We start from the raw sequence: 57,671 nt of genomic DNA, 5'->3' as shown, positions 1-57,671 counted from the left end.
AGCTGGATTAGACTTCCCATCCGTTGGCCCGCAGCACGCGCATCTTAATGCCACAGGCCGCGCCCGTTATGAATCCGCCACCGACGATGAAGCGTTAGAAGCCTTCCAACAACTGGCTCGCTGTGAAGGGATTATCCCCGCATTGGAATCGGCACATGCTATCGCCTATGCCGTGAAAATGGCGCGCGAGTGCACCAAAGAAACCATTTTAGTGGTCAATCTTTCCGGTCGTGGCGACAAAGATATTTTCACCGTTTCTGACATTTTGAATGGTAAAGAGGTATAACGAACATGAGTGATACATTGACTAACACTGGCCGTTACCAAGCCACCTTTGCCAAACTCAAAGCCGAAGGTCGTGGCGCTTTTGTCCCATTCGTCACCCTTGGCGATCCTAGCCCTGAGTTATCGCTGAAAATTATCGATACCTTAGTGCAAAACGGTGCCGATGCCTTAGAACTGGGCTTTCCGTTTTCCGATCCCTTGGCCGATGGCCCTGTGATCCAAGGCGCTAACCTCCGTTCTTTAGCCGCGGGCACAACCCCAACGGCGTGTTTTGAATTACTGGCGCAAGTGCGTGCTAAATATCCTGAACTGCCAATCGGTTTGCTGCTGTATGCGAACTTGGTGTTTGCTAATGGCATCGATGCGTTTTACGCCAAAGCGCAGCAAGCGGGTGTGGATTCAGTGCTTATTGCCGACGTACCCGTGGAAGAATCAGCGCCATTTAGCGAAGCGGCTAAAGCCCATGGTATCGCGCCCATTTTTATCGCCCCGCCTAATGCCGACAGTGAAACCCTTGCACTGGTTAGCGCCAGCGGCGAAGGTTACACCTATCTCTTATCCCGCGCAGGGGTGACAGGCACAGACACTAAAGCTGGCGTTCCGGTGGAAGAAATTCTATCCAAATTGAAAACTTTTAACGCGCCGCCACCGCTACTCGGCTTTGGCATTGCCGAACCAGCTCAAGTAACCGCCGCCATCAAAGCGGGCGCTGCAGGGGCAATTTCTGGCTCTGCCGTCGTGAAAATCATCGAAACCCACCAGCACGATGAAGCTAAGCTACTGGCGACACTTGGCGATTTTACTCGCGCCATGAAAGCGGCGACCTAAGTTAATCAAGATTAAAATCTCTGAGATAAATTACTGATTGAAATTGATAAACTAAGTCAAGGATTTAAATTGATAGCCTTAAGCACTAGCCTAAATCGCTAGTGTTTAAGGCGCGAAGAAAGAGAAAAATCAACAAAATAAGTGAGACACATTAGCAGCCTCACTTATTTTCTCTTTAAATTGACCGACTCCTATGTTTACCCTGCCTTGCCCACCCCACTGTTGGTGTTCTCTTACGGCTCTTATCTTTCTCAACAATCACGCCTCAAACACCACACCTACCGTGATAAGAAATCAAACTGATAGCTTAGCTGTTATTTAGTCGCAGTTATTTAGTCACAGTTCCTCGGTAGCATGTCTGTATCGAAATGAAATGGACTTTATATGCAGTATCGGATCTATATACTCGAGCTAACTCCATGTGGCAATGGTGTTGAAGGTGAAATCGCAGGTAAATGCGACAATGGCGCGCCGATTTGGTTTTATTACCAAGGCAGCGATCAACAGGCAAGAATGCGCTTTCCGGTTAACCAATGGGTGACGGTTGAATTACTCGGCCAACTAGCAAGTGTTCAAGTTGACATCATTGAGCAAGCTCCACGTCTACCAATTCAATTGAACTTTGAAACTTCAGGACAAATCGTCGACATCAGCCAAACACCCGAAGATACGATTTACCTGTCGCAATCAAACCTTGCACTCCCCTTTGATACTGAACTGGGCAAATCCCCTATTTCGCTGGGTCACTGGGTCAATGTGACGGGCGAGCTTTGGGTAATAAATGGAATGAATTAAGTGCTGATCCCTGAGCTAACTGTGAACGTACAGATAGGCTAGCTTGGGCTTTAATGATTGCGCTTTATCGGTGCAATACCTAGAATGTCGCCGCGCGGGCTAAACTTCATCAATCGCTTAAATACCTTGCTTCCGCTATTGAACCCAATTGGGAAAGCAAATGAAGTCGATAGTGGGATTGACAGTGTTAGCCTGTGACAAATCATTCGCCTGATGAATTTCCAATAGAGGATCCGATGACTATTTCTAAATCTTTGCCCGATGACAAACCTCGTACTTTTTTGGGCACGCCTAAATTACCAGCCAAGTACGCCACGGTTGTAATGCCCTTTTTTCTTTCTATTCTAATGAGTTGTATCGTTTCTGGGATCAGTACTTTCAATGGCGTCGGCGCTTCACCGCAGTTTATCGAACTCTGGCTCGGTGCTTGGCTGATCTCATGGGTGGTTGCCTTCCCGACACTGCTGATGGTGTTGCCATTAGTGCGTAAAATTACCGGACACTTTGTCGATTTACGCTAGCTTTACGATTTAGCCTTTCGAACTCGCATTCTGAGTTAACAGCCACATTTCAAAGCCGTCTTAGGACGGCTTTAGCTTAAGTTCATGCCCTTAATAAACGCGCACTGCCGCTATCCATACCGAGATAACCGCCCTATTTACAGTTCCAGCCAATAGCAGTTTTAAGCGAATAGCTCTGTGAGAAAATACCAAGCTAAGCGAATACATCTGGGGGCAATGCCTCTGAACTCATTCATCAAAACCAATAAATCTGGACCAATGCATCTGAGCCAATCCATTTAAACTTAACCCACACCCGACTCATTTTACCCAGTGCCTTGAGCGAGGCTCCAGCCTGCGCTTTACAATGGATTTACACTGACTGTTTAGCGGCACCTATCCCCATTGGACTCAGCCGACATTACCGCAATCTAAATCAATTCCCCTCGATTAATAAACCAACACAAATATCGATATAACCACTTGTATTTATAGCCTTAAAAGTCAAGATGCTCGTAATCTCCTCGATTATACGCCCCTTAATTTTAGCCTTTTTGCCAGCCAATTATCTTGACGTCACATACGTTATTAACCGTACTTAGCCCGCTTATCCGTAAGTTAAAAGTATTAACCCTCATTACCACCCAAATGAGAATGGTTTGCATTTGAATATTTTCACGTGCTAATTTACTCGCCGTTGTCGGGACAGAGGCAGCAGGAAAAATGGCCTAAGGACTGCGCTAAATATAGCGAATTAACCACAGCAAGATAGATAGCCAAACAGGCTATTTTGACTGCCGCATTAACTTGGTTTGCGTCCTTAGGTAACTGATTACTGGATCGGCAACACGCAACAGCATGCTGCCAAAGGAGGCGTAAGTGACTACTCAACAAAGGGAAATGGATCGCGAAATCTTTGATCTACTCGGCATAGGCATTGGCCCATTCAATCTTGGCCTCGCCGCCTTATCAGAACCTATCGACGGCTTTAACTGCTTATTTTTAGATGCTAAACCCAGCTTTGACTGGCATCCAGGCATGCTACTCAAATCCTCAAGACTGCAAACACCCTTTATGTCAGATCTGGTAACTATGGCCGATCCCACCAGCCGTTACAGTTACCTTAATTTTGCCAAAAAGACGGGTAGACTTTATCCCTTTTACATTCGTGAGAATTTCTTTTTACCTCGCCACGAATACAACTTGTACTGCCAATGGGTAAGCCAGCAACTCAGCAATCTAAAATTTGGCTTTAAAGTCACTCAAGTGGATTACAACGCCGGTGAAGGTATTTATCGAGTCACAGGTTTTGATAGACGCAGTGGCAAAACCCATACCTATCAATGCCGAAAGCTAGTGTTAGGCACAGGAACAGAGCCTTATCTGCCAAAGGATTGCCCCATTCAAGATGCGCGGGTCATGCATACAGCCAGCTATATGCAGCAAAAAACCTATCTGCAGAGTCAGAGTGCCATCACTGTCATTGGCAGTGGCCAAAGTGCAGCGGAAGTATTTTACGATCTACTGCAAGACATTGATACCTATGGCTATCAACTGAATTGGATGACGCGGTCAGCACGTTTCTATCCCTTGGAATACACTAAGCTGACGTTGGAGATGACCTCGCCAGATTATGTCGATTACTTCCACGAATTAGCACCGGAAAAACGCTGTGCTTTGATCGCCAGTCAAAAATCGCTCTACAAGGGCATTAATGCAGAGCTTATCAACGACATCTATGACTTGTTATATCAAAAGCGATTGATTGCGGATTTCCAGTGCCAATTGATGACCAATGTGGCGTTAACCCGTATTCAAACTGACCCAGATGCACTCAAATTACATTTTCAGCATCAAGAGCAAGATACCCCTTTGAGCCAAACCACGGGTGCTGTGGTATTAGGCACTGGTTATCACTACCGTTTACCTCAATTTATCAAAGATATAAAGCAACAGATCGAGTTCGATGATGCGGGACAACTTGCGGTACAACGCGACTACAGCATAGATATTCGCGGGGATATTTTTGTCCAAAATGTGGGTTTGCACACCCACGGGGTAAGCTCACCGGATCTTGGCATGGGCTGTTATCGCAACGGCATCATCTTAAAGGCCGTACTCGGCTATGCGCCCTACCATATTGAAGAACACATCGCCTTTCAAACCTTCGATCCGGCCAAACTTGCCAATCATCAGCCCTGCGGCGCCAATGCGATTAACACACTGAATCTTAACCCTAAACATTTCCCTAAGACGTCTCCGCACAGCAATAACGCTGATGCATCGCCGCATCTCTACCCAACCCAAACGCCGACTTCGAGTATGAGCTCAGGCGCGGGAACCAAGATGTCGGTCTTGATGGCGCCAAACAAGGAGGCGCAATAATGGCGAGTCAATTCAGCAGCCATTGTTTAACGCAGCTAACAGCTATTACAAGCGTCAATGGTTTCCAGTTCAGAGCGTTAGATCTCAAGCAAGACTTGCCAACACTGCAGTCTTGGTTTAACCAAGAGTACGCGCAGTTTTGGGGCATGCAGGGCTTGAATCTCGCCGCCATAGAGAACCTCATGGCAGCCACGCAGCACAAGTTTGCCTTGATAGGTGAGTGGCAGGGCAAATCACTCTTTATGGTGGAGCTCTACGATCCTGCCAACGATGAAATCGGTCACCACTATCGTGTTGCGCCGGGGGATTGCGGTATGCACCTGATTATCGCGCCGCCCGATGGCAGCCCAATCAGCGGCTTATCCTTCAAAGTGATGGATGCGATAGCGCAGCTCGTGCTTGAAAAATTGGCCTTTAACCGCTTAGTGGTTGAACCCGATCAACTCAATAGCAAAATTCATCGCTTAAATAGCCGGGTAGGCATTCGCTATGAAAAAGCGATTCAATTAAGCACTAAAGCAGCTTACCTCGGATTTTGCACTGCGGCCGAACGCCAGCTGGCATCGAGCGCGCCCTCTTCGATGGGCTTAGTCCAGACAAGCTCAGCGCTGCCAAGCTCGCTCGCGGCGCCCGTAACCTCTCCCATGACATTATCGACTCTTTAGGTGAACTAGATGAACTTACCCACAAAAGCCTTACTAATGGATCCATTGACAACGCAGGATCATCAAACTTACGCAGCGGCGGCTCAACTCAATCCTGCGCTGTCGTCAACATCAACTTCTATGCCGGAGCACTTGACCCCCGCCTATTGGCAAGCGGCTAATCGGCATTTAGTGAAGAAAATTCTCTGCGAATTCACCCACGAGAAAATCATCACGCCGACCCTATACGGGCAAAAGGCGAGGCTTAACCACTATGAACTCAGGCTCAAAGACAGCACTTACTATTTTAGTGCGCGGCACTATCAGCTCGATCATCTTGCGATTGATGCTGACTCCATCCGCGTTTCAGTCGCAGGTCAAGAGCAAGCCCTCGATGCGATGTCGCTGATCATTTCCCTTAAAAATGACTTAGGGATCAGCGAAACCTTACTGCCCACGTATTTAGAGGAAATCACTAGCACCCTCTACAGCAAGGCGTACAAGTTAGCGCATCAGGCGATCCCCGCCGCCACGCTGGCGCGAGCCGATTATCAGAGCATAGAAGCGGGTATGACTGAAGGCCATCCGGTATTTATTGCCAATAACGGCCGGATTGGCTTTGATATGCAGGATTATCGTCAATTTGCCCCAGAAAGCGCGATGCCGATGCAGTTAGTCTGGCTAGGAGTACGTAAAAGTAAGACTACGTTTGCCGCCCTCGAAAACTTGAGTCACGACGCGTTACTCAAGGAGGAGCTTGGCCAGCAGTTCACTGACTTCCAACAACGTCTTAAAACCCAGCAGCATGATCCGCAGGACTTCTACTTTATGCCTGTGCATCCTTGGCAGTGGCGCGAAAAAATCGCCCGCGTCTTTGCCGGCGACATCGCCCGTGGCGATCTGGTTTACCTTGGCGAAGGCAGCGAACAGTACCAAGTACAGCAATCGATACGCACTTTCTTCAATCTTTCATCGCCACAAAAGTGCTATGTCAAAACCGCGCTTTCCATCTTAAATATGGGCTTTATGCGCGGCCTGTCGCCCCTTTACATGAGCTGTACACCGCAAATAAATGCATGGGTGGCGAACTTGGTTGAAAGTGACCCTTACTTTACTCAGCAAGGGTTTGTGATCCTTAAAGAAATTGCCGCCATAGGTTACCACCACCATTATTACGAGCAGGCGCTCACCCAAGACAGCGCCTACAAAAAAATGCTCTCTGCCCTGTGGCGCGAAAGCCCACTGCCGCACATTGCGCCTAAGCAAAATCTGATGACCATGGCCGCCCTGCTGCACACGGATCATGAAGATAAAGCGCTGATTTCGGCCTTGATAACGGCCTCAGGCTTGCCAGCAAAAGACTGGCTGAACCGTTACCTCAACTTGTATTTATCGCCCTTATTGCACACGTTTTTTGCCTACGATCTGGTCTTTATGCCCCACGGTGAAAACCTGATCTTAGTGCTGGATGAATATGTGCCGGTCAAGATTTTAATGAAAGACATAGGCGAAGAAGTCGCGGTACTCAATGGCACCTCGCCGCTGCCTGATGATGTAAAACGCCTTGCGGTAAGCCTTGAAGAAGAGATGAAGCTTAACTACATCTTACTGGATATTTTTGACTGTATTTTCCGCTATTTAGCACCGCTGCTTGATGAGCAAACCAGCGTCAGTGAAAGCCAATTCTGGGAGTTAGTGGCGGACAATGTACGTGATTACCAAGCGCAGCATCCGCATTTGGCCGCCAAGTTTGCCCAATACGATCTGTTTAAGGACAGCTTTGTACGCACCTGCCTTAATCGTATCCAATTGAATAACAACCAACAAATGATAGATCTCGCTGACAGGGAGAAAAACCTACGCTTCGCCGGCGGTATCGACAATCCCTTGGCGGCCTTTAGGCAAAGCCATGCCTTTAAGCGCCCTAAGCTTGGCAGCGCTGAGTCGAAAACATGTTAACGCGCAATATAGCGAATAGACCCGACACTTATTGAAACTTGACGAAACGTTTGTGTGGGCCACTTGTTGGCCCGCTTTATTTAACCCCAACCTAAATGGAATTAAAGATCACCATTATGAAGACTTTCCCTCTCTCCAGCATCGCACTCGTCTGCAGACAAGCCCTTGTTAACCCAAAACTATTGCTGTGCTCAGCCATGTTAGCCAGTGTGCCCCATGCCGTAGCAGACACTCTGGATGCGGATGGTAAAACCAAGAAGCACCAAAAAGAAATTGAAATCATCAATGTCATTGGCGCTAAGGATTTACACGACAATCGCTATAAAACCCAAGCGATGAACACAGCGACAGGGCTCGATTTATCCTATTTAGAAACGCCGCAGTCGGTCACGTCCATCACCCGCCAAATGATGAACGATCAACAGCTTAATAGCGTGATTGATGCCATGACCAGCGTTGCCGGGATTAATGCTCGCCCTATGGATAACGATAGATACAGCATTAGTGCCCGCGGCATTGCCGTGACCAGTATACTGTACGATGGTGTGCCCACCACCTACGACACCCGCTTCAACTATGGCGATAATCTTATCGACACCGCCATCTATGAACGAGTTGAAGTGGTACGCGGCGCGACGGGACTCATGACGGGAGCCGGTAATCCATCGGCGGCCATTAACCTTATCCGTAAGCGCCCAACTCAAGAGTTTATGGGCAGCACATCGGTAAGTGTGGGCTCATGGAATAATGTGCGCGGTATGGTCGATGTTTCCAGCGGCTTAAATGATTCAGGTTCTGTGCGCGGTCGCGTAGTGGCCGCCTATCAGGATAAGGATTCGTTCCAAGACAGATACGAGCAACAGCGCACCACGTTATACGGCATAGTCGAAACCGATATTGGCGATAGCACCTTGTTCACCCTAGGGGTTGATTACCAAGATGCCACACCGAGCGGTACTATGTCGGGCGGTTTACCGCTATTTTACAGTGACGGCAGCCGCACTAACTATGATCGCGCCACTTCAACGGCGCCCGATTGGGGCTCGGCGCATACCCAAGGCCTCAACACCTTTGCAAGTCTCGAGCACAGATTTGATAATGGCTGGAACCTAAAAGGGACTTACACCTATGGCGATAACTCACTTGAGTTCGATGTGCTATGGGCCATGGGTTATCCCGATCCTGTAACCAATATAGGCGCAACAGCAGGCTCTATCGCCTATGTCGACGGCAGTCGCACCCAACACAATGTGGATTTACGCGCCGAAGGACAATTCCAACTCTTTGGTCAGGAACATCAATTGATGTTTGGCTGGAATGGTCAGCGCCAAGAGTTCGCCAATCCCTACTATAATCCCACAGTAAAGGCGCCACCACTGGGAGATTTTCGCGATCCGAACTTCCAGTACCCTAAACCTCAATGGCAAGATACCTCAGACACTGGCTCATCTGGCGAAACCAAACAGAGTGCAGCCTATGTGGCGACGCAGCTTAATCTCAGCGACGCCTTAGCAGTCCTCGTCGGATTACGCCTCAATGAGTGGGAAACCGACCAAGATAACTTTAAAAGCCTATACAATTTCAACATCAGCAACGAACTCACCACTTACTTCGGCCTCACATACGCTCTGACCGAGCAATATTCGCTTTATGCCAGCTATACCGACATTTTTGCGCCGCAAACTAAACAAAGAATCGATAAAAGCTATCTAGATCCGGTCAAAGGGAAAAACTACGAAGGTGGGATTAAGGCGAGCCTGTTCGATGAGGCTTTAGATATGTCGCTATCGGTGTTTGAGATCAGGCAAGACAATCTTGGAATCAGCACTGGCGATGTGATCCCAGGAACCACAACGCAAGTGTATGAAGGCGTAAACGGTACAAAAACACAGGGATTCGAATTTGAATCAACAGGTAAAATCACTGATGACTGGAATGTTTACTTAGGCTACACCCAGTTCACCACCGAAGATCCTAAGGGCAAACGCATCAATACCACATCACCACGTCAGCAGTTAAAACTCTTCACCACTTATACCTTTGGTGGTGATTGGCATAAATTGCAAATTGGTGCAGGGGTTAACTGGCAGAGCCGCGTCTACCAAGATGCCGATAAACCTGTAGGCAATGGTATAGACACGATTAGAGTCGAAGTCGAGCAAGGCTCCTATGCACTGGCGAGTCTGATGGCAAGTTACGCCTTCACCGAGCAACTTAAGCTTAGCGCCAACCTGCACAACGCCTTAGATAAAACCTACTACAGCCAAGTCGGTCAATACAGCCAATTCCAATACGGTACGCCGCGCAGTGCCAGCTTAACCTTGGACTATCGCTTCTAAGTCAGACTTTTATTGAGATAGTTCGAAAACCCTTGTGAGCTCAAATCTTGGGCTCACAAGGTCCTCATCTATTGGACTTATCAATAATAGCGGGGCTTATCAATCACAGCGGCAATCAATCACAGCCATTAAGGAGTCACTATGGCAAGCCAACGAGGAGACACCAGACTGCAACGATTGCGTGAGACCTCGCTCAGCCAAGACGGTTTGAATCAAACCATTTTGACACTCAATCAGCTGTTACATGAACGCGCGCCCTTCTATGGCGAGCACTTTAGCGCAACGTCCTCACCCACGGGACTCCGTTTCGATGAGTGGAGCTGCGAAGATACCTATCAAACACTGCTAGCGCGTTTTGCCATAGCGCACCCTAGCGCCGAAATTCAGACTGAAACTAAAACCGAAACCGAGACAGATAAAACAGCTGCAACCAGCCAAACGCCCGCTTTCGCCAGTAAAAGCGCTTTGATCAGTAAAAACGCTGGGCCCAGTAGAAAAGACACTCACAAAGCACTGCATTCACTTTGGGGCCAATGGTATTTCGGCCTCTTAGTCCCGCCTATGATGGAATGGATTTTCAATGCCCCAAAAGCCGCATTCGAGTCTGTTCACTGGCAGCCACGGTACGTGTTTATGCAGTTACACCCCAGTGGCCGAGTGGCCAAATTTGAATTTAACATCGCAAAACACCAGCCAATTAACGCTTTGACCTTTAAAAAACATCACGATATCGAGCCACTTTCTCAAACCAACACTAAGCCAAGTAACAAGATAGACACTGAGGTACACTCGCCATTAAGCCCATATAAGCCGCCAGTAGATAAAGAACTTGTCCTACAAGGTTTTATCTTAAACTTACTGCAGCCGAGTGTTGAGCGCCTGCTCACTTTAAGCCCTGTACCCGCCAAGTTATATTGGAGTCACTTAGGCTATCTGATCCACTGGTATCTTGGGGAGCTGGGACTCACTGAGCCGCACAGCCAGCAATTGAAACAAGCCCTGTTTCGCCGCACGACCTTTTTAGATGGCAGCACAAATCCGCTGTATAACAGCATTAACTTACTCATCGAATCAGAGCAAGACAGCGCAACACCGAACACAGTTGCGAGAATAGTAACGAGTACAGCATCGAGCTCAACGAGTCCAAAAATCCACTGCATTCGCCGTACTTGCTGCTTAAGGTATCAACTCGCCAACACTGGCCAATGCCACGATTGCCCGCTGTTAAGTCGTGCAAAGGTTAACGTCAACGCCGCCAAGCAAACGTGAAGCGAGCTTATAAGATTAAATCGGTTTAATGGGCAAGATCGCAATCCTAGGCCCATGATGCTTTTGCCCTTATGTTGCACATGCTACACTCAAGCCCATGTCTCTTTAACACGATTAATTATGAAACAACTGCTTGATTTCCTGCCCCTCGTCATCTTTTTTGCTGTCTATAAATTTTTCGATATTTATATCGCCAGCGGCGCATTGATCGCAGCTACCGCGCTTCAATTGATCGTGACCTATGCGCTATATAAGAAACTTGAAAAGATGCACTTGATTACCTTTGCTATGGTGACAGTGTTTGGCACACTCACTTTAGTGTTCCACGATGATTCTTTTATTAAGTGGAAAGTGACCATCATCTACAGCTTGTTTGCCATAGCCTTAGGCGTCAGCCAATTGCTCAATAAATCGATATTAAAGTCGATGTTAGGCAAAGAAATGCAAGTGGAAGACAAGATTTGGGCCCGCGTAACATGGTATTGGGTCGTCTTCTTCGCCAGCTGTGGCCTAGTCAATATCTATGTCGCCTTTAGTTTGCCATTAGAAACGTGGGTCAATTTTAAAGTGTTTGGTTTAACCGCTTTAACCTTAATTAATACTGTCCTGACCGTATTTTATCTTTATAAACACCTTCCCGAAGATCAACGCAAGGAACTCAAATAATGTGGTATATGATTTCAGCTCAAGATTTTGAGAACAGTTTAGAAAAACGTTTAGCCGCTCGCCCTGCCCATTTAGCTCGCCTGCAAGCCCTCGCCGATGAAGGTCGTTTACTGATCGCTGGCCCACATCCAGCCATTGACAGCGAAAACCCAGGTGATGCTGGCTTTAGTGGTTCACTGGTTGTCGCCGATTTTGAATCCTTAGTGGCAGCAAAACACTGGGCCGATGCCGATCCTTATATCGAAGCGGGCGTGTATAAAAGCGTGGTCGTTAAACCTTTCAAACGAGTCCTGCCCTAATGAAAATAGTGTCCTTTAACATCAATGGTCTGCGCGCGCGCTTGCATCAATTACAAGCCTTAATCGACAGCCACCAGCCCGACATTATCGGCCTGCAAGAAACCAAAGTGCACGACGAAGCGTTTCCATTAGCCGACGTCGAAGCCATGGGATATCAAGTGCATTACCACGGCGGCAAGGCCCACTATGGCGTTGCTATGTTGTCTAAAGTCGCGCCAGAAAAGCTGCAAAAAGGTTTTCCAACCGATGACGAAGATGCCCAGCGCCGCATGATTATCGGCACTTTTGCCCAAGCGAATGGTCGTCCGTTAACCGTATTCAACGGCTATTTCCCCCAGGGCGAAAGCATAGACCACCCAACAAAATATCCTGCTAAACGTAAGTTTTATCAGGACTTAATGCACTACTTGCAGACAAACCACAGCAACGATGAAGATATCGCCATCATAGGTGATATCAATATTTCGCCGACCGATTTAGACATAGGTATTGGTGAAGTCAATCGTAAGCGATGGCTGAAAACGGGTAAATGTAGCTTCCAACCGGAAGAGCGTGAGTGGTTAAAAACCTTGCAAGACTGGGGTTTAGTCGACACTTTCCGTCAATTACACCCAGAGCGCATCGAACGTTATTCTTGGTTCGATTACCGCAGCAAAGGTTTCGATGACAACCGCGGCCTGCGTATTGATGTGATTTTAGCAACACCTTCACTGGCAGCACGTTTAGTCGAATCCGATGTCGATTACGATCTTCGCGGCATAGATAAACCCTCAGACCACGCGCCCATTTGGAGCACGTTCAAAGAGGCCTAATCCGCTAGGGATTAACCATCTCATAGACATAAAAACATCGGCATATGCCGATGTTTTTGTTTGAGAGTGACTTAAGCAGAATGAGATTGGCACAAGTAAGTTAAAAATGAACAGCATACATCGCAGAAAAGTTGTGAGCTTAGCTTCAGCCACAGATTAATCGTGAGCCATGGCATTCACTCATCGACGCGCAGCAAGTCCATCCGTGGATGCTCGACCGCCCCATCTGATGTGAAAGGATTCACAAATGCCGCGATGGCATGGACGCCAAAGAGCGGCCATGAGGCGGACGGTCGTCTCGCAAATCACCAAGACTCACCTGTTTAGCATCGGCGAAGCCTGTTTTTTAAAGAAATACGTAGCAAGCTTTGGGACAATTCCGAGTTAGGCCATTAGCCCAAATTAGTAAGTTTCAAATTAAAATTTCTATGGGCAAACGTCCGGCTCACTGAGCAAATTTTTGATGGCGGCTTTTTGCCACGCAAAAAAGTGACAGCGGAAATTTGTCCGGTGGAGCCGCTTGTTAAGCCTTTATTGCAACAACGAACGTAATAATGGTGCACGATAATCATTGTCTTTCTCGTTGAACTCTAGCTCTTTTGCAACAGTATCAATGTTTATAAAAACCTCAGAGTAAAGATCTTCCTCACCGTCGGGATTAAAAAAGAACTTCATTTTGCATGGCAATTCATCAATCTTTTCGGGATTACAGGCAAGCCCAACAACTTGGGCATATACTTTTTCCGGAACAGATACATCGTTTACAGTTGCGCCGTATAAAGTAGCCAGTGACTTTATAAAATTTTCAGATTCAGAACCAGTGCTTCTGAAGAATGCCTCCCCCCAATAGAAGGCATTGTCAATGCCATCCACCGCTTGCGGGTTCCAAGAGGGCAAAAGCTCTATTGCAAACCCAACCTTATAGCCCTTCAGGTTGCCTTTTACGACAACCTGATATGAGCCAGATTCGAGTTTTTTTGAATTTGAGATCGTAAAGGTAAGATCAACAAAACCATCTTCCTCACCAACAATTACTTCTGGATAGTCTTTAGCGGAAGAGAAAACACTCCAAATCATTATTAGAATTCCTAAAAGGTATTTCATGTGTACGCCTAGAGGCTTAACGCTCGCTTCAGCCGCAGCTGGTATGGAGCGGTTTTTGTGTTATTGTTTGAGCGCTAGCGAGTAACGCAAAAATCGCGTAGTACCAGCTGTCGGTCTGCAAGCGCTTGTTAGCTACCCATTACTCTGAGTATCCAGTCACGGTAATTTGACACCCTAACTTGATAAGCAATAGTTCCATACAAACCACCTTTAAAAGTGGATATATCACCATGACCCAATTGCCAACTTGATAAACCTACCAGAAATGGGGTGCCCCCTTGAAAGATAACAGATGCCCCTCCACTATCTCCTGAACCATGCATACCCTCAAGTGGTAACGCATTTTCTGGTTTGTTGAATGTGAATGCTATCCAGTTACCTTCTGCGCTTTCTACAATATTTTGAAATTGGTTCATTACACGAAGTGACTTAGTATCAGGATCTTCACCTGCTAATCCGTTACCTGTAGCTCCCCTGCCATATACCGTAATTATTTCACCTACTTCATTTTCACCCGTATACATATTGACTGGTTCTACATCACTTACAGGTGAAGTTAATTTGATTAGAGCAATATCACTTCTAGATTTAAAAAAGCTCATTAAAGGTGCTAAATCACCGATCAATAGATTTTTACTAGGCTCGGTATAATCAGGGGGTATATGAACCTTTTCTATCTGGTAAGTCTTTGAGCCTATTTTTAAGTTTTTTTCAACATAATCATAAAAAATAGTGTGTGCGACCGTAACAACCCATTGTGGGTCGATTAGAACACCATGACCTTCATGTGGCATATCAATAAGGTATTCCGGTCCTTTTTCTAAAACATACTTTTCGGGAGGAATATCGTGCCTCTTGACCACTGCATTGGTGCAGAGCGAAAGGAAGCTCAAAAATAAGAAAACACAAATTTTCATATTACGACCATATTTCCTGAGGGGTAGCTAACGTTCCGCGCATGCGCGCGAACTTGTGAGCGTCGCAGCAGACGAAGGCTGCAAATGACGCGGCTTGTTAAGTATTTGCACAAACCTTTGCATATATGACCTTTTGGGCGGCCTCTGTTTGCACACTATCAAAGCGCTCAAATAGACCAAACCGATATAGTCTTTCGTTTATGGTCATACCACCGATACCAGTTATGGCTTCGTTTTGAAATGTAACCAAAGGCGATAGAGATGATTATGAATTTTTTCACTCCCAATCCAGGAATTACCGAAAAAATGCTCGATTGAATCAGCTAGCTTAATCACATTGGTATCATCTTGCTTCCATTCAGCCAGATGTTTTCTCAAACGAGCAACCACTTCATCATCTGAGAACTTATCTACTTCCTTGATATATTGGTCGAAATTCATTTTTATACTCAACATTTTATTAGTGCGCATGCGCGTTTACCTCATTAGACCAGTAAAAACTCGCACTGTTAATTACTTGTAATAAAAGGAACTTATCAGCTTTTTTTAAAATACACCATCTGGAAAAACGCACATGCGCGTTTCCCAAACCTATTATCTGCTTAATGAAAAGTATAAGTAATTAATTTTAATGCTATTTATTTAAACAAAAATGAGAAAACGCGCACGAATACAGGATGAAAATCGTTCAAAAATCCTTATAATTTGAATACGACTGTATAATTATCCAGTTTTTGATGGGTAGTAATGAATTACATCACACGGGTGTAATGATGAAAATGTCTAAGACAGAAAGTCCGTTTGTTACTGATCTACTGACAACTTGTTAACTCGTTTTGGGGCAATAGCTTTTTAGCTAAACGAGCAGCGAAAAGGTTGGCTATGATTGTCATTATTGTATCAGTGACAGTTGGCGACATGGATGTCGCCGTCGAGTTTATAAAGATACTTTTTAAATGAAAGAGCGAAGAGTCACAGGGGAATTAATGCGAAATGCGCGTAACCCAGTTGTCTTGCTTTAGGTCACAAACGATTTAGTCTTGCCATTATCACTTCGAAATCAACTGACCGAATGATCAAATGGCATATTAAATATAAAACCAGATAACTACCGTCTAAGCGCTTTTTCTGATGAATAACGCAAACACGGCAGCCAAAGATCACATAGAGGGGTCATCATGGTTATTCATCATTACGGCCATAATGAGTTTGCAGACTTTGCTCATGTTCGAGATTAAAAGGCACTGAGGGATCAAACGTGGGTGCATCTTTCACTTGCTGCTGGGTCATATCAACATAAATTTTAGAGGTAGGCCAACTCACCTCTTTAATCCATTTGGGCGCAATCAAAACCAGATGACCCGACCACCAATTACTGGTGTTAATAATCAAATAACGAATAGCCCAAGTGTCGATATCAATCAACATACCTTGCAAGTGACCCAATTCACCGTCGATGGCGTCAAGGTGGTAACCCGTCACGGCATGACTACTGCGTAGATGATGATCATTATCACGTGATAGTGCGGCATCGACGTCTGCGAACTTATCTGGGTTATCTAAGTTATCTGGCGTTGGCGCGACACTATAATAACCCGATGCCATCATGTTAGGACTGGGCTCACTTCCCCAAATACCCGTGCTACCCCAGTAATCTGGGTAACCATAATATCCCATGTAATCGACCTCATACTGCCTAGAGACCGGTTTTTCAGTATCAATGTCAGGGCTGTTTTTTACCTGTTCTCTTGAAATTGAGACACTAAGCGTCTTATCTTCCTGATCTAACTCTTTGATTGAGATGGGTGACAGCAATATTTTTTTGCTAAATAACCAAGATCCCGTTTCGACGACCAAATATCGGATCACCCAATGCTTGTCATCAAAATAAAAATCTTTGGTCTGTCCAATATCGCCATCAGAGGCGTGAATGGCTAAATTCTTTAAATCATCCAGTGTATGTAACATGATGTATTTGCTCCAAATTAAAGATGGCAAACAATAAATCATTGCTTTGCTAACAGAGTGAATATCTATCAGCTTGCAGCAAATTGCCTATTCAATCTGTTCGGTGTCGCACCGAAGGAACATGAATACAAGCCTAGTCTAACGCTATCCACAAATATTAAGGTGACCTAGCATGACTGATATAGACATAGAAAAATTCGAGTTAGCAGCCCATCGCAGCGATATCATCGAAGACGTCAACAATTTGATTGAAAAATATCGCGCTATTTTTGGATGGGATGTGCCCGATATTGATGAAAACTTGGCAAACAAGTTAATTTTGAATGAAGTTCGTCTGGCGCTTGATAATATTCAAAATGAATAAATGGCCAATATCGGTCAAAACGCTTCAATAGGTGAGATAGGCCGACATGTGAAGATAAACCGACTAAAAGTCAGACTCTAAGTGCAACTTGCATTAGACTGCACATAAACTTAGATCACATAAACTCAAAGCCTTAGATCGCATAAACTCAAAGCATAGAAACTTAGCTAACTCCGGCGGCAAAGACCGAATGTCTAGCTGCTAGACAAAGTCCCCCTGAAATCACTTTGCTTATGAGCCTTTTATGCCAATCACCTTGATAAACAGTAGCCTTAGTCGTTGGCTTGCGGCCTAAAATCAGGGCTGTGCGCTTAGTATTGAGTCTCTTTGCAACCCATGAAAGGCATCTCTCCCAAAAGACCTTGTTCGAATATCTACCCTGCTATATTCCCACTCAATATCCCGTCGATGAGCAATAAATATCGCTCCCAAGATGCAGTACCTTTTAAGCAAGAACAATGTCTCCACTCGCCCGCGGTGGTCGTCGATGATTTTTAGTAAGGCACTAATTTTGTTTGAAAATGCAGCGATAAAATCACACAAGATCACACAGTAGAAGGAGGGAAAGACTTTAACCCACCCGATTCAATAAACTCTGTTATATTAGTGAACACATCATCAGTGCTTGAACACTGTGTATGGTGAATAAAAGAAACAACACGGATAGTGGTGAATAATTCACGGGATGTAAGTAAACAGTAAAAGGTTATCCATGATTGACCTATATGAGAACGCATTACTTAAAGCATTACCTGAAGAGACTCAAAACAGCTTATTTCCACAACTAAAGTTAGTAAAACTGCCCTTAGGTAAGGTTATCTATGAAGCAGGCCAAAACCTTGAAAATGTCTATTTCCCCATCGACAGTATTGTCTCTTTACTGAACGTTCTCGAAGACGGATCATCGGCAGAAATCTCTGTTGTTGGGAATGAAGGCTTAGTTGGCATTGCCATTTTTATGGGGGGAGAAAGCGCTCCTAATCGTGCCATAGTGCAAAGCGCAGGCAGAGCCTATAAATTGTCCGCATCTGTGTTACTCAATGAATTTAACGACAATCAAAGCCTTCGCGTACTCTTGTTACGTTACACACAAGCACTGATGGCCCAAATGGCACAGACAGCAATATGTAATAGGCACCACTCTATCGATCAACAACTTTGTCGTTGGCTGCTGCTATCACTTGATAGACTGGCTAGCAACAATCTCACTATGACCCAAGAGTTGATCGCCAACATGTTAGGGGTCAGGCGAGAAGGCGTCACCGAAGCCGCCGGTAAACTGCAAAAGCTTGGGGTCATCAACTATAAGCGCGGCCACATTACCGTGACCAACAGAGAAAAGCTCGAAACACTCTGCTGTGAATGTTATGCCGTGGTGAAAACGGAAACCGATAGACTAGAAACCTATTAACTCAAATAGCTATAGCTAGCCTCACTCATTGGCATCTTGACAGCTAGGCGACTTTCTTGTGATTGAACCTCAATCATCCCAGGCATGATAAAACAATAACCTCATGCCGTTTCAATATACGCCCGAGCAAGATTAATCGGCTTCACAACTAAACGCTTAAGATGAGATGATTTTATTCAAACACAGTGTTGTGAAGCCCTAGTTTTGTGAGCGCTAGTTCTGTGAGCCCTAGTTTTGTAAGCCTTAGTACTGTAAAAAATAGCGCTGTAAAAAATAGCGCTGTATAAAATAGTGCTGTAAACCCATAACCCTGTAAAAACATAGCGTTGTAAAACCAATAGCCCTAACCCATTGGTTTAGCTGAGTACTCAATAGCTATGTTGCTATCTAGGCCATACTCGTTCGCCATGTTATGCCACATCGGGTATCCCTCGTTAAATGTTAACTATATCAGGTTGCTAGCCCCTAGCCGTGCGGCCGTGACACCAGTGTTGGCATCGACATGGTGCGTTCCCGCTTGTTATTTGCGCACTGCTGAATGCCTATTTCGCCAAGTTTGCGGCCATAATCGGCCTCTGTAACGCCGCCGAATGGAAGCGTTGTATCGGTTAATCAATATTGATGATGAACACAGTTCCGACACATGGCGTCTGCTAATCATAGGGTCACTGGCTGGCAGGAAGTTCGGTAGCGAACAGATGAAATGCCGACAATCAGATACTGTATGTGTGATGTTTGCTCGTCAAACATAAGAGCCAAGATAATTTAATAAAAAATTTAACAACAAGATAATTTAACAAAGAGTTTCGATGACGCTACGACGTGTCTGTTTGGATCGGGCTGAACCCGCTTGTCCGCGCCACTAGCTCTACGCTGAGGACTACTATGAAATCCAGACCAATAATACCGATAACACTTAGGGGCTCAACATCCCAACGCGTTGCTGCGCTGACCCTATTTGCGATACTCACCCTATTTGTGCCAGCTGCTATCGCAGGCGATGGACCATGGCCGTCGTTTACCGCGACGGCGCTTAGCGGCGAAAAAGTTGATAGCAACAAACTGATAGGTCAACCGACACTGCTCATACTTACGCCGTCTCGCAATGCTGCAAAATCCACTCGGGAGTGGGTCAAGACATTGCGCTCAAAGATAGATCACAGTAAATATCGGGTTCGCGACGTACTGGCTGTCAATTTGCCCTTCTTTATGTCGGAAGAAGATGTCATTGGCAAAGCCAAAGAAAAGGTGCCGCAGCGCTATCACAATCAAACTTGGATTCTGAACTCACAGATTATGGAAGACGCGCTGGGTGTACCGTCCGATAGCGACGAAGCCGTCATTGTCGTTTTGGATAAGAGCGGTAATCTGATATCGCAGGTTCACGGTAAGGTCACGGCGGCGCGAATAAGTGAGATCATCGCAGCCTTACAGAGTCTAGCTAGCGACTAACAGCCTACGTCTTTGAAACTAGCACTGACACTTATCGTATCTAATATGACCCTGCCAATCGTCTATTGGCAGGGTTGGCAAGTCGCATTCTTGAGTGTTTAAGACAGTGTTGCACTTACGCTGAGTAAACATATCCCTGTGGACCCTTTATTCCTTGTGAAGATGGAACGATTAAGGGGCGAGTTGGAGGTCTTAAAGCCACAGCGAAAACCTAAAAACAGCGAGCAAGATAACCAGCTGCCTATTTGAACTTGGAGGTGACCGACTTCAACGAATTGCCGAGCGTCTTCAACGCACTATCCATGCCTTCCTTAAAATCCTCCCATGCATCGTCGCTAGCGTTGTTAAATTCGGCAAGTTTACTCTTCGCCTCGTCTCGCATGGATCGCAGTTTCTCAATTTCGTTGTAATAATCGAGCTGTGCATCGGCTTGTGCTAGCTCAGCTTTGGCCTTGAGCTTGTCGATCTCTGCGCTCAACTGGTCAAATTCCGCCTGTAGTTTCTTTTGGTACAGTTCTTTCTTATTCATGATTAAACTCCTTTGTCGTTGTGAGGCGATGCTAAAAAACCACTCGCATCAGCATTCGCCTCAACACTTTGACTTTATACCCGCCTTTAAAATTCATACGCGACCGCTCATACAGCCACCATAGACAGCGACACTTTTAGCTGCTGTTAATGTAGCTATAGAGTCGGCGACCATTTATCGCCTCCTCGCTAAGCCACTCAGTATCTGGTCGATGTCAGCATAGACAGCATGAATGATTTCAACACCAGCTTGCCTCATCGGTTGAATGCTTTAACAGCGCTTCAATATTGGCAAGAATGACGTCAAAACCTACGTTTCCGTACAATGTTTGACGCCCACCATCAAGTACAAAAGACGGGCTACCGTTAATGTTTTGTCGCTTTGATTGTTGATAATCACTCATTAACAATGCCATCGCAGAACCATCACTAATACTGGTATTGATGGCGTTTAGGTCTAGTCCATTGGCGTTAACTAAATCACAGAGCACGTCAAGATTGCCAATATCCAAGCCATCGATAAAAAACGCAGTTCGAAATGTTAGCGCCATATCGATACTTTTCTTTTTATCATACGTAATCTCTACCGCTTTGAGCATCAAATGCGCATTGGCTGAAGTCGAGGGCCTAACTTGCGTCCATACTTTCGGGTTTATATCTGCATACTCAAAGGCAGATACAGACTGTTGTATGTGCTCGGCAAAGACCATAAAACCGCCTTTAGATTTCCATTGTGTGGTTATTTTTGTCGGTACATCACCAAAAACGTCAAGGTAGTGATATTGAAGTTCGATGTTGTTTCCCAATTTTTTATTCAGTTCATCAACACGTTTCTGAGCAATCCAAGCCCATACACAAAGAATGTCAGTGTAATAATCTATGATGATGGTTTTATCCATTTGGCATGTCACTCCTGCATCTGAAGCACTGTAATAACACCATGCGATAACGCGCTAACTCAATAGTGTCAGAATCCAAATAATGCCACCCATCGACCTGACTGTCTGTGCGACTGCGTACATACCCTTAGGAGGGGGGATTGACGAACTTGAGTAAAGCGCTGTTCTGTAGCGAACTTAAGCTGATAAAAACAAGCAATATGCTTCGTAAAGTAAAAGAATTATTAGCTTCGCTAACGCATAGTGGGGCATAAGCTTTTTAGGACTAAGGTTTAGGTTTAGGTATTGAGAACATTACTAAGATTGGCATTGTTGCACCAGTGCCCCTCTAAAATAGGGACCTTTTAGTAATAAAAGGAGGTCGTGATATTGGGGAAATGGTGACAATTAATGCTAAGCAGCTCAGTTATCTGCTTTGAGGTATTTCGATAATGAAATGGCGGAAATCTACGATTTCCGCCATTTTTAGATGATACGCGAATACTCAACATGAGACTCAGTATCGGGCGTTATTACTCAACAACCCATACCGACGACTCACATTAAAGGTGAAACTAGCTAGTGCGATACTGCTTTAAAATGCCATCTAGCTCGACCGAGGCATGGTGCAGATCATTGGCTAAGGTCACACTGCGCTGGGCCGTTTGTTTGATGGTTTCCGACTGATGGCGGATTTCATTCAATTGTCCGGCAATGTCGCGCGCGGCGACACTCTGCTCTTCCGCCGAGGCGGCAATTTGGCTGCTCATATCAAATACCGCATTCACCGATTGCGCCATACCTTGAACATCATCACCGACGGCGATAATCGCGCTGCGGCCTTCATCGGCCTGATCGACTATCTCCATGGTAATGCTAGATAAACGACTCGTGCCAGACTGTAAGCCTTCAATCATAGACTGAATTTCTACCGTGGCCTGTTGAGTTCGACCCGCTAAGGTACGTACTTCGTCTGCCACCACGGCAAAGCCACGACCTTGCTCACCGGCACGTGCCGCTTCAATGGCCGCATTTAGGGCTAACAAGTTGGTTTGCTGCGAAATACTGTTAATCGTCGTAACCACGGCATCGATACTCGCCGCATCCTTAGACAATTGTTCAACCGATGAAAACGCTGCGCCAATCTTAGTTGAAAGTAAGCCAATACTGTCCACTGTGTGGCTAATGCGCCCACGACTGGCCGACATTTGGGTTGAGTTTTCTTTAGTCTGCAGCGAAGTGTTACTCGCGTTGATAGAAACTTCTTCAATCGCTGAAGTCATTTGCGCCATCGCCACAGCAACAGAATCGAGGAATTGATGCTGGAAACCTATCAGCTCATCACTGGTGGCCGCCTGTTGATTAAATTCATCGGATGCTAATGACAAGGTTTGTGCATTTTTACCAATGGCCGACACCATTTCACTCATGTTATCGGCGCAGCGGTCGATTTCGCGGGCAATCAAACTGAAATCGTCAGTGCCAAAGAAGTTTAATCTAAAGCTCAAATCACCATCGGCTAAGCGTTTGATGGCTAAGTACATATCCCACAAGCCACCGCCGAGTGAGGTTGAAATCCAATAGCTCAGTTGGAATAAGGGCAACAAGCCCACTAATGCTAACCAGAACATAAAGTTAGCATCGCTGCGCGCATCGACTTCCCACTCATGGACATTCTGCGTCAGTTGTAAGGCTTGCATGCCTGACACGCTGGCGCTGGCCGTCACTTTATCCCCTTGACGCTGCGCTTCACTTTGCCTTGAGGTCACAGTTAAACCGTATTGACTGGCAAATTGTGATAAGGCATCAGCTTCTAGCTTTTGCGCCGTGGCAACTTGCGCTAAGGTATCGACGCTTGCTTGAACGCGGGCAATAGAAGCTTGCTCGACGTTTCGGTGAGCATGTTGATAGTTGACGAGCGCCACGGCGGCCGTGATCAACGCCACCATAGAACACACTACCCAAAACTTTCCGTTGAGACTGAACTTGATCAATATGGCATCAATGGTGCGAAACTGGATTTGTTTCATCTTGATAATTCCTAAGAACAAAATGCTATTTGGCACTAAATCAACATTATAGCCCAGATCGCTTCGACAGCTATGTCAGTAATAAGATCTGAGCAGGTATTATGCTAATCCGCGCTAGCCACTTGACTGCGCGTGGCGGCATACCACTTTTGTGTCAAGCTAACCAACTGCCCCGTTAACAGGCTCATACTAAAACCTAATAAGCCACCAATGATCAACGACGGCACGACATTGGCCACATCACCCGCCATAGCGAAGGTAGTGCAACAGCCAATAAATGCGCCGGGAATAAAGCTAAGCTTTTGATAACTTGCCTGTAAACACATGGCCGAAGTGGCTATGCCGGTAAAAATATACCCAAATACGGGCGAAATAAAAAAGCTGCTACCCGAGATAATGAGCCAAGCCCAAAACACACCGGACAGATTCGTGCACCACGCCATCATCACGCCTTGAAAACCAGCCTTGGGTTGAGCGAAAAAAGTGCTGCAACCTAAAAAGCCAATCCAAGTGACCAGATGAAAGGCATCTGCGACGCCACACCAAATAGCCGCCAATAGGCCGGCAGAAATAGCGACTTGCCAACGATTTTCCATGGATGACCCCTTTATAATTCTATTCACGGAAGTTTATCTGTTAGTTAAATTACCTCTATTCTGGTAACAAAAACCTGATCTATTGCTAATTTTCGGCATTAATGCCCGTAAAATCGCTAACAAGCAAATTTTTTGTGGTAAAAAAACGAAAAAAGCGCTTATTAGGCGCTTTTTTGTTCAAACTGCATTCAGTTAACCCTCTTGCCGTCACTTACACTCGCAATAATTTACTCACGGGAAGGTCGCGGATCCTCTGCCCCGTCGCCGCAAAAATTGCATTGGTTAAACTTGGGGCAACGGGCGGAACACCTGGCTCACCTACGCCTGCAGGCGCAGCATCGGACGCAATAATGATGATCTCAATATAGGGGGTTTGGGGAAGTCGCAGCAAAGGATAATCGTGGAAATTCGATTGCTGCACTTTGCCCTCTTTGTAAGTGATTTCCCCCATCAAGGCTAAACTCAGGCCAAATACAATCGCGCCTTCAGTCTGGGCTTTTACCCTATCTGGATTGACTATCGTGCCCGCATCGATAGCAGCGATGGCATTCAGCACTTTAAGCTGTTTATCCTCACTCACTTCCACCAGCATGGCCACGGCGACATAACTGACAAAACTGCGGTGTACGGCAAACCCCCAGCCCTGATTTTTACCCGCCTTTGGCGCCTTAGCTTGGGCTTTTTCGACCGCGTCGATTACCCCAAAATAACGGCTCACGTCCACGGGATGACGATCAAGATCTTCACCATAGTTGCCGTATTTAAACTGTTGGTCGGTAAAGGTCTCACGCCTTGCTTCACCTAACAGGCTGCGCCACATTGCTGGGCAAGAAACCTGAGAACGATGAGCCATTTCATCGACAAAACTGCCGACACTAAAACCGTGCTGAATGTTACACACAGAGCGCATCCAACCAATACGGCTATGCGCCTGCGCTTTTACCGCTTCGTATCTTAAATTCGGCAAAGCAAAGGGCACATCCACAAAGCCTAAATCCAACTCACCGCCAGAGGGATATTCCACCCCTTCGGCAAAGGTTGAACTGATCGATGGGAATCCCGTACGGGCTAAAAGCGCGGTCGGTTTGTTATTGGCATCGAACAGCGCCTGATAGGACTGGGCGCTGATAGCATGGTAGTAACCGTTTTGGATCTCATCCTCGCGGCTCCAACTCACTTTAATTGGACGCTTGAATTGCTTCGATAACAGCGCGGCCTCAACGCTAAAATCTGGTTTAGATTTACGCCCAAAACCACCACCCAATAGGGTGACATTCACTTTAATCGCATCTTCTTCCATACCCAGCGCTGCGGCCACATTTTGCTGGGTACTTTGCGGCGTTTGGGTCGATGCCCAGATTTCACAGCCCTTTTCAGTGACATGGGCGGTGGCAACGGGCGGCTCGATAGAAGAATGAATTAAATAAGGCACGGTATAAACCGCCTTTAACGTATTCGCCTCGGGCCAGTTTTTGATTTCATCACCAGCTTGGCGCACAACGTTACCGCTTTGCTGTACCCGCTCGACAAGTTCCTTTAAATAAAGACTTGAATCATGCTGACTGTTGTCGGCCTGAGTCCAAGTGACTTTTAAGGCTTTGCGGCCTTCGAGGGCACTCCAAGTGTTTGTGGCGATAACAGCAACGCCGCCCAAAGCCTGAAACGCGGGTGCGCCCTTAGCGGCGGGCAAACGATACACATCTAATACACCGGCCACCTTGCGCGCCGCAGTATCGTCCAAGCTTGCCACATCGCTCCCAAGCACGGGCGGGCGCATGATGCTGGCGTAGAGCATACCGTCGAGTTTGATATCGTAACCATAAATCGCGCTGCCGCTTAACATGGCATCCATATCAACAATTTGGCGTGATGCGCCAATCTGCTTGAAATCTTTAACCTCTTTAAAGGTTAACGACTCAACAGCGGGTACGGGCTGCTTTGATGCGGCTAACGCTAACTCGCCGAACTTGGCCGAGCGGCCAGATTTAGCATGCAACACTTTATGGTCGGCGGTATGCACCTCGCTCACGGGGACTTTCCAGCGCGCAGCGGCTGCTTGCTCTAGCATGGTTCTTGCCATCGCCCCCATCTGACGCATGCGGTCGTAATTTTCGCGAATACTGCGGCTACCGTCAGTGTTTTGGCTGGCATAACGTTTATCGGCTAAGCCTTGAATGGGGACGATTTTATCCCAATCAGCTTCTAACTCTTCGGCTAAGACTTGCAGAATGCCGGTTCTGATCCCTTGTCCCATCTCGGAGCGATGGCAGGTGAGGTACACTTTGTCGTCTTCACCGATGGCAATAAACAGATTCAGCCGCGCTTCTTTATCCTGCGCCAGCGCCATGGGGCTCCAAGTTAATCCACTCGCCCCTAATGCTAATCCGCCACCCACTGCGCCAAACAGTTTTAACACGTCGCGGCGGCTGATATTTTCTACGGCAGTAAAAGTACTCATATTAGCCCTCCTGTTTGGCATAGTTTTGCAGTGCCGCTTTAATCCGCGGGTATGTACCGCAGCGGCAGAGATTACCCGACATGGCCGAGTTAATTTGTTCTTCAGAAGGTTTCGGATGCTGCGCCACCAACGCCGCAGCCGACATCAGTTGGCCCGCCTGACAATAGCCACACTGGGGCACGTTATGTTCGGCCCAAGCATTTTTAAGCTTTTGATTATCTAGCCCTTCAATTGTTGTCAGTCGTTTTCCCTGTGCCTGCCCCAAACTGGTTAAACAGGCGCGTACGGGTTGGCCGTCTAAATGCACAGTGCAAGCACCGCATAGCCCTGCACCGCAGCCATATTTAGTGCCCGTGAGCCCTAAAATATCCCGTAGTGCCCACAGGATTGGCATTTTAGGATCGGCATCTAAGGTAAATGATTTACCGTTGATGGTCAGTGTCTGGGTAGAAAGTGTCTGAGAGGAAGCGGCAGTATTCGCTTCCTTGACGACTGTTTTGGTTGATAAAACTTCTGCCATAACTCACTCCTTAAGTGCCAACCACGACGCAAGATCGGCTTGGGTATCAATATCAATTGCGGCGCGGGGTAGTGTTATAGCGACTAACGCTCCCTGCTGTGCTTGTTGTTTTAAAATAGATTTCGCCCCGCGATCACCACTCAAGTGGGTGAACAAAGGCAATGTAGAGGCATTAAAAATAGCAGGTACACCTAAATCATCCAAATAATCGGCGGCAACGTCTTTACCCGTTTCATGCCATGTCAAAATCAGTTGGCGATAATCATCGGCGCTCAAGGCCACTTGGTCAGCGAGCGTTAGCAGCATGGCATCAAAGCCTTGCTCCTTAGCATAACTTGCCGCCAAACTCACAGAGGAGGCCAAACCCGTGTGCCAATGCGGATTAATCAAAATATCAAAGGGTTGGCGGGAGTTAAGTTCAGCCAATAACGGTTGCAATACGTGCTGGTGAGCACCGAGTATGACTAACAAAGGCGTATGCTGGGGCGAATGCGCGCCTTGGCGCTCCAGAACTAAATCTTGGTAATGAAGCTGTTGTAAAAGCTCAACATGGGTGTAAATAATGGCTTGTTCGCGAGTTTCTGTGGCGCTAAGCGATGGTATAAGCTGCGCTAACTTAACCCCCTCAAAGCGCTTACTTTCACCCGCCGCAAGTACCACGATCAACAACCGCTTGGATGAGCATGGCGCCTGCTCTGTCAACGTTAGCGCAGTGGGCTTTTGCACTGGCGGCAATGTCATCAACGCATTATCTCATCGAGATGTTGTAAGGTTGCGCCATGAAGTACGCCGTGGCATTGGGCCAAAATACTTAACGCCACTGCGCTCGGTAACTCGCCGCCAAGGGCAAGCCCAGCGGGGGCAGAAAATACCCCAGAAAAAGATTCAGTACTCAGCCCTGCCATCCCAAGCACTTTATCCCGTCTATGGGCTGGGCCAAGCAAGGCGACATAGGCGAGTGGGTGGGCTTGAATGACCTTCAATGCCGCAGCATCTAAGCCCAAGTTATGATTCATCACCACAGCGCAATCCAATTGAGCGATATTATTCGCGGTTAATTCCCCCGCGGTAAGTTTCACGATATGGGCATGGGGAAAATCCGCCGCTCTGGCATAGGCGGTACGACCATCAAAGACCGTCACTTGCCAGCCTAAGGTATCGGCCATGGCGGCAATAGGCTTAGCGTCGATACCACCACCAAAAATCCCAAGGTGGAATCTCGGTCTCAGCGGAATAATCAGCGATTCTCCCGCCTCTTGGGTGAAGACGCCTGTGCGGACAAAATCGCTGGCGGGGAACGGTGTCAACGCTTCGGGGTAGAAAGCGGCTTGATATTGGCGCGCATCCGTCCCCGCTTTGACTAATGGCAATTGATAAAAACCTGACCGACCGTGGCGAAATGCCTGTACTAGCTCAACCAAACCAAGATCATGATTCTCTTTTAAGAGTGGGATCAACATGATATCTACTATGCCGCCACAGCCGAGTCGATAGCTGGCATCGGACTCATCGCTCGCGTCATAGGTCACGCACGTGACTTGCTTTGTCTGCATGGCCTTTTGGGCATGGCGGCGGAGATCGGCTTCTAAGCAGCCGCCACTTAACATACCCACGCCTTGACCGAACTCATGAAACAACATCATGGCGCCGGGTTTGCGATAGGCCGAGCCTTGAATTTGGGTGATCACCGCAAGCACCCAAGCGTCATCCGCCAGCGGTAACCAATGCTCTAGTAAATCTTCGATTTGGTGATCCATCCGCAAGGACTCCATTGGGTTAGGGATATTTGAAAAGACTTAATGCACTTTTTACTGTCGACACTATCGAAACAAATAACCGTCGAAACTACAAACTGTCAAAACTAAAAAATCGCTGGTTAAGATCGCTGATGAATATCACAGCTATCGACGTCTATTTTGTTATCAAGGTTTGATGCGAGTTTCATTTGTCGATAAAAAAGCATCGCCAAACGCTCGGTATTAAACACTTGGGCAACCAAGTTAGCAAAGGCGTGTACGTATTGAAAGGAGTAATAGATGTCAAAAAGTGTCGAAGCAGAAAATATGTTCAGGAGAGGATTCGAAGAGGAAGGATTGACGTCCATGTCTTGAGTGGCGTTCGTTCGTAAATCAACCACATCTCATCTAAAACTGATATTCCCCCGCCTTAGTGCGCAGTATCTGGGATTGATTATCTAGGCTAATAGAGGTCGATTCTATCTGCTCGATAATCTGTGATACTTCACGGGAATTATCGCGGATCACCATCATACTCGAAGCGATTTCTTTAGAAACCAAGGACTGTTCCTCAGTTGAAGCGGCAACCTGAGTATTGATCCCATGAATCGCTTCCGTACTGTGACGAATATCCTCAAATACAGCCACGATACGTTGCAGCTCTACCCCCGCCTTTTGCATGAGCGTCGCCGCTTGAGTCACAGATGTACCCACTTGATTTGTACGACTCTGAAGGCTTGCGACAATATCATCGATTTCCTTAGTGGAATCTTGGGTGCGCTGGGCTAATGATCGAACCTCATCGGCCACCACAGCGAAGCCTCGCCCTTGCTCACCGGCCCTTGCGGCTTCAATCGCGGCATTCAGTGCCAGCAAATTCGTCTGCTCTGCAATCGCCTTAATCACACTCAACACATTACTGACTTGGGTGCTTTCGTTCACTAAATGCGACATAGAGTCTTGAGTATTGGTAAACTCAGTTTCTAATACCGACATGGCTTTCAACGCTTCCGATACCGTCTGTTTACCCACAGTGACATGCGCTTCATTTTCAGCGGCGCGACTTTCAGCGTTCGACGTGCTCTCACTCACATGCACTAACGTCGTGGTCATTTCCTCCATCGCACTGGCGCTGGCATCCAGTTCTCTCGCCACCCGATTTGAGCTTTCACGCGAAACTTGAATGGATGCCTTGGTTTGCTTCGCTAAATCAGCGACCTCTTTTGCAATACCATCCGTTGTCGATAAGGAACTAGCAAGGGAAGAGATAAACAAGTTGATTTGATTAACGATCTCGCCAATCTCTCCCTGAGTAGTAACGGAGATCCGCCGCGCAAGATTTTTAGATCGCTGAATGTCGAGCAACTCACTACAGGTCTGCACTAAGGGAGTCACAATCCGACTCTTAACGATAATGAATCCACCAACGGCCGCTAGAATCACGATGAACAATACTAACTGTGACCAGTTTAATGCCGCATGTAAGGAGTCGAGTCGACCATTAACTTCACCATCGGTACGTTTATCCAACGCCGTAAAGAACTCATCAATCGGCTGCATGATCTTGGCTTTTTCTCTATGGTATTGGTCGCTATGTAGTAACTCCCTCGCCATGGTTAAGTTCGGCTCGCCTTTTATCGTGTAGGTTTGGGTGTTGGGGTCCATAAAGATACCTTTGACGGCATTCATGGCTTTCACTTCGAGGGCGACTAACGCATCTGAGTTTTTTTGGGCTTGTTCGAGGTAACGGAATTCTTCATCGGAAAAACCGAGGGACTTCATTTGCTCTTTTATAGCAATTCTCGCGCCGTCTGGCTTTGGCTTATCGCCATAACTCAGTACCAAATCCCAATAAATCTGATGGTACTTTTCGGGTCTGGGTTTCTCACCATTACGGATAGCCAAAATATCCATATACATTTTTTCGTATTTTTCATCACCAGTGACGGCGTAGGTACGGGCGAGACGTGTTAAGTCATCGGAACCTTGCCTTAATTCATCGGCAAGTTGATAGGACTGATATCGGATGCTGGCGGCATCATTAAAGAGATCGATTTTAGACTTCACATTGAAGCTCAGTGCCGCAGAAATCACGGCACTCGCGACTATGGTCGAAAATACCACACTCATCATGGTTTTTGTTTTCATACTTACCCCAATAGACGGAAGAACTGCTTTAAGTCTAGAAGGAAAATCAGAAAACATCGGTAAAAGTGGGACAATCAATGGAAATAATCATTTGATTTGCGAGTGATTATCGCTCACAAATCAAACAGTTCTTAATGACGTGACACTTAGAGTAAAAGTTGGTCCGCGACAAAGGGATTATGCTCGCGCTCTTCACCAAAGGTCGATATAGGACCATGCCCCGGAATAAATTCGACGTCGACGCCTAAGGCCCACAGTTTTTCGGTGATCGAGTGAATTAAATCCTGATGATTTGATTGAGGAAAATCGGTGCGACCGATTGAACTTCTAAACAAAATATCCCCCACCCACGCTAACTTAGATTGGGCAGAGAAAAGGGCAATGTGTCCCGGCGTATGCCCAGGGCAATGCAGCACAGACAAGCTTTGCTCACCCACTTGCACGTTATCGCCGTCCTGCAGGTATTGATCCGGTTCAAAGGCATCGCAATGAGGAAAACCGAAGTTTTGGCTTTGCTTAGGTAAGTTATCAATCCAGAATTTATCGGCGATATGCGGCCCAATAATCGGCACATTGGTGGCTTGCGCTAAGGCTTTTGCCCCACCGACATGATCGATATGCCCATGGGTAAGAATAATTTTGTCGAGGACGAGTCCAAGTTTCGTCACTTCGTTTTGGATCCTGTCAATGTTTCCACCAGGATCCACGACCGCAGCTCGCTTGGTTTTTTCACACCAGATCAGGCTGCAATTTTGCTGAAAAGGTGTCACTGGAATAATCTGATACTTCATAGCTTCAATCTCGTGTTATCCATAAGCGATAGATTACGCTAAGAAACTCATCATGGCTCAAATTTATAATGGAAAAATTGATCTTCACCAAAAGCTAATCAAATAATCCTAGCTTGTAGCATAAACTATTTGGTCTATACCCAAGGTAGTTGAAGATACGAGTTTCAACTAGCCTAGGTTGCTGCATCTTCAGGTTATTTGGGTATACAATCTGCCAATCACAATAACATGATCCTCTGCCATTAAGGTTGTTTGATGAAACCCGATATTATTCTCGCCGGAGTGCTGGCGAAGAAACATACTTTTACCTTGCCCCTCAACTATCAAAATCCGATTGCAGAGCAAATCCAAGTGTTTGCCAGAGAACTCTGTAGCCCAGAAAACAAAGATAAAAAGCTACCTTATATCGTGTTTTTCCAAGGCGGCCCCGGATTTGCGGCCATGCGCCCCGCCAGCAACAGCGGCTGGATCCGCCGCGCATTAAAAGAATATCGGGTGTTATTACTCGATCAGCGCGGCACAGGCTTATCAACACCAATTAATTATCAAAGCCTGCAACACTTAGAGCCCGCAGCTCAAGCTGAGTATCTAAGCCATTTCAGGGCTGACAATATTATTCGAGATGCCGAGACGATTCGTGCCCAGCTTTGCCCCGCCGATAAATGGGCAATTCTTGGCCAAAGTTTCGGGGGGTTTTGCGTATTACATTATTTAAGCGCCGCCCCTCAAGGTGTCAGCGAAGCCTATATCACCGGCGGCATACCGTCATTAATCCGCAGCGCCGATGATGTCTATCTTGCGACTTATCAACGCGTACTGGCGAAGAATAAACAATTTTTCCAACGCTTCCACGATGCCCAACATTTAGTCACTCGCTTAGCAAAACATTTGCTTGAAAATGAAGTGTATTTAGCAACGGGAGAACGCCTCACGGTTGAAATGTTGCAGCTGCTGGGTATTAATATCGGAATGGAGCAAGGGCCTGAATCGGTTTATTATTTACTTGAGCAGGCCTTAATCAACACAGCTTCAGGGGCAGTCGTTAATCCGTTATTTTTAAATCATTTCGGTCAAATGCTCGATTACAACACTAACCCGATTTTTGCCCTGCTGCATGAGGCCATTTACTGCCAACACTCGGCTTCACAATGGGCGGCACACAGAGTGAGGCAACAATTCCCCGCCTTTAACTATCAGCAAGGTAAGCCGTTTTTATTCACCGGCGAGATGATTTACCCTTGGATGTTTGACCAATTCAGTCATTTAGTACCGCTTAAAGCCGCGGCAGAAATCCTTGCCCATAAATCAGATTGGCCTGCACTGTATAATCTTGAACAACTGGCGCAAAACCGCGTCCCCGTTGCCGCAGCCATTTACAGTGAAGATATGTTTGTCGAGATGCAATACAGCCTAGAAACCGCGCAACAGGTCGGCAGGCTAAAGTATTGGTTAACGTCAGAATATGAACACAACGGCATTCGCATGGATGGTGAGCACATACTGGATAAGCTCATCAGCTTAAACCGAGGCGACACCTTAAGATAAAGGTTAATTTTAAGGGCTAATTAAGTTAACGCTGACATTATAAACCTGCTCCTCATCTATTGAGTGATTTTGGCAAGTTTCAACGACCTATTTCCGTATGAGTAAACCGTTTTGGTTTACTCTTTTTTTTGCCAAAATTTAGGCCTATTTCCTGCCATTGTTTAATGGCCGGAAATGCCCCTAAAACCAATGAGACTCGTGCCTATCAAACCTCAGCAGCCACTTTGCGTGTGCGACTCCGAGTCCCTGAACTCGCACTCGACTTTTTCGCACTGCTACTTGTCGTTGTACTTGTTTTAGCGGTACTTGCCGTGCCAGTGCGTTTTGCAGAGCTAGAGGCTTTACGGTAAGGCGACTTGCGATAACCGGATTTATTCGCAGCCGTTTTACGATAACCTTGGCCTTTTAAACCATTAAGCGCGGTGGGCAGTTGTGCTCCTGCATTGTGAATAAGCGTGGACAAGGTGCCTAGCAGCGGTTGCATAAAGGCTTGATAGGAGGTTTCTTTATGACAAATACCGTTCAAGCTAGCTTCCCACAGGGCTGTCATGTCAGGCGTTGTTGCACTCGCGGGTAAGCTGTTAATTAATCCCTTACCCACATCCGTCGAAACGATAGATTTACCTAAGCGTTGTAAAAAACCGCGTTTAAACAGTAATTCAATAATGCCTGCACGGGTGGCTTCAGTACCTAAGCCATCAGTTTCTTTGAGAATTTTACGGATCTCAGGGTCGGTTACGTAACGGCTAATCCCCGTCATAGCACCGAGTAAAGTGGCATCGGTAAAGGCCTTTGGCGGCTGAGTATTTTTCTCAAGCAACTCGCCTCGAGTACAATGCAAAGCCAGCCCCAATTTTAGAGGCGGTAATTGGCCGATAAACTCGTCATTCTCCTCATCAGCCTTACCCGCGCTTTCCTCCGTCGACTTGTTGCCACTCGCCTTACTGCCATTTGGCTCTTGGCGGGCAAAGAGTTGCTTCCAGCCGAGGGATTTATCCTGACGCGCCTTGGTATTAAATAAGCCGCCCTCAATTGTCACTTGTACTGTGGTTTCACTGTAACAATAGGCCGGATAAAACTGGGCTAAGTACTGGCGGGCAACATGAAGATATAACTGCCTCTCACGCTGACTCAAGCTGGATAAGTTAGCCGTCTTCTCGGTTGGAACAATGGCGTGGTGGGCATCCACTTTTTTATCATCCCATGCCTTAGATTTAAGCCGTGGATCGGGTGCATCAGCACCTTGCAATAACTCAGTAGCACCGTCACTTATCGCCTTAAGTACCGAAGGCGCAAGGTTATGTTGCTCAACGGGTAAATAACGACTGTCGGAGCGGGGATAGGTAATGAGTTTATGGCGTTCATACAAACTCTGGCAGGTATCAAGCACATCCTTAGCACTCATTCCAAACCGTTTTGCCGCATCAATCTGCAACGCGGATAAGCTGTAGGGCAATGGCGGATTCTGTTTCTTGTCCTTAGCCACTAATTGAGTCACTAAGGCGGGTTTATCACTGATGCGACTCACCACATTTTGCGCTAACCCTCTGGCTAGTACTCGCCCTTCTTCGTCCATGTACGGCTGACAAGCTTCGCTGGGTTGCCACTTAGCGCTGAAGGTTTCCTGCTTTTCAGTCGCCAAATGCGCTAGCACTTCATAGAAAGGTTTAGATTGAAAATTAGCAATCTCTTCATCACGGCGCACCACTAGCCCGAGTAAAGGCGTTTGCACTCGCCCGACGGACAATACGCCTTGATAACCAACCTTTTTACCTTGGATAGTATAAGCGCGGGTCATATTCATGCCGTAAAGCCAATCGGCGCGGCTACGGGCTAAGGCCGATGTGGACAAAGGAATAAACTCGCGATTACTGCGCAGCTGCATTAGCGCCCGTTTTACGGCTTGTGGGTTTAAGTCGCTGATCAGTAAACGCTGAGTTTGATGTAACTTATCACCCGTCACGCCAAGATAGGCAATCACTTCATCCACGAGTAATTGCCCTTCACGATCGGGATCGCCTGCATTAACCAGCGTGTTAGCTTGTTTGACTAATCGTTTCAGCACTGTGAGTTGGCTGCGAGTTGCGGCCTTAGGTTTTAGTTGCCACTTGTCCGGCACTATTGGCAAGTGCTCGAATTTCCACGACTTAAATTCGGGATTATAGGCATCAGGTTCTGCTTGTTCGAGCAAGTGACCGACACACCAAGACACGCAATCGCCATTGGCGGCTTCGATAAATCCATCGCCTTTTTTATGGGGTTTAGGCAATACATCGGCAATGGCCCGCCCTAGGCTAGGTTTTTCAGCGATATAGAGGATCATACAAACACCAAGCACTGGATATAATTACAGTATAATTTAGCCCAAACGCCCGTTGAGTGCAAATTTCTGTGACAAACCGAGCTTAAATACCAAAGCTCAAGTGTAAATTCAATTGCGAATAATTCTCAACAACTACTAGAATACACAAATTTTAGAGGAGTGGCTATGAGACAATTTGCAATAAATGCGCGGCAGGCGATGACAATCAGTCCAGCATTGATATTAAGATTCAATCAGTTACTGCTATTTCATAGCCTGATGTTACTCGCGATAAGCATGCTCACCAGCACTTGGCTGGGACAAATGAAAATCATCGACATGCCTTTAGCTTGGGGATTCATGCTAGTAATGCCCATTGCGGTGAGTTTATCGCTACTGCTAAAACACCAAGTCACCCGCCATAGCTTAAGCAGCTTATTCGGGGTATGGATGCTGCTGTGGATCTGGGGATAAACACGGCAAACCTATGGCAGAAAAGATCAGCAGCCTCGCATCTCCAGCAATGGATTGAGTACTCGGATGTCGAGAACAAACACTCATAGAAGTTTCCCCTCGCCCAATCGCGACACCTTTCCCAAGTAGCGGTTAACGCTCTATAAAAAAGCCATAAAAAAAGCCAATGACGTTATCACTGGCTTTTTATCCGCCTAACGTTTCACCTTATGGGTGACAGACGTTATGCAGCTCTAAGTTAGTACCGATATCTTTGTTTCGATCCGCTTTAGCATCGTCATTACGCAGTTGCGTCAAGTGATCTAAATACGCTTGATCTACATCGTTAGTGATGTAATGACCATCAAAAACAGAAGTTTCGAAACGTTTAATCGCTGGATTTTCCATTCTTACCGCTTCGATTAAATCAGGTAAGTCTTGGAAAATAATGCCATCGGCACCAATTAACTTAGCGATTTCATCGGCATCACGGCCATGGGCGATCAACTCGTTTGACGTTGGCATGTCGATACCGTACACGTTCGGGAAACGAATTTCCGGTGCAGCAGAGGCAAAGTACACTTTCTTGGCACCCGCTTCACGGGCCATTTCGATGATTTGCTCAGACGTCGTACCGCGAACGATAGAGTCGTCCACCAGCAAGACATTTTTGCCTTTGAATTCAGTGTTAATCGCATTCAACTTGCGACGCACTGACTTCTTACGTTCCTGTTGACCCGGCATGATAAAAGTACGGCCAATATAACGGTTTTTCACAAAACCTTGTCGGTACGGTAAGTCCATGCAACGGGCAATTTCTAGCGCGATATCGCAAGAAGTTTCAGGAATAGGGATCACCACATCGATATCGTGATCGTACCATTCTTTCTTAATCTTCTCGCCAAGCTTAGCGCCCATGTTTACGCGACTGGCATAAACAGACACTTTATCGATCGTCGAATCTGGACGGGCAAAATAAACGAATTCGAAGATACAAGGGGCGTAGCTAGGTTCTGCTGCACATTGACGGGTATACAGCTGACCATCAATTGACACGTAAATCGCTTCACCTGGCGCCACATCACGCATCACTTCAAAACCGACGGCATCGAGTGCCACGCTTTCAGAAGCGACCATATATTCAGTACCCGTTGGCGTTTCGTGCTTACCTAACACCAGAGGACGAATACCAAATGGGTCACGGAACGCGACTAGGCCTTGACCGATAATCATAGCCACAACCGCATAGGCACCACGAGCTTGCTGGTGTACGTTAGCAACCGCATCGAACACTTCTTCCGACGTCAGGGTCAAACTAGTGGTTTTTTGCAGTTCGTCAGCCAACAGGTTGAGCAACACTTCAGAATCCGAAGTGGTGTTCACATGGCGGCGTTTTTTGATCAGCCCTTCGGCTAATTCGACTGTATTGGTTAAGTTGCCGTTGTGGGCTAAAGAGATCCCAAATGGCGAGTTAACATAGAAAGGCTGCGCTTCAGATGCGCTTGAACTGCCCGCAGTTGGATAACGCACATGGCCAATACCTGCATTACCTTGTAGGCGTTGCATGTGTTTGACTTCAAAAACGTCTTTGACCAGACCATTGGCTTTACGCAGTCTGAAAGCACCACGATCAATGGTCACAATACCTGCCGCATCCTGACCTCTGTGCTGCAACACTGTCAGTGCATCATAAATGGTCTGATTAACCGATGATTGGCCAACTATTCCGACGATACCACACATGGGTAAGCTTCCTCATTGTAAGATGTTCTATGCCCTTTCATGTTGAAATATAAGCAAATGATAAAGTAAAACTCTAGCCTTTCGGCTTAAGTGCTACCTATCGGTCGCCAAGGTATCCCGTCACTAATCTGTTAATCGCAATCGCACGCATAAACTTGCGATTGCGCTCACAGTTACCCTGTTTTTAGGCATAAGCCCTTGAACAGGAGTGACGTACATACCTAAGCGATTGCTACTTTCCATCACTTAGGATTAATTAATTTTCTTTCTTATAGTTTGGGTACAAAGCTGGAGGTGTTTTCCAAATAGTCAAAAAACCATTGAATGACAACGCCAAATTCGGGCACTAGCACAGAGTCCTTCCACCATTGGGTGTTGGGTGAACCTGTGAAAGCATCCATAAAAAACAGCAAGGCGCTTACAATTAGCGCGCCTCGAATAGCACCGAAACACAGGCCCAAGAGCCTATCAGTGCCAGATAATCCGGTTTTGACAACAAGTTGTCCGAGAATATAGTTAACTAAGGCGCCGAGTACCAAAGTGGTAATAAAAAGGATGGCAATAGAAACGCCATTACGCAGCATCTCATCGTTCATTTGAGTTAAGTGAACGGCAAGATCTTGGTAAAATTGGCTGGCAACAAAGAAAGCCGCGAACCATACCACTAAGGACATGGCTTCTTTGGCGAATCCGCGGATTAGACTGATGAGAGTCGATAATCCGATGACGAATATGATAGCGTAATCAATCCAAACCATTGAGATGGCTTTCCGACATGGGCTTTAAGACGGCGCGATTCTACCAGAGACTGAAACGATTCTCACCCCTAGAGAGGTAAATAAATCATTTTCAGTCGCTGATCTTATATCACCATTAAGATTCTAAAGGATTAAAAGGAACAATCCAGCCCTTAAGACGCGTGAGGTTTTCCACCTCAACTTGTATTTTCTTCAGCTTTGCCTCAGACACATCTGGCCCGACAAACACTTTGGTTAATACGCCATCTTTAGGATTTTCAGGGATAGTGTACGCTTTAAAACCACTCTTACGTAGCTGTGCAATCAAGGCTTTAACATTGGTTGCATTGTTAAAACTGCCGAGCTGCAAGGTAAAGCCACTTTTTAAGCTGTCACGGTTGGAAGTACTGGCTTTTGGCGTTTCTGCTTTGGGCTTTTCAGTCTTAGCGACGGTTGGCGCTTTAGTCTCAGCTTTTTTAGCGGGCTCCGTTTTTACCGTCGCCTTAGGTGGCTCTTTTTTAGGTTCTGGTTTCACTTCAGGCTTTTTAACTTCTGCTTGCTTAACCTCTGGCTTTTTCACCTCGGGTTTAACGTCCGCCTTAACGTCTTGCTTAGCGATGGCAGCTGACTTGTCACTGTCTGCATTATTGCCTGTCTCAGCTAAGGCGACATCAGCACCACTCAGCGCAGCAGCATCTTCTGCCGACAAGACTTCAAACATATCATCGTCGGCTTTTTGCTGCTCAATCACAGTCGGACGCAAAGGTATTTCGGAAAACTGCTCTTCTTGGCGATCTTTCTTGCCATCCAAAATATCCGGCAAAAAAATCACTCCAAGCGCAACCAGCACCACAGTGCCGACTAAACGATTATGAAACTGGCTAGACAAAACGGACTTCCTGCATAAATTGAGACTTAAAACCTGCCACAGTGTAAAAGGAGCCAAACACAATTACCACATCATCTGGGTTAATTTGCGCTTTTAATGCCGACCATGCCTCAGCTATGCCCTCAAACTCAAATGCGCTGGCCTCGGGTGCTAAGGTTTTGCGCAGCATGGCAGAACTCGCGCCACGCTCACCATGAAGACTCACTAAATACCAAGTGTCGACCAGAGGATGGAGCACAGGCAACACGCCCGCAATATCTTTATCCTTCAACATGCCACAAAGGGCAAACACCCGCTTACCTACAACCATTGGCGCTAATTGCTGCACCAAAAAACGCGCCGCATGGGGATTATGCGCCACATCGAGTAGCACTAACGGCTGCTCACTCACCCGCTCTAATCGACCGGTTAACCGAGCAGTGCTAATACCCTGGGCAATAATAGCGGGCGCGATATTCGGCCAACCCTGTTCAATTACGGCCAATACCGTGGCCGCATTCGGTAGCGGCAAGGTCGGTAACGCTAAATCGTGCAGTTTGAGCACTTGGCCTTGAAAGTCCCACAGATTGCCATGGACTTGGTAACTGAATTCGTTGCCGACGCGATACAAGATGGCGCCAACCTCATTGGCAACATCATTGACGGTATGCGGCAAGTTGGGCTCGCCAACAATAGCAGCTTTACCGTGACGGAAAATACCCGCCTTTTCACGGCCGACGAGTTCACGGGTATTCCCCAGATAACTTTCATGATCTAAATCGACCGACGTCACCACACTAATGTCGGCATCGATAATATTGGTTGCGTCTAACCGTCCACCTAAACCGACTTCTAAGATGACTACATCCAGCTTGGCGGCTTTAAACAGTATCAGGCCCGCAAGCGTGGCGTATTCAAAAAAGGTCAGGGAAATCTCAGCGCGCGCCGCTTCAATTTGCTCAAAGGCGGCGACAAAGGCGCTATCACTGGCGTCGCTGCCATTAATACGCACTCGCTCGTTGTATTTCAGCATGTGCGGCGAGCTGTATACGCCCACAGTCAAACCCGATAATCGCAGAATATTTTCCAGCATGGCGCAAGTTGTACCTTTACCATTTGTGCCAGCGACTGTGACTATCTTGCTTTGACCTAAATCTAATAGGCCAAGGGTTTGCGCAACCTTAGCAACACGGGTTAATCCCATATCGATTTCGGTTGGATGTATGGATAACAAATAATCCAACCACTGTTCCAATGCTGCATTTGACGCTGGCGCTGTTAGCATGTCCGTACATCCTCGTATTCGATAATCTCTCAAATAAGATCTTTTCAATCCAACATGAATAATGGCCCAAGGGCGAGCTTAGGCAATTGATATTGTTCTGGATAAGTCACATCAACTAAATAGAGCCCATGGGGTTTAGCCGTCGCTGCGGCTTGGTTTCTGTCTTTTAACGCGAGCAAATCACCCATCCACGTCAGCGGCTGATTGCCTAAACCGATTTCTAATAATGAACCGACGATATTGCGCACCATGTGATGTAAAAAGGCGTTGGCGGCGATATCAACAATCACATACATGCCTTGGCGCGTGACATTAACGCAATGTACATTACGAAACGGCGTTTTCGACTGACACTGGACTGCGCGAAAGCTGGTAAAATCCTGCTCACCTAAGAGTGCCTGCGCCGCTTGGTGCATTCTGTCAGCATCGATATCGCCGTGATAATGGCTGACACCATGGCGTAAAATTCCAGGGCGAAAACTGTGATTATAAATCACATAACGGTAGCGTCTGGCGGTGGCCGAAAAGCGCGCGTGAAAACTGTCGTCGACTTCTTTAACCCAACGCACGGCAATATTGTCAGGTAAATTGGCATTAACCCCTAAGGTCCATGCGCCTTCATTACGAATGGCTTGGGTTTCAAAATGAACCACTTGGCCCGTGGCATGCACGCCCGCATCGGTACGGCCAGCGCAGAAGACGCCGATAGGCTCGTTGGCCACTATCGATAACGCCCGTTCTAATTGCGCTTGTACTGAATCGACTTCGGCCTGACGTTGCCAGCCAAAATAACCATTGCCGTCATATTCAATACCTAATGCAATCCGCATCCACTTTTCCTCACAATTGATTTAGCGGCGCATTTTATCACAGCAGCCCATAAAAAAAACGGCGCTGAAGGCGCCGTTAGGTTGAAACTCTCTCAATCGGGATTAACTCATCTCTTTGAGTAAACGTCCAGCTTCATCTTGCTGGCGCTCGTTACCATCAATTTGCACTTCTTTGAGCAGGGCTTTGGCGCTGTCGCTGTCGTCAATTTCGATATAAGCGCGAGCTAAATCCAGCTTAGCGTTGACTGAGTTTTCTTCATCATCGACATCAATCATAGCGGCGTCACCGATTAAGGCTCCGACATCACTCATTTCCACGTCGACTTCCGAATACAAATCGGTATCAGTGCCGTCTTCATCGGCATCATTCAACAACTTGTCGATGTCGATAAAGCCGTTTTCATTTTGGAAATTCGTTAAATCATGCTCAGGAACAAACTTCTTCTGTGCTTTACGCGACTCTTGGGCATCGAGTGCAGCTAACGCTTCATCGACAGTGAGATCATCGACGAGTGAGAAACTGTCTTCTGATGTCAACACATCTTCATCGTCATCAAAATCGGTATTGGCCGTGAAAGCAGCGAGTACATTATCGTCGCTTAAATCGAGGCCTTGCTCAGAATCGTCAGCATCCTCTTGGGTATCGAGTTTAAAATCTTCAATAAAATCAAGATCGTTACGCGTCGCCTTAATCGGCTTCTCTTGAGTCGCATCATCCGGAGCCGGCGTATCAGCTAGCGAAGCATCGGCATTAGGCTCGACATCATCGACATCCGTTTCAGCGGCGGCATCGGTTGGCGTCGCAGCAGGTTTGGCCTTAGGCGCAAAATCAAGCTCTGAGTCCCAATCGAGCACGTGGGGATCTTTGCTCTTATTGGCTTTTAAATCATTAAAGAAAGAAGACTCTTTTTCCTTAACACTCGCTGCGGCGGTAGCGGCAGCTAAAGTGGCTGCAGCCGTAGTCAGGGCGTCAGAATCATCATCTTCACCCAACTCTTCAACTAACGAGAAAGTATCATCAGTGCCGTCAATCGAGTGAGACGCACCAATACCTTTGAGTAAATTGTCTTCATCTGTGGCGTTATCGTCCGCATCAAGCTGCGCCGTTTCCATATCGAAGTCGAATTCATCTTCATCGGCATCGAGTTGCTCTGGCACATCAAATTCAGCTAACAGCGCATCTAAATCTTCATCGCCTGACGCTTCGCCCTTGATATCTTCCGGTAACGAAGCTTCTAGCTCTGCGGCAATTTCTGCACTGATCGCATCATCTTCAGTATCGTTTTGTGCATCGTCTTCGGCATCGTCTTCAGCATCAACTTTGATTTCAGGCTCAGCATCAAAACTCGCCAGCAACGAATCAATATCATCGGATTCATCTACGCCTAATTCATCCAGTTCATCGTCTAACTCGGCGGCGATTTCAGCACCAAGATCAGGTTCAGCTTCGGGTTCTGCTGGTTTATCGAAATCGGCTAACAGCGCATCGATATCGTCAGTGTCTTCTACGCCAAGCTCATCAAGCTCTGCATCTAACTCGGCGGCAATCTCAGCACCCAGATCAGGCTCTGCTTCGGGTTCAGCTGGTTTATCAAAATCCGCTAACAGCGCATCGATATCGTCAGTGTCTTCTACGCCAAGCTCATCCAGCTCTGCGTCTAACTCGGCGGCAATTTCAGCGCCAAGATCAGGCTCAACTTCAGGTTCTACTGGTTTATCGAAATCTGCTAACAAGGCATCGATGTCGTCGGTATCTTCTACGCCCAGCTCATCAAGTTCGGCATCTAACTCGGCAGCAATTTCAGCGCCAATATCAGACTCGACTTCAGGTTCAGCGGCTGGCGTTGGTTTATCGAAATCGGCCAATAGGGCATCGATATCATCAACCTCTTCTCCGCCCAGTTCATCATCTAGCTCATCATCGAGTTCTGCGGCGATGGCGGCACTGAGATCTTCATCGTCAGAATCAATAGATTCTGTTGCAGGTTCTTTTGCCGTTTCTGGATCTTCAGCAGGAACACTAAACTCGGCAAGTAAGGCATCGAGATCATCGTCATCGGCGACGGCTTCATTGGCAGCTTGAGTATCTTCTACTTCAACGTCGTCTTCTTCAGCTAAATCGCTAGCAAAGTTTCGTTCTAATTCACTTAAATCGTCTTCAGCTTCAGTGTTGTCTTCTGAACCTAGGCCCGCTAATAGCGCATCGAGATCGGCTTCCTCAAGAATATTGTCAGATTTAGGTTTCTCCTCAACAATATCCTCTTCCTGATCGCCCATGGCTTCGGCCCACAGGTCATCAAGAGATTGCCCTTCGTCTTCAACCTCAGGTTCGGCAGAGAGACCCGGATCGACAAACATTTCAGACGCCATATCCATCTGATCGTTTGAGTCAGTCAAATCTTGCTCAGGTTGTAAATCGACGCTGCCCATATCAAGCAGGCTATCGATAGAGTCCGCATGGTCGGTATCTAAATGCACCGCCATATCATCTAAGTCGTCATCATCCATGTCCATGATGGCAGTACCGGCAACGCCAGCAGCACCCGCGGCCATAACCGCTTCTTGCGCCTGCATTTCACGACGTTCTTTATTACGTTTACGGCGCAGCAACCAGAATACTGCCAGTAACAAGAACAAGGCAGGGATCACAGCGGCAGCAATCATTAACACTGGACTATTAAGGATATTACGCCATAAATCATCGGGCTCAGCAGGCGCCTGAGTCTCAGCTTCAGCCGTTCCCGTTGCCATCTCTGGCGTTTGGGCGGCTTCAACTTCGGCTTTCAAAGCTTGATTTTGCAGTTTGCTGGCTTGCAGGGTTTCTTCTAGCACGGCAATGCGTTGATTCAATTCTTCAACTTTCACTTTTAGCGCTTCAACATCTGAAGTGCGGACAGTGAGCTGATCTTGAGTGCGAGCTAATTCATCGGTTAATGACAGATTTTTACTTTCAGCTGCTTCTAAGCGCGACGTTACATCAGAGCTCAGCATCTTAGGCTTGTCTGGCGCCGGCGTTTCTACCACTGGCACTTTGGGCGGCGTCACTTTGGTTTCAGTGATCACTTTGGTTTCAGCAATCACAACAGGAGCAGTAACAGGCGCTTGCGTGGTCACTTTAGCTGCAGGTTTCTGCACCGCTTTCGCTGGCGCACGGGATTGTCTGTCGCTTTGCTCTGCTCTTGCTATCGCCATACTATTGGGAATCGACAGCATGACTTCTTTAGACGGGATCAGCAGGATCATACCACGTTCTAAACTGTTGTAGCTGGCAGAGTTAAACGCATGGGGGTTAGCATCATATAGCGCGGCCATCACTTGATAGACGCTGACACTGGCATCGGGACGGACTTTTTGCGCTATGCTCCAAAAAGTGTCTCTGGATGTCGTTGGGCCATATTGATGATTAACTTGACGGATCTGTCCGTCTGGCCCCATGATTTTTAAGGGTTTTAATCTTGGCGTATCTGCTGCAACGGCGGGATCAATAAAATAAGCGGTAGAAGAAACAGCTAAAACAGTGGCCATTAGACCCACAAGATACGAAGTGCGAAATTTCATCAATCCTTCCCTTTGAAGCGCTATAAAGTTATCTCGCTGATAACAGGCTTTAGGCAATTGTATTTATTGAGATTACTATAAACCAGAAATCCCTGCCCTGCTACTGTTCACAATTGTAAAACAAAAAAAGCCTGCTGACAGCAGGCTTTTTCAATGGGCATGAAATGCAATCTCGTGCTTAGTAATAATCTCTCACTAAGATCTCGGCAATTTGCACACTGTTCAAGGCTGCGCCCTTACGAATATTGTCTGACACCACCCACAGGTTAATCCCGTGAGAATGAGAGATATCCTTACGAATGCGGCCAACATAAACCGGATCGGTACCAGCACCATCGGTTACAGCCGTTGGATAGTCATCATCTGACTCAAACAATACCACTCCTTCGGCATTACGCAGTAAAGCTTTAACGTCTTCTGCATCGACAGGCTGGCGAGTTTCGATATTAATGGCTTCCGAGTGACCATAAAACACAGGTACACGTACGGCGGTTGCATTCACTAAAATCTCATCGTCACCGAAAATCTTCTGGGTTTCCCAGACCATTTTCATTTCTTCTTTGGTATAGCCGTTATCCATAAATTTATCGATTTGCGGCAATACGTTAAAAGCAATTTGCTTTGGATAAACTTCGGCTTCAGCAGGCAAACCTTGCAGCAGTTTAGTGCACTGATGCGCTAACTCTTCAATGGCTTTTTTACCTGTACCAGAAACTGACTGGTACGTTGCCACGTTAATGCGGCTGATACCATAGGCATCATAAATAGGCTTAAGCGCCACCAGCATTTGAATGGTTGAGCAATTTGGGTTGGCAATGATATTGCGATTGCGGAAATCGGCGATAGCATGCGGATTCACTTCGGGTACGACCAAAGGAATATCGATGTCGTATCTAAAGTGCGAGGTGTTATCGATAACAACACAACCCGCTTCAGCCGCAATCGGTGCCCATTTGGCGGAAACATCACCCCCTGCGGAGAAGAAACCAATTTGAGCTTGGGTCCAATCGAAGGTTTCTACGTCGAGAATGGTAATTTGTTTGCCATGAAAGCTGACCGTTTCACCGGCGCTGCGGCTACTGGCTAAAGGATACAAATTGGCAACCGGGAAATTACGCTCTTCGAGGATCTCTATCATTGTTTGACCCACTGCGCCCGATGCACCTAAAACGACAACATTAAATTCCTGTGACATAGCTACTGACCGACTCCTGAAAAACCTAAATTGGACAACCAATCTACCTCAGATTGACCGTCATAAGCCAGCGCCAATGCACTAAATTCGCGTCTATGTTGGTGATTTTTTCTCATAGTGTCGAAGCCATTCTCATTTAAGAATGTATTTCTGAACATCTTGTCATCATCGCGCAAATCATAGACAAAACGCGCGAGCTGCAATAACGCTTTTTCATTCGGCGCGGTCGCAAGTTCGACCGCCTTAATGTTAAAGGTTGGCAACAGATCCAGCAGGCTTTTATCGGCAGTAATATTCAACAACTGACACAGGTTTTGGTAGAGCATAAAAGTGCCGCGCGCCTTACCTTCTAAACTGTAACCTGCGATATGCGGCGTAGCAAACTCTGCCAATGGTACCAACTCGGGCAGAGGTGTTGGCTCGCCTTCCCACACATCGAGCACTAATTTAAGATCGTCACGTTGCTGCTTCACTTTAATAAGCGCCTGATTATCTATCACATCACCGCGGCAGCAATTCACTAACCATGTATTGGGTTTGAGTGCCTTTAAGCGCGCCTCATCGAACAAATGCTTGGTTTTATGCTCGCCAGTGCGCGTGATGGGCACATGTAAACTGATGATATCGGCCTGCGCCATGATGGTTTCTAAGCTCACAAAACTGCGCGGATCGCCCTCTGCAGCTTTGATGGGATCGTTAAGCAGTACTTTAATACCATAGGCTTGCAAACATTTTGCCGTCGCAGTGCCAGTGTTGCCCGCGCCCACTATGCCGACGACCTTGCCCTTCAGTGGCGAATTAAAGCGCTGTGCTAACTCCAGCATAGCGATAAAAGCAAACTCCCCGACCGCAGTCGCATTGCAACCTGGTGCATTAGAGAAGGGAATATTTCGCTCAGCAAGATAGGCTAAATCCACATGATCTGTGCCTATGGTGGCACTGCCGACAAATTTCAGCTTATTATTGCCTGAGAGCAACTCGGCATTCACTTTGGTGACCGAGCGCACTAATAGCACATCGGCCTCGCGTACTTGCTCGGCGGTTAACGTGCGGCCGTTAACAGGAATAATGTCCCCGAGATCGCCAAATAGCGGTTCAACATAGGGCATATTTTCATCGACTAAAATCTTCATGGGCACCTGATCGGATAAAAGTGGGAATGGAAGGCATCAAGATGCTCGGTATTCTAACAAGACTAATGGGATAAATCCCTGCCTATGCAACAGGTTCACATAAAACGCCCATAAAAAAGGGAAGCCTAAGCTTCCCTTCTATCGCGTTTAATCAATAAACTTATTTGAATTTACGCATCACTAGCGTGGCGTTTGTACCGCCAAAACCGAAGCTGTTGCTCATCACAGTGTTCAGCTCAGCAGCGCGATATTCACGAACGATAGGCATGTCTTTCGCCGCGTCGTCCAGATTATCGATATTGATGCTTGGGGCAATAAAGCTGTTTTCCATCATGATTAAGCTGTAAATCGCTTCATGTACACCAGCAGCGCCTAAAGCATGACCTGTCATAGACTTAGTCGATGCAATAGGTGGGCACTTGTCTTTGAATACTTCACGTAGCGCTTCTAATTCACGTACGTCGCCCACTGGCGTTGAAGTACCGTGAGTGTTGATGTAATCGATTGGGGTATCAACATCGGCCATGGCCATTTGCATACAACGCACTGCGCCTTCGCCAGATGGCGCTACCATGTCATAACCGTCTGAAGACGCGCCATAGCCAATCACTTCAGCGTAAATTTTTGCGCCGCGAGCCAGAGCATGCTCTAACTCTTCAACCACTAAAATACCGCCGCCGCCAGAGATCACAAAACCATCACGGTCTGCATCATAGGTACGAGAGGCTTTTTCTGGTGTGGCATTGTACTTAGTTGACAGTGCGCCCATAGCATCAAAGCCCATGGTCAGCGTCCAATCCACTTCTTCAGCACCACCGGCAAACACCATGTCTTGCTTACCCATTTGGATAAGTTCAACGGCGTGGCCAATACAGTGGGCGCTGGTTGCACAGGCTGAACTGATAGAATAGTTCATGCCTTTAATTTTAAATGGCGTAGCCAAACAAGCACTGGCCGTGCTCGACATGATGCGAGGCACAATATACGGACCAACACGTTTGACGCCTTTTTCACGCAGTGTATCGGCAGATTGCACTTGGTTAGACGATGATGCGCCGCCTGTACCGACAATCAAACCGACGCGCGGATCTGAATACTGCTCTTCAGTTAAATTGGCATCGCTAACGGCTTCTTGCATCGCAATGTAAGCATAGGCAGCGGCATCGCCCATGAAGCGTAGCGCTTTACGATCGATATGCTCAGCTGGGTTTAACTTGATGTCACCCCATACGTGGCTACGTAACTGCATCTCTTCAAACTGAGCTGAATGCGTAATACCACTGCGGCCCGCTTTCAGTGACTCGGTCACTTCTTGCTTGTTATTACCGATACTTGAAACAACACCCATTCCGGTGATCACGACTCTTTTCATTTTATTGCTATCCATTGTGTACATGTCAGTACCTACTTTTCGCTGAGCCAATAGTATCTGTTTTGACTCAATTAAGTGGTCAGCTTTCCATAAAGGCGAGTAAAATAATGCCAATTATGAGACCGAGAGTAAATTTCTTTGACTGCAGAGCCCAATAAACCTTGTCAAATTAAGCGTGATTACCAGCAATTAATCAACCTTTATCCCGCAACAGCTCACACTGATGCACACTATCTCAGCAAATTGAGCATTTATCAGCAGCGGGTATTTGAGGCTCATTCACAGCAAAAACTCTTAATATTAGGCCAAATTGGTTTAGGTAACGGGCTTGAACTCTTATCTTGGTGGCGCACTCAGGCGAATCCTAGCCAACGTTTGCTCCTTAAGTTGTTCGAACCCAATCCGATTAATGCGTACGAACTTAAATCACTTTGGGATCAATCACTCACTCTTGTGAAAGAAACCCCATTCGAGCCAAATCTTGAATCAAAGCAAGCGTCAGCGTTAGAGTGTAAACCTGAGCTCAGCCAGCTTGCTCAAACCTTACTCGATGCTGAGCCGACGGCTATTATAGGTTGCCAGAGATTAATTTTTGATGACGGTCGTACCACTATCGACCTGCACTTTGGTGATATTCAAACCCAGCTCAGTTCACTCACCCATTCGCCAATGCATCCGGTTCAACACTGGTTGATATTGCCCCATCTGCTACAGGCGCTACATCATCAAAGCCAATGGCAGATGGCAAAACTCAGTGACGATAGCGCAACCATTGCCACGATTGGATTAAGCGAATCAAGCGAATTAAGCGAAACAACAGTCAACCGTTTCCAAGCCTGTGGCTTTACTGTGAGCGATATCAATGAACTTGGTACCAAAGCTCTGGGTATCCATCAACCAGTCACACTGATTAACCACCAGCCTGACGCCGTACTGCTACACGAGCGCCAAGTCTTACGTCAGCAAGACGCTAAAGCCTATGCTTTTAATCCTATGGCTGCAATCTTATCCTCGCCGACGCAAAGCTCGATTGCCATTATAGGCGGCGGCTTAGCCTCGGCGCATTTGGCGCTGTCTTTGGCTGAGCGCGGCCAAGGTGCACAGGTATTTTGTAAAGATGCCGAGCTAGGCCAAGGCGCATCGGGCAATCGCCAAGGAGCCATTTATCCACTGCTGACACCGGAAAATGATGAATTAAGCCGCTTCTTCCAACAGGCATTTTTATTTAGCCGACGTCGAGTGCAGGCGCTGACATCCGCCCCCGCCGACAATCAGACGCCGATTTCCCATAATTTTTGCGGCGTATTGCAAACTGCCCACGATGAACGCAGCCAGTTACGACTCGATAAAATCATTCAAGGCCAACCCTGGCCAAGTGAAATCGCCTACGCCGTCGATGCTGAGCAAGCCAATGCAATTGCCAAAATCAATCTCGATAAGCCAGGCTTTTTTTATCCCTTAGGTGGCTGGGTTTGCCCATTTGAATATGCAGAAGCCGCGATAAAAAAAGCGATGCAACTGGCCGATGTGAGCGTCTCGCTTAATACCGACATCCTTGCCATTGAACGCCAAAGCGATGGATGGGTTTTGTTGACTGAAAAGGAACGTTTCGGGCCCTTTGCACAACTTGTACTCGCCAATGGCGCAGAATTGACACAATTTGATGCCAGCAACAAATTACAAATTAGCCCCTTTCGCGGCCAAGTCAGCCATGTGCCCGCTCAATTTCAATTGAGTCAGCTCGCAAGTGTGCTGTGCGCAAACGGTTATTTAACGCCAAGTCACCAAGGACTCCACTGCCTTGGCGCGAGTTACGTTAAAGAACCCAAGCATTTAGACTTTTGCCCGCAGGAACAACAAGAAAACCTCATGAAAATGCACGAGAGTTATCCGAACCAAGACTGGCTTGAAGATATCGACATGAGTGGCAACAATGCCCGCGTCGGCGTGCGTATGGTGACGCGGGATCATTTCCCTATGATGGGCTGCGCGCCCGATGTGGCGAAAATCCTTGAGGATTATGAGCAACATCAACTAACTAAAGAGAGTCGACACTACTGGCAAACCACGCCAGCGCCGGTGCATCAAGGACTGTATATTCTTGGTGGGTTAGGCTCTCGGGGGTTAAGTTCTGGGCCACTGGCCGCCGAATGTCTTGCGGCGCAGCTGTGCGGCGAACCAATACCGCTCGATAAAGAAACCCTGTGTAAACTCAACCCCAATCGCATGTGGCTGCGAAAATTGCTCAAGGGTAAAGCGCTCTAGGCAATCAATCGCTAGAAAAATAACGTTTTTGAGCACTATAAAAAAGGGATTAAGCCATGACTTAATCCCTTTTTTAAATGTTTTCTGTAAACCACTTAAGCGGCTGTGATGACTATTGCGTTGTCACTGCTGTGGGTTCAAGGCTGCTAGACTCAAGACTGCTAGCTCCAACATGTCGAGGTTTTCGCGGCGCTCTGGGCACTTTCACCCGAGTACGATTGTTGTTATCGCGACTCTGACGAATAAGCGCATCACCACTTATGCTCGATGCTAGGCTTGCAGCCTCACGGTGAGATTTAGCCAATCTGTCGTATAACAGCACATTGACCGACGCAGCAAGATTCATACAACCGACCGTAGGCACATACACTACGGCATCGGCTTTATCGATAATCTCTTGGCCAATAGTGCCATCTTCAGGACCAAACACATAAAAGGCTTTCGCTGGATGGACAAAATCCGGCAGCGGCGTCGCGCCAACCACCAAATCCACACAGATAAGCTTAGTGTCCGCCGGAATCGAGGCGAGTAATGAAGTGACGCCCGTGAGCGGAATGCGCTCTCCAGCATCCTTAGTATCGACATGGTATTGCACTGCACCCGAACGCGCGGCTAACTCGTAGCGCCTGCCGGTATAAAATACGCCGTCAACGCCATAACAACCCGATGCGCGCATAATACCGCCGACATTAACGGGCGTTTTAGGATTCACTAAGCCGATAAATACCGCGCTGGCATCGAGCGTTTGCTCACTGGCTAATTCAGCACTCGGCATTTCTGTACTCGTTACTTCGGTACTAGTCACTGCAGTATTAGTCACTTGCTCGTTGTCAGTCATAGGCATAACGCTAGGCAACATCAAATTCGCCTACAATCCTTGCATGCAGCTGTGCCCATGCCTGTTCAACCAAGGCATAATCGGCATCGTTTAATTCTTGGCGCGCGAGCGCTAAACAGTCGGTCATTTTCAACATAAGGGCATCGAGATCGGTTGCACCCTGCGCTTCAAGTTGTGATAACACAACGGCGACATGGCCCTGTAAATAGCCACAGGCAAACAAAGCATCGTCATCACCATGACTGACTACACTGGCGATCCACTGTTCTAATGCGTCTTCGTAATGCTCTAACATTGGGTCTAACTCTCCATTAATACTGGATTGGCCGACACATCTGCTGCGACCAATAAATCTGGATTGGCCACCTGATACATGACGTAATCATGGTAGCCCGTCGTCACTTTATAATAGCCGCCAAGCTCGCTATCTAATTTAGGGTCGCCACTATCCACAATTAGTGGTCGTCCATCAAGTGCTTTTAGCTTAGTTTTTGTGGCGAGGATAATAATATTGTCTTTTCCGATGCGCCGAATGAGCTCAGGCGACAACTGTTGATTGCCGCGTCCTAAGATATGGCCTTGGCCGCCAATTAAAGTAATCACCAACTTAGTCGGCTTATCTTGGGTCAGTTCAAGTAATTCATTCGCGGTTAAGTCACTGCCAACAAGGTTTTTATCTTGAATGAGATCAACACCGAGCAGGGTATTGTCCAGAGCTAACTCTTCCATCACAAAGGCAACCGTACTGCCAGAGCCCATGATGTACAGCTCATCTTCCATTTGATTAACCACATCGGCGGCGATATCGGCCAGCACGAGTTCATCGACTTCCTTGCCGCCCATCTTCACCGCTTGCACATAACGCGGCTCTGCGGGCACTAAAAGCTCACCAAATCGTTTGGCGCGCACTGTGCCTTGGCGAAAAGCCACTTCGTCAATATCCATCACATCGGCAGACATCAAACTGACGAGCTCACCATCGAGCAACATTTTGACCACCATGCCAGAGGCATGGGGCGTAATACCGTAAACGCCGGAATGAATTTTCACGCCAGCGGGCACGCCTAGTACAGGGAGTTTGTCATCGATAGTAGCTTGCTCAAACACAGAATAAACGTCGCGGGCCGTGCCGTCACCACCGGCAAAAAGCAGTAAATCCAGTGGTTCATCCAGCAGCGCACGCACAACGGCCTGCGTATCCAGTGCCTGAGTTTTATCTGGGGTTTGATACACCACTCGCGTGGTAAAACCCAGTGACTTAGCGACGTCTTCACCCATGATGCCCGAGGCGGTAATAACCTCGATGTCATCAGCATAATCACGGATAACCTCAAGTGCCTGCATCATACGCAAAGCGGCTTTAGGTTCTGCGCCTAAGGCAAGCGCCTCTTCGGCAACACCATCGCTGCCCTTAAGGCCAACACTGCCACCTAAGCCAGCCAATGGATTGATCACTAACCCTAAACGAAACCGAATCACTTTTTACCTCACTTAACGCAATCTTGGAATTTTTATCTTTATATTTTAGTATCTTAATAGATGCTTTTAATCGTGATTGATATTGCTAGATTGACATTGCTAGGCCGTATGGGAGGCAACGCCAGGTTTATCCCTAGGAATAAAGAATACCGCCAGCATAGCGGCAAAAGCGCATCCGGCAGCAAACACCCAAGACCAAACTGCCCCGCTACCATCGCCCCAAATATAGCCGCAAATCCAAGTGCCGAGCGCACCGCCCACTCCAAAACTTAAGCTGGCATACAGGGCTTGACCTTGGCTTCTGTGACTCGCATCGAAATGCCTGTGCACAAATTGAATCGATGCCGCGTGGGTTAAGCCAAAGGTAAAGGCATGTAATAATTGACTAAAACCAAGCCACAATACGCTGTCCACTCCGAAGGCAACCAACAGCCAACGCAAGCAAGTCATGCCGATACTGACAATCAATAGGGTATTAACACCATAGCGGCCCAGTAAACGCGGCGCGAACATAAACATCACAATCTCGGCCATAGCGCCAAGGGCGACAAATATCCCCGCTGATGATTCTGAGTAACCCGCTTGTTTTAAATATAAGACAAAGAAGCCGTAGAAAGGCCCTGCGCTCATTTGCAGCAACATCGCCGAGAGTAAGAACCAAATAATCGCCCGATTCCATTGTAATGGCGGCCGCACTTGACTGGTGTCACGCACCAAACGATTTGCTGGTAATGGCAACGCACTAGCTAACATGCCGATAAACAATGAAAAACCGATATAAGGCAGCACTTCTGTGCCCCACTGGCCAATCGCAAAGCCCGCACCGACAACGAGGCAAATATAACCAACACTGCCCCAGCTGCGAATTTGACCGTAGCGGCTGGCATTCTCGCCTAAGGTTTCTAAGGTGATCACTTCAAGCTGGGCGAGGATCGCATTCCAAAAGAAAGTATAGAGGGCCAGACTCAGCGCCATATACACAAAACCGCCATGGTAGAAAAAACTCAAATACGCCAGCGCGGCGGCTCCCGCGCCCATTTTTATCAGCTCAGCACGCATCCCCGTTCGGTCAGCCACTTTGGCCCACACATTCGGGGCAACGATACGCGTCGCCATCAGGATGGCGAGTAAAAAGCCAATTTCTTGAGGATTAAAACCGCGATTTTCGAAGAAGACCCCAAGATAAGGGACCATAGTACCAAGAATAGAAAAGAAGAAAAAATAGCAGGCACAAAGCCAGCGTAATTGCCGGCTTGTGCTGGAAGAAGTTGACATTAACGCATTCCCTTTATCTCATGCCACTTGTTGTATCGTTATCGCATACCATCTATCACATGCGCCTATCTCATACCCCTATTTCATGCGCCTATCGCATACCACTATCTCATTCCGAGAACGGGTGTGTGACTGCGTACATCCTGATTTTGCGCTCTGTGTCTTAGCAAGTGATCCATCAACACAATGGCAAGCATAGCTTCGGCAATCGGTACCGCGCGGATCCCAACGCAGGGATCGTGACGACCTTTAGTGACGACTTCGGCCATTTCACCCTGCGCCGTCATACTTTGGCCCGGCACACTAATGCTTGATGTGGGTTTTAAGGCAATATGGGCAATGATCGGCTGGCCCGATGAAATTCCACCGAGCACACCGCCCGCATGGTTAGATTCAAAGCCTTGAGGTGACATTAAGTCACGACCTTCGGAGCCCTTTTGAGTCACGACACCAAAACCATCACCAATCTCAACGCCTTTGACGGCATTGATGCCCATCAGCGCGTGGGCAATATCGGCATCCAATCGATCAAATACTGGCTCACCTAAACCCACTGGCACACCTGTCGCGATAACGGAGATTTTCGCGCCAATGGAGTCACCGGATTTTTTCAGCTCACGCATGTATTCATCAAGCGCTTCAAGCTTGCTGGTATCGGGGAAGAAAAAGGCATTTTGCTCAATTTGGTCAACATCAATCGTCTGCGCACAAATAGGACCCAGCTGTGACATAAACCCATAGATCTCGATACCGTGAACTTGCTTCAAATACTTTTTAGCCACAGCACCCGCCGCAACGCGCATCGCGGTTTCACGGGCAGACGAGCGGCCACCACCACGATAGTCACGCATACCGTACTTTTGCTGGTAGGTATAATCGGCGTGTCCAGGACGGAATAAATCTTTGATATTAGAGTAATCTTGACTGCGTTGATCGGTATTTTCGATCAAGAGTCCAATTGAGGTACCCGTGGTTTTACCTTCGAAAACGCCGGATAAAATCCGCACTTCGTCTGGCTCACGGCGGGCCGTGGTATATCGGGATGTCCCTGGGCGACGGCGATCAAGATCATGCTGCATATCGGCTTCGGTTAATTCAAGCCCTGGTGGGCAACCATCAATAATGCAACCCAGTGCAACACCGTGACTCTCACCAAACGTCGTCACTACAAAATTTTGACCAATACTGTTTCCAGACATCCGCTTTGTACACCTTAGGTTATTTGTTCATCGCTCCGTGTCCAGCGACCACTGGACAATTTATTTTCCCGCTGCAAGCCTAACTGGCAGCGGGAAAAGTCTCAACCTAATTTGCTATCTTAGGTTATTCTGCGTCGCGATAAATGCCGAACACTGACTGATTTTCGACCAGTTGATCGCGGGTTAATACAAACACGCCATCGCCGCCATTTTCAAAGTTAATCCAAGTGAATGGCACTTCTGGGAATTGCTCAATTAAATGCACCATAGAATTACCGACTTCAACTACGAGTAAACCCGTTGGTGTGAGGTATTGCGCGGCATTGGCCAGTATGCGTTTGGTTAAATCTAACCCGTCGCGACCAGAGGCTAAACCGATGGCAGGCTCATGATGATATTCATCTGGCATGTCGCCAATGTCTTCAGCATCCACATAAGGTGGGTTTGAAACAATCAAATCATACTGTGGACCTTCTGGGATGGCCGAGAACAAATCCGATTGCATCGGGAATACTCGGTCCATCACACCTAAGGTTTCGATATTGATTTGCGCCACATCTAATGCATCTTCGCTGATGTCCAGCGCGTCAACTTCGGCATCTTCAAATTCGTAGGCACAGGCAATTGCGATACAAGCGCTGCCAGTACATAAATCTAAAATACGCGTTACTGGTTTGCCATACAACCAAGGGCTAAAACGGTTAGCGATCATTTCAGCAATCGGTGAGCGTGGCACTAACACGCGCTCATCGACGTAAAATTCAAGTCCGGCAAAACGCGCTTTGTTGGTCAGATAAGGCACAGGAAGGCGCTCTCTGACACGGCGAATAATCAACTCGACAATTTTATGCTTTTCACTGCTGGTCAAGTTGCTTAAAATCACTTGCTGGCCGATTTCTTCGGGTAAGTGTAAAGCATGGAAAACTAAGGCGATGGCTTCATCCCACGCGTTATCAGTACCATGACCATAATACACATTGGCGTCGTTAAAACGGCTCACGGCCCAACGTAACATATCGCCAATAGTGCGTAATTCTGTCACAGCTTCATCTACAAAGATCTTATCCAAAACGTGCTCCCGCTAGTTTGTTCGCGAACATTGTAACTGAACTCTATTCAGAAACCATAGGATTCAATAGAATACCCGCCATGAATAAAGACGACGACAAAGAAGGCTTGGCGATGTTCTCAGCGCTTATCGATGGTATTAAACCCATCACGCAAAATAAGCGACACTTTCGCACGCCCTTAAAAACCAAACAGGAAATAGAACTGAAAGAGCAGCAACTGCATGCTAACAGTTATTTCTCAGATACTTATCAGCCGCTACTGCCAGTACAAGGACCGATGCGTTGGTTAGAGGAAGGGGTTGATAGCCTAGAACTCAAACGCCTGCGACGTGGAGATTACCAGCCAGATTTGCTGCTGGATTTGCACGGCTATCGCCAATCGGAAGCCAAACTTGAGCTAGCGGCACTGATCCAAGCCTGCGTTAAACAGCAAAGCCTGTGTTGCTGCATTATGCATGGTTACGGCAGTGGCATATTGAAACAACAAGTCCCCATGTGGTTAGTGCAGCATCCTATGGTGAAGGCTTTCCATCAGGCCCCTAAAGAATGGGGCGGCGATGCGGCGTTATTGGTGCTGATTGATATTGGTGAGCAGCCGCATAGACGTTAACTCGCTATCGACTTTAAACATTAACGTTTCAGGTTTAGCGGATTAGCGAGTTTCCTACGTTTACCAAAAACAAACGGCCCACATTCAGTGGGCCGTTTATTTTATAATAGAGACATAAACCTAGATTAGCTAATGCTATGAGGCGCGTGCTGCCACACGATTGAAGCTTGCTCGGCATGTTTATCAATAAGCGTAATGCCCGAGGTGGCAAATAACGGCGGCTCAACACCCG

48 protein-coding genes and 2 pseudogenes (1 of these 50 only partly in view) are annotated in these 57,671 nt (G+C 47.1%); 19 read left to right on the top strand and 31 right to left on the bottom strand.

What is annotated here, in order from left to right:
• The 12 genes from trpB to xthA all read left to right on the top strand — a co-directional run.
• On the top strand, positions 1 to 286 hold the end of the coding sequence (gene trpB, locus BM607_RS13845; RefSeq protein WP_012089560.1) for a tryptophan synthase subunit beta. Its footprint begins 905 nt before the window's first position; the window shows 286 of its 1,191 coding nt (coding positions 906-1,191); the start codon falls outside the window, past its left edge; it ends in the stop codon at positions 284 to 286.
• Between the two features lie 5 nt (positions 287 to 291).
• Positions 292 to 1,113: a tryptophan synthase subunit alpha gene (gene trpA, locus BM607_RS13840; protein ID WP_012089561.1), complete on the top strand. Its 822-nt coding sequence runs from the start codon at positions 292 to 294 to the stop codon at positions 1,111 to 1,113.
• Positions 1,114 to 1,497: 384 nt separating this feature from the next.
• Positions 1,498 to 1,908: a glycerate kinase gene (locus BM607_RS13835; RefSeq protein ID WP_071939544.1), complete on the top strand. Its 411-nt coding sequence runs from the start codon at positions 1,498 to 1,500 to the stop codon at positions 1,906 to 1,908.
• 236 nt (positions 1,909 to 2,144) lie between these two features.
• Positions 2,145 to 2,429, top strand: a complete 285-nt coding sequence (locus BM607_RS13830) for a DUF2798 domain-containing protein (RefSeq protein ID WP_006082193.1) — start codon at positions 2,145 to 2,147, stop codon at positions 2,427 to 2,429.
• 858 nt (positions 2,430 to 3,287) lie between these two features.
• On the top strand, positions 3,288 to 4,793 hold the full coding sequence (locus BM607_RS13825) for a SidA/IucD/PvdA family monooxygenase (protein ID WP_071939545.1): 1,506 nt from the start codon (positions 3,288 to 3,290) through the stop codon (positions 4,791 to 4,793).
• Positions 4,793 to 5,458 (top strand): GNAT family N-acetyltransferase, encoded by a 666-nt coding sequence (locus tag BM607_RS13820; protein ID WP_071939546.1) that lies wholly within the window; start codon positions 4,793 to 4,795, stop codon positions 5,456 to 5,458. The genes BM607_RS13825 and BM607_RS13820 overlap by 1 nt, the downstream gene beginning before the upstream one ends.
• 9 nt (positions 5,459 to 5,467) lie before the next feature.
• Positions 5,468 to 7,396: an IucA/IucC family siderophore biosynthesis protein gene (locus BM607_RS13815; protein WP_071939547.1), complete on the top strand. Its 1,929-nt coding sequence runs from the start codon at positions 5,468 to 5,470 to the stop codon at positions 7,394 to 7,396.
• A 95-nt stretch (positions 7,397 to 7,491) separates the two neighbouring features.
• Positions 7,492 to 9,735 (top strand): TonB-dependent siderophore receptor, encoded by a 2,244-nt coding sequence (locus BM607_RS13810; RefSeq protein ID WP_071939548.1) that lies wholly within the window; start codon positions 7,492 to 7,494, stop codon positions 9,733 to 9,735.
• Positions 9,736 to 9,876: 141 nt separating this feature from the next.
• Positions 9,877 to 11,004: an IucA/IucC family C-terminal-domain containing protein gene (locus BM607_RS13805; protein ID WP_071939549.1), complete on the top strand. Its 1,128-nt coding sequence runs from the start codon at positions 9,877 to 9,879 to the stop codon at positions 11,002 to 11,004.
• 120 nt (positions 11,005 to 11,124) lie between these two features.
• Entirely contained in the window at positions 11,125 to 11,670 is a 546-nt protein-coding gene (locus BM607_RS13800; protein ID WP_012587356.1) for a septation protein A, read from the top strand.
• Positions 11,670 to 11,969, top strand: a complete 300-nt coding sequence (locus BM607_RS13795) for a YciI family protein (protein ID WP_006082200.1) — start codon at positions 11,670 to 11,672, stop codon at positions 11,967 to 11,969. The genes BM607_RS13800 and BM607_RS13795 overlap by 1 nt, the downstream gene beginning before the upstream one ends.
• Complete coding sequence (gene xthA, locus BM607_RS13790; RefSeq protein ID WP_011847158.1) at positions 11,969 to 12,781, top strand: exodeoxyribonuclease III; 813 nt, start codon at positions 11,969 to 11,971, stop codon at positions 12,779 to 12,781. Before BM607_RS13795 ends, xthA begins: the two co-directional genes overlap by 1 nt.
• 531 nt (positions 12,782 to 13,312) lie before the next feature.
• Here the strand turns inward: xthA and BM607_RS13785 are convergent.
• The 4 genes from BM607_RS13785 to BM607_RS13770 form a co-directional block, all read right to left on the bottom strand.
• The gene (locus tag BM607_RS13785; protein WP_227257072.1) at positions 13,313 to 13,885 is read right to left on the bottom strand and encodes a hypothetical protein; all 573 of its coding nucleotides are present in this window, start codon (positions 13,883 to 13,885) and stop codon (positions 13,313 to 13,315) included.
• A 128-nt stretch (positions 13,886 to 14,013) separates the two neighbouring features.
• A complete protein-coding gene (locus BM607_RS13780) occupies positions 14,014 to 14,802 on the bottom strand; it encodes a trypsin-like serine protease (RefSeq protein WP_071939550.1) in 789 nt (262 codons plus the stop codon).
• 222 nt (positions 14,803 to 15,024) lie between these two features.
• Positions 15,025 to 15,273: a hypothetical protein gene (locus BM607_RS22010; RefSeq protein ID WP_071939551.1), complete on the bottom strand. Its 249-nt coding sequence runs from the start codon at positions 15,271 to 15,273 to the stop codon at positions 15,025 to 15,027.
• Positions 15,274 to 15,984: 711 nt separating this feature from the next.
• Complete coding sequence (locus tag BM607_RS13770; RefSeq protein WP_011847161.1) at positions 15,985 to 16,770, bottom strand: PRC-barrel domain-containing protein; 786 nt, start codon at positions 16,768 to 16,770, stop codon at positions 15,985 to 15,987.
• A gap of 172 nt (positions 16,771 to 16,942) precedes the next feature.
• Here BM607_RS13770 and BM607_RS13765 point away from each other — a divergent pair, with 172 nt between their 5' ends.
• From BM607_RS13765 to BM607_RS13755, 3 genes are all read left to right on the top strand, one after another.
• The gene (locus BM607_RS13765; RefSeq protein WP_006082203.1) at positions 16,943 to 17,134 is read left to right on the top strand and encodes a hypothetical protein; all 192 of its coding nucleotides are present in this window, start codon (positions 16,943 to 16,945) and stop codon (positions 17,132 to 17,134) included.
• Between the two features lie 712 nt (positions 17,135 to 17,846).
• Positions 17,847 to 18,545, top strand: a complete 699-nt coding sequence (locus BM607_RS13760) for a Crp/Fnr family transcriptional regulator (RefSeq protein WP_071939552.1) — start codon at positions 17,847 to 17,849, stop codon at positions 18,543 to 18,545.
• A gap of 885 nt (positions 18,546 to 19,430) precedes the next feature.
• On the top strand, positions 19,431 to 19,997 hold the full coding sequence (locus tag BM607_RS13755) for a hypothetical protein (protein WP_071939553.1): 567 nt from the start codon (positions 19,431 to 19,433) through the stop codon (positions 19,995 to 19,997).
• 241 nt (positions 19,998 to 20,238) lie between these two features.
• On the opposite strand, the gene BM607_RS13750 is transcribed toward BM607_RS13755, so the two are convergent.
• The 10 genes from BM607_RS13750 to BM607_RS13705 form a co-directional block, all read right to left on the bottom strand.
• Entirely contained in the window at positions 20,239 to 20,526 is a 288-nt protein-coding gene (locus tag BM607_RS13750) for a hypothetical protein (RefSeq protein ID WP_012089573.1), read from the bottom strand.
• Positions 20,527 to 20,764: 238 nt separating this feature from the next.
• Positions 20,765 to 21,424 carry a DsbA family protein gene (locus BM607_RS13745; protein ID WP_071939554.1) on the bottom strand — a complete coding sequence of 220 codons (660 nt, stop codon included), beginning with the start codon at positions 21,422 to 21,424 and terminating at the stop codon, positions 20,765 to 20,767.
• Between the two features lie 554 nt (positions 21,425 to 21,978).
• On the bottom strand, positions 21,979 to 23,433 hold the full coding sequence (locus BM607_RS13740) for a methyl-accepting chemotaxis protein (RefSeq protein WP_071939555.1): 1,455 nt from the start codon (positions 23,431 to 23,433) through the stop codon (positions 21,979 to 21,981).
• A 104-nt stretch (positions 23,434 to 23,537) separates the two neighbouring features.
• Positions 23,538 to 24,029 (bottom strand): DUF1097 domain-containing protein, encoded by a 492-nt coding sequence (locus tag BM607_RS13735; protein ID WP_071939556.1) that lies wholly within the window; start codon positions 24,027 to 24,029, stop codon positions 23,538 to 23,540.
• Between the two features lie 211 nt (positions 24,030 to 24,240).
• Positions 24,241 to 26,487 (bottom strand): molybdopterin cofactor-binding domain-containing protein, encoded by a 2,247-nt coding sequence (locus BM607_RS13730; protein WP_071939557.1) that lies wholly within the window; start codon positions 26,485 to 26,487, stop codon positions 24,241 to 24,243.
• 1 nt (position 26,488) lies between these two features.
• Positions 26,489 to 27,007, bottom strand: coding sequence for a (2Fe-2S)-binding protein (locus tag BM607_RS13725; RefSeq protein ID WP_071939558.1), 519 nt, complete (start codon positions 27,005 to 27,007; stop codon positions 26,489 to 26,491).
• A gap of 3 nt (positions 27,008 to 27,010) precedes the next feature.
• On the bottom strand, positions 27,011 to 27,748 hold the full coding sequence (locus tag BM607_RS13720) for a nucleotidyltransferase family protein (RefSeq protein ID WP_071939559.1): 738 nt from the start codon (positions 27,746 to 27,748) through the stop codon (positions 27,011 to 27,013).
• Positions 27,748 to 28,764, bottom strand: coding sequence for an XdhC/CoxI family protein (locus BM607_RS13715; protein WP_071939560.1), 1,017 nt, complete (start codon positions 28,762 to 28,764; stop codon positions 27,748 to 27,750). The genes BM607_RS13720 and BM607_RS13715 overlap by 1 nt, the downstream gene beginning before the upstream one ends.
• A gap of 387 nt (positions 28,765 to 29,151) precedes the next feature.
• Complete coding sequence (locus BM607_RS13710) at positions 29,152 to 30,891, bottom strand: methyl-accepting chemotaxis protein (protein WP_071939561.1); 1,740 nt, start codon at positions 30,889 to 30,891, stop codon at positions 29,152 to 29,154.
• A 146-nt stretch (positions 30,892 to 31,037) separates the two neighbouring features.
• Positions 31,038 to 31,682, bottom strand: coding sequence for an MBL fold metallo-hydrolase (locus BM607_RS13705; protein ID WP_071939562.1), 645 nt, complete (start codon positions 31,680 to 31,682; stop codon positions 31,038 to 31,040).
• A gap of 255 nt (positions 31,683 to 31,937) precedes the next feature.
• Between BM607_RS13705 and BM607_RS13700 the strand changes: the two genes are divergently transcribed.
• Complete coding sequence (locus BM607_RS13700; RefSeq protein ID WP_012089581.1) at positions 31,938 to 33,227, top strand: alpha/beta fold hydrolase; 1,290 nt, start codon at positions 31,938 to 31,940, stop codon at positions 33,225 to 33,227.
• 205 nt (positions 33,228 to 33,432) lie between these two features.
• Here BM607_RS13700 and BM607_RS13695 read toward each other — a convergent pair whose 3' ends face one another.
• Positions 33,433 to 35,550, bottom strand: coding sequence for a DNA topoisomerase III (locus tag BM607_RS13695; RefSeq protein WP_071939563.1), 2,118 nt, complete (start codon positions 35,548 to 35,550; stop codon positions 33,433 to 33,435).
• Between the two features lie 165 nt (positions 35,551 to 35,715).
• On the opposite strand from BM607_RS13695, the gene BM607_RS13690 reads away from it, so the two are divergent.
• Positions 35,716 to 36,003 carry a hypothetical protein gene (locus BM607_RS13690; RefSeq protein ID WP_006085456.1) on the top strand — a complete coding sequence of 96 codons (288 nt, stop codon included), beginning with the start codon at positions 35,716 to 35,718 and terminating at the stop codon, positions 36,001 to 36,003.
• A 207-nt stretch (positions 36,004 to 36,210) separates the two neighbouring features.
• Here the strand turns inward: BM607_RS13690 and purF are convergent, their stop codons facing one another.
• From purF to fabB, 9 genes are all read right to left on the bottom strand, one after another.
• The gene (gene purF, locus BM607_RS13685; RefSeq protein ID WP_006085457.1) at positions 36,211 to 37,725 is read right to left on the bottom strand and encodes an amidophosphoribosyltransferase; all 1,515 of its coding nucleotides are present in this window, start codon (positions 37,723 to 37,725) and stop codon (positions 36,211 to 36,213) included.
• A gap of 269 nt (positions 37,726 to 37,994) precedes the next feature.
• Positions 37,995 to 38,483 (bottom strand): CvpA family protein, encoded by a 489-nt coding sequence (locus tag BM607_RS13680; protein WP_006082220.1) that lies wholly within the window; start codon positions 38,481 to 38,483, stop codon positions 37,995 to 37,997.
• 115 nt (positions 38,484 to 38,598) lie between these two features.
• Positions 38,599 to 39,351 (bottom strand): cell division protein DedD, encoded by a 753-nt coding sequence (gene dedD / locus BM607_RS13675; protein WP_071939564.1) that lies wholly within the window; start codon positions 39,349 to 39,351, stop codon positions 38,599 to 38,601.
• The gene (gene folC, locus BM607_RS13670) at positions 39,344 to 40,615 is read right to left on the bottom strand and encodes a bifunctional tetrahydrofolate synthase/dihydrofolate synthase (protein WP_071939565.1); all 1,272 of its coding nucleotides are present in this window, start codon (positions 40,613 to 40,615) and stop codon (positions 39,344 to 39,346) included. The genes dedD and folC overlap by 8 nt, the downstream gene beginning before the upstream one ends.
• Before the next feature lie 44 nt (positions 40,616 to 40,659).
• Entirely contained in the window at positions 40,660 to 41,445 is a 786-nt protein-coding gene (gene truA / locus BM607_RS13665; RefSeq protein ID WP_011847178.1) for a tRNA pseudouridine(38-40) synthase TruA, read from the bottom strand.
• Positions 41,446 to 41,547: 102 nt separating this feature from the next.
• Positions 41,548 to 45,003 carry a FimV/HubP family polar landmark protein gene (locus tag BM607_RS13660; protein WP_071939566.1) on the bottom strand — a complete coding sequence of 1,152 codons (3,456 nt, stop codon included), beginning with the start codon at positions 45,001 to 45,003 and terminating at the stop codon, positions 41,548 to 41,550.
• Positions 45,004 to 45,181: 178 nt separating this feature from the next.
• Complete coding sequence (locus BM607_RS13655; protein WP_006085463.1) at positions 45,182 to 46,198, bottom strand: aspartate-semialdehyde dehydrogenase; 1,017 nt, start codon at positions 46,196 to 46,198, stop codon at positions 45,182 to 45,184.
• 2 nt (positions 46,199 to 46,200) lie between these two features.
• Entirely contained in the window at positions 46,201 to 47,331 is a 1,131-nt protein-coding gene (locus tag BM607_RS13650; protein ID WP_071939567.1) for a 4-phosphoerythronate dehydrogenase, read from the bottom strand.
• 160 nt (positions 47,332 to 47,491) lie between these two features.
• On the bottom strand, positions 47,492 to 48,703 hold the full coding sequence (gene fabB, locus BM607_RS13645) for a beta-ketoacyl-ACP synthase I (protein ID WP_071939568.1): 1,212 nt from the start codon (positions 48,701 to 48,703) through the stop codon (positions 47,492 to 47,494).
• Between the two features lie 138 nt (positions 48,704 to 48,841).
• Between fabB and mnmC the strand changes: the two genes are divergently transcribed.
• Complete coding sequence (gene mnmC, locus BM607_RS13640; RefSeq protein WP_071939569.1) at positions 48,842 to 50,968, top strand: FAD-dependent 5-carboxymethylaminomethyl-2-thiouridine(34) oxidoreductase MnmC; 2,127 nt, start codon at positions 48,842 to 48,844, stop codon at positions 50,966 to 50,968.
• A gap of 95 nt (positions 50,969 to 51,063) precedes the next feature.
• On the opposite strand, the pseudogene BM607_RS13635 reads toward mnmC, so the two are convergent.
• The 6 genes and pseudogenes from BM607_RS13635 to prmB all read right to left on the bottom strand — a co-directional run bounded on the left by BM607_RS13635 (position 51,064) and on the right by prmB (position 56,828).
• Positions 51,064 to 51,827: pseudogene (locus tag BM607_RS13635) on the bottom strand (RNA methyltransferase).
• Entirely contained in the window at positions 51,817 to 52,101 is a 285-nt protein-coding gene (locus BM607_RS13630) for a YfcL family protein (protein WP_006082230.1), read from the bottom strand. Before BM607_RS13630 ends, BM607_RS13635 begins: the two are co-directional and overlap by 11 nt.
• Positions 52,102 to 52,106: 5 nt before the next feature.
• Positions 52,107 to 53,285, bottom strand: a complete 1,179-nt coding sequence (locus BM607_RS13625) for an ATP-NAD kinase family protein (protein WP_071939570.1) — start codon at positions 53,283 to 53,285, stop codon at positions 52,107 to 52,109.
• Positions 53,286 to 53,384: 99 nt separating this feature from the next.
• Complete coding sequence (locus BM607_RS13620; protein WP_006085470.1) at positions 53,385 to 54,560, bottom strand: MFS transporter; 1,176 nt, start codon at positions 54,558 to 54,560, stop codon at positions 53,385 to 53,387.
• A 104-nt stretch (positions 54,561 to 54,664) separates the two neighbouring features.
• Positions 54,665 to 55,759 (bottom strand): chorismate synthase, encoded by a 1,095-nt coding sequence (aroC, locus tag BM607_RS13615; RefSeq protein ID WP_071939571.1) that lies wholly within the window; start codon positions 55,757 to 55,759, stop codon positions 54,665 to 54,667.
• A 124-nt stretch (positions 55,760 to 55,883) separates the two neighbouring features.
• Complete coding sequence (gene prmB / locus BM607_RS13610) at positions 55,884 to 56,828, bottom strand: 50S ribosomal protein L3 N(5)-glutamine methyltransferase (RefSeq protein ID WP_006082234.1); 945 nt, start codon at positions 56,826 to 56,828, stop codon at positions 55,884 to 55,886.
• A gap of 80 nt (positions 56,829 to 56,908) precedes the next feature.
• Here prmB and smrB point away from each other — a divergent pair, with 80 nt between their 5' ends.
• Positions 56,909 to 57,439, top strand: coding sequence for an endonuclease SmrB (gene smrB, locus BM607_RS13605; protein ID WP_006082235.1), 531 nt, complete (start codon positions 56,909 to 56,911; stop codon positions 57,437 to 57,439).
• Positions 57,440 to 57,564: 125 nt separating this feature from the next.
• Here smrB and BM607_RS22155 read toward each other — a convergent pair.
• Positions 57,565 to 57,671: pseudogene (locus BM607_RS22155) on the bottom strand (phosphohistidine phosphatase SixA); the annotation flags it as partial.

It is taken from the genome of Shewanella sp. SACH, from assembly GCF_001887095.2.
GTDB lineage: Bacteria > Pseudomonadota > Gammaproteobacteria > Enterobacterales > Shewanellaceae > Shewanella > Shewanella baltica.
The sequence above is the reverse complement of the archived record's forward strand: the minus strand, read 5'-3'. Positions and strand labels throughout refer to the sequence as shown.

Bases quoted from the DNA above. Each gene is read 5' to 3' on its own strand.
- BM607_RS13740 (WP_071939555.1), bottom strand. From the start codon at position 23,433: ATGAAACAAATCCAGTTTCGCACCATTGATGCCATATTGATCAAGTTC.
- smrB (WP_006082235.1), top strand. From the start codon at position 56,909: ATGAATAAAGACGACGACAAAGAAGGCTTGGCGATGTTCTCAGCGCTT.
- BM607_RS13745 (WP_071939554.1), bottom strand. From the start codon at position 21,424: ATGGATAAAACCATCATCATAGATTATTACACTGACATTCTTTGTGTA.
- BM607_RS22010 (WP_071939551.1), bottom strand. From the start codon at position 15,273: ATGCGCACTAATAAAATGTTGAGTATAAAAATGAATTTCGACCAATAT.
- truA (WP_011847178.1), bottom strand. From the start codon at position 41,445: ATGCGGATTGCATTAGGTATTGAATATGACGGCAATGGTTATTTTGGC.
- BM607_RS13730 (WP_071939557.1), bottom strand. From the start codon at position 26,487: ATGAGTACTTTTACTGCCGTAGAAAATATCAGCCGCCGCGACGTGTTA.
- BM607_RS13720 (WP_071939559.1), bottom strand. From the start codon at position 27,748: ATGACATTGCCGCCAGTGCAAAAGCCCACTGCGCTAACGTTGACAGAG.
- BM607_RS13770 (WP_011847161.1), bottom strand. From the start codon at position 16,770: ATGTTACATACACTGGATGATTTAAAGAATTTAGCCATTCACGCCTCT.
- BM607_RS13765 (WP_006082203.1), top strand. From the start codon at position 16,943: ATGACTGATATAGACATAGAAAAATTCGAGTTAGCAGCCCATCGCAGC.
- BM607_RS13700 (WP_012089581.1), top strand. From the start codon at position 31,938: ATGAAACCCGATATTATTCTCGCCGGAGTGCTGGCGAAGAAACATACT.
- aroC (WP_071939571.1), bottom strand. From the start codon at position 55,759: ATGTCTGGAAACAGTATTGGTCAAAATTTTGTAGTGACGACGTTTGGT.
- BM607_RS13680 (WP_006082220.1), bottom strand. From the start codon at position 38,483: ATGGTTTGGATTGATTACGCTATCATATTCGTCATCGGATTATCGACT.
- BM607_RS13830 (WP_006082193.1), top strand. From the start codon at position 2,145: ATGACTATTTCTAAATCTTTGCCCGATGACAAACCTCGTACTTTTTTG.
- BM607_RS13800 (WP_012587356.1), top strand. From the start codon at position 11,125: ATGAAACAACTGCTTGATTTCCTGCCCCTCGTCATCTTTTTTGCTGTC.
- BM607_RS13750 (WP_012089573.1), bottom strand. From the start codon at position 20,526: ATGAATAAGAAAGAACTGTACCAAAAGAAACTACAGGCGGAATTTGAC.
- BM607_RS13810 (WP_071939548.1), top strand. From the start codon at position 7,492: ATGGAATTAAAGATCACCATTATGAAGACTTTCCCTCTCTCCAGCATC.
- BM607_RS13660 (WP_071939566.1), bottom strand. From the start codon at position 45,003: ATGAAATTTCGCACTTCGTATCTTGTGGGTCTAATGGCCACTGTTTTA.
- purF (WP_006085457.1), bottom strand. From the start codon at position 37,725: ATGTGTGGTATCGTCGGAATAGTTGGCCAATCATCGGTTAATCAGACC.
- BM607_RS13705 (WP_071939562.1), bottom strand. From the start codon at position 31,682: ATGAAGTATCAGATTATTCCAGTGACACCTTTTCAGCAAAATTGCAGC.
- trpA (WP_012089561.1), top strand. From the start codon at position 292: ATGAGTGATACATTGACTAACACTGGCCGTTACCAAGCCACCTTTGCC.
- BM607_RS13835 (WP_071939544.1), top strand. From the start codon at position 1,498: ATGCAGTATCGGATCTATATACTCGAGCTAACTCCATGTGGCAATGGT.
- BM607_RS13805 (WP_071939549.1), top strand. From the start codon at position 9,877: ATGGCAAGCCAACGAGGAGACACCAGACTGCAACGATTGCGTGAGACC.
- BM607_RS13690 (WP_006085456.1), top strand. From the start codon at position 35,716: ATGAGACAATTTGCAATAAATGCGCGGCAGGCGATGACAATCAGTCCA.
- BM607_RS13735 (WP_071939556.1), bottom strand. From the start codon at position 24,029: ATGGAAAATCGTTGGCAAGTCGCTATTTCTGCCGGCCTATTGGCGGCT.
- fabB (WP_071939568.1), bottom strand. From the start codon at position 48,703: ATGAAAAGAGTCGTGATCACCGGAATGGGTGTTGTTTCAAGTATCGGT.
- BM607_RS13620 (WP_006085470.1), bottom strand. From the start codon at position 54,560: ATGTCAACTTCTTCCAGCACAAGCCGGCAATTACGCTGGCTTTGTGCC.
- BM607_RS13760 (WP_071939552.1), top strand. From the start codon at position 17,847: ATGATTGACCTATATGAGAACGCATTACTTAAAGCATTACCTGAAGAG.
- BM607_RS13815 (WP_071939547.1), top strand. From the start codon at position 5,468: ATGAACTTACCCACAAAAGCCTTACTAATGGATCCATTGACAACGCAG.
- BM607_RS13710 (WP_071939561.1), bottom strand. From the start codon at position 30,891: ATGAAAACAAAAACCATGATGAGTGTGGTATTTTCGACCATAGTCGCG.
- folC (WP_071939565.1), bottom strand. From the start codon at position 40,615: ATGCTAACAGCGCCAGCGTCAAATGCAGCATTGGAACAGTGGTTGGAT.
- BM607_RS13650 (WP_071939567.1), bottom strand. From the start codon at position 47,331: ATGAAGATTTTAGTCGATGAAAATATGCCCTATGTTGAACCGCTATTT.
- BM607_RS13695 (WP_071939563.1), bottom strand. From the start codon at position 35,550: ATGATCCTCTATATCGCTGAAAAACCTAGCCTAGGGCGGGCCATTGCC.
- BM607_RS13725 (WP_071939558.1), bottom strand. From the start codon at position 27,007: ATGGCAGAAGTTTTATCAACCAAAACAGTCGTCAAGGAAGCGAATACT.
- BM607_RS13795 (WP_006082200.1), top strand. From the start codon at position 11,670: ATGTGGTATATGATTTCAGCTCAAGATTTTGAGAACAGTTTAGAAAAA.
- BM607_RS13755 (WP_071939553.1), top strand. From the start codon at position 19,431: ATGAAATCCAGACCAATAATACCGATAACACTTAGGGGCTCAACATCC.
- BM607_RS13715 (WP_071939560.1), bottom strand. From the start codon at position 28,764: ATGGATCACCAAATCGAAGATTTACTAGAGCATTGGTTACCGCTGGCG.
- BM607_RS13630 (WP_006082230.1), bottom strand. From the start codon at position 52,101: ATGTTAGAGCATTACGAAGACGCATTAGAACAGTGGATCGCCAGTGTA.
- BM607_RS13785 (WP_227257072.1), bottom strand. From the start codon at position 13,885: ATGAAATACCTTTTAGGAATTCTAATAATGATTTGGAGTGTTTTCTCT.
- BM607_RS13820 (WP_071939546.1), top strand. From the start codon at position 4,793: ATGGCGAGTCAATTCAGCAGCCATTGTTTAACGCAGCTAACAGCTATT.
- BM607_RS13655 (WP_006085463.1), bottom strand. From the start codon at position 46,198: ATGTCACAGGAATTTAATGTTGTCGTTTTAGGTGCATCGGGCGCAGTG.
- BM607_RS13780 (WP_071939550.1), bottom strand. From the start codon at position 14,802: ATGAAAATTTGTGTTTTCTTATTTTTGAGCTTCCTTTCGCTCTGCACC.
- xthA (WP_011847158.1), top strand. From the start codon at position 11,969: ATGAAAATAGTGTCCTTTAACATCAATGGTCTGCGCGCGCGCTTGCAT.